This window comes from Microcella sp. (assembly GCF_040286215.1).
Classification (GTDB): Bacteria; Actinomycetota; Actinomycetes; order Actinomycetales; family Microbacteriaceae; genus Microcella.
In genome coordinates, this window is sequence record NZ_JAVKCK010000029.1 from 1 (window position 1) to 57,216 (window position 57,216).

Sequence of the window (57,216 nt, forward strand, 5' to 3'; positions counted from 1 at the left end):
GCCGCGGGCGGGCTCGCGCTCGTCGCGGCGCCCCCGCCGGCCACCTGCCGCTCGAGCTGCTCGACCCGCGCGAGGGCACCCCGGGTCGACTCGTCGGCGGCGGGAACGAGCAGCCGCGCGGTCATGAGCTCGAGGTGCAGCCGCGGCGAGGTCGCGCCGGTCATCTCGGTGAGGGCACGGTTGACGACGTCGGCCGCGCGCGAGAGCTCGGCGGGGCCGAAGCGGCCTGCCTGCGCACCCATGCGCTCCAGGTCGTCCTGAGGGATGCCCCGCAGAACGGCCGCGCCGTGGTCAGGCGTGGCCTGCACGACGATGAGGTCGCGCATCCGCTCGAGCAGGTCGTCGACGAAACGGCGAGGGTCCTGACCCGTCTGGATGACCCGGTCGACGGCGCCGAAGGCGGCGGCGGCATCCCGATCGGCGAGCGCGTCGACCACCTCGTCGAGCAGCGCGCCGTGGGTGTAGCCGAGAAGCGCGACCGCGCGCTCGTAGGTGACCGTGCTCGCCTCGGAGCCCGCGATGAGCTGGTCGAGCAGGGAGAGCGTGTCGCGCACCGAGCCGCCGCCGGCGCGCACGACGAGCGGCAGCACGCCCGGCTCGATCTCGACCTTCTCGCTGCGCGCCAGCTCCCCCACGTAGTCGAGCAACTGCGCGGGCGGCACCAGCCGGAACGGGTAGTGGTGCGTGCGGGAGCGGATCGTGCCGATGACCTTCTCGGGCTCCGTCGTCGCGAAGATGAACTTCACATGCTCCGGCGGCTCCTCCACGATCTTCAGCAGCGCGTTGAAGCCCTGCGGCGTCACCATGTGCGCCTCGTCGAGGATGAAGATCTTGTAGCGGTCGCGCGCCGGCGCGAACACGGCACGCTCGCGCAGGTCGCGCGCATCGTCGACTCCGTTGTGGCTCGCGGCGTCGATCTCCACCACGTCGAGCGAGCCGCCGCCCTGACGCGAGAGCTCGACGCAGCTCGGGCACGTGCCGCACGGCGTGTCTGTCGGGCCCTGCTCGCAGTTGAGGCAGCGCGCGAGAATTCGGGCGCTCGTGGTCTTGCCGCACCCGCGCGGCCCGCTGAACAGGTAGGCGTGGTTCACGCGGTCGTGGCGCAGTGCCGACCGCAGCGGGTCCGTCACGTGCGACTGCCCGATGAGCTCGGCGAACGTCTCGGGGCGATAGCGACGGTAGAGGGCGGTGACCACGCCCCCAGCGTAGTCGCGACCCCCGTCGCGGATGCTCGCACACAGGCCGCACGGAGCCTGACCTGCTCGACTGGCCTCCATGCGTATTGCCATCGCCGGAGGTCACGGCCAGATCGCCCGCCTGCTCGCCCGCCGACTCGCCGAGGCCGGTCACGAGCCGCTCGCGCTCATCAGGAAGCCGGTGCAGGCCGCCGACATCGAGGCCGACGGCGCCACCCCCGTCGTGATCGACCTCGAGAAGACCGACGACGCGGGCCTCGCCGAAGTGCTCACGGGTTGCGACGCCGTTGTCTTCGCCGCCGGCTCGGGCCCTGGCAGCACGCCCGAGCGCAAGCTCACCGTCGACCGCGACGGCGCCATCCTGCTCGCCGACGCCGCCGTGCAGGCCGGCGTGACCCGCATGGTCGTCATCTCGTCCCGCCGCGCCGACGCGTTCGACCCGGACTCCGACGACATCTTCCAGATCTATCTGAAGGCGAAGGCCGAGGCCGACGCCGCCGTGCGCGCGCACGACGATCTCGAGTGGACGATCGTGCGGCCCGGCGGTCTCACCGATGAGCCCGGCACGGGGAAGGTCGAGATCGGCGAGAACGTCGAGGGGAGCATCCCGCGTGCGGACGTGGCCCACCTCGTGGCCGACCTGCTCATGAGCGGTCGCGGTGTGCGCCAGCAGTTCGAGGTCGTCTCGGGGCCGACGCCCATCGCCGAGCTCCCGCTGTAGCCCTGGGCGCTGCCCCGTCACCCCGTTTGTGACAACTCACGCCGAACGTTTCACGTGGTGTGTCACTTTCGGCGTGTCTGGGCGCGGAGGTGCTCAGGTGACGACGGCCGCGGTCGCGCGCGCGATCGCGAGCTCCTCGTTCGTCGGCACGACGAGCACGGCCGGCCCGTCGCACGCCGGCGAGATGACACGCGACCCTCGAGCAGCCCGCTCGTTGAGGAACGGGTCGACGCGCAGCCCGAGATGGCCGAGCCGGTCGATGACGCGCGCACGCAGCGCAGGGCTGTTCTCGCCCACCCCCGCCGTGAAGACGACCGCGTCGAGGCCGCCCAACTGGGCGAGGTACGCGCCGATGTAGTGCCGGATGCGGTGGGCCCAGACGGCGAGACCGGCTTCGGCGAGCGCGTCCCCTTCGGCGGCGGCGTCGGTGACGTCGCGCATGTCGCTATGGCCGGTGAGACCGAGGATGCCCGAGCGCTTGTTGAGCAGCGTGTCGAGCTCGTCGACGCTCAGGCCGGCGACGCGGTGCAGGTGCACGAGCACGGCAGGGTCGAGGTCGCCCGAGCGCGTGCCCATGACGAGACCCTGCAGCGGAGTGAGGCCCATCGAGGTATCGATCGAGCGGCCGCGATCGATCGCGGCGGCCGAGGCACCGTTGCCGAGGTGCAGCACGATGAGCTGCAGCTCGTCGAGCGGGGCCCCGAGCAGGTCGGCGGCTCCGTGCGCGACGAACTCGTGACTCGTGCCGTGGAAGCCGTACTTGCGCACGCCGTGCCGGTCGGCGACCGCGCGGTCGATCGCGTAGGTGTAGGCCTCGGCGGGCATCGACTGGTGGAAGGCGGTGTCGAAGACGGCCACCTGCGGCACGTCGGCGAGAGAGGAACGGGCGGCTCGGATGCCGGCGAGGTTCGCCGGATTGTGCAGGGGAGCGAGCTCACTCACCGCCTCGATGCCGGCGATGACGTCATCGGTCACGAGGGTCGGCGCCGTGAAGACGCTGCCGCCGTGCACGACGCGGTGACCGACCGCGCCGATCGAGGCCGCCTCCTCGCCCAGCCGGTCGAGGACGACGCGCATCCCCTGCTCGTGATCCGCCGCATCGCCGCCCTCCTCGCCGAGGCGCTGCAGCAGCCCGGAGAGCACGACCTCGGCCGAGTCGACGTCGATGAGCTGGTACTTGATCGAACTGGAGCCCGAGTTGACGACGAAGACGCGCATCAGACGCCCGTGTCGTCGGGGAGGCCGGTGCCCTCGCGCATCGACCCGCCCGTGCCGCCGAGCGTCGAGATGGGCGTCGTGGGCGGCGGCGGCGTGCGCTGCGCCTGGATCGCCGTGATCGCCACGGTGTTGACGATGTCGCTCACGAGGGCGCCGCGACTGAGGTCGTTGACCGGCTTGCGCAGGCCCTGCAGCACGGGGCCGATCGCCACGGCACCTGCCGAGCGCTGCACCGCCTTGTACGTGTTGTTGCCGGTGTTGAGGTCGGGGAAGACGAAGACCGTCGCGCGCCCGGCCACCTCCGAGTCGGGCATCTTCGTCGCCGCGACGCTCGGCTCGGCGGCCGCGTCGTACTGGATGGGGCCCTCCACCAGCAGATCGGGGCGGCGCTCGCGCACGAGCCTCGTCGCCGCGCGCACCTTCTCCACGTCGTCGCCCGACCCCGACTCGCCCGTCGAGTACGAGAGCATCGCGATGCGCGGCTCGATCGCGAACTGCTGCGCGGTCGCGGCGGAGGAGATGGCGATGTCGGCCAGCTGCTCGCTCGTCGGGTCGGGGATGACCGCGCAGTCGCCGTAGACCAGCACACGGTCGGCGAGGCACATCAGGAAGACGCTCGAGACGACGCTGACCCCCGGGTCGGTCTTGATGATCTCGAAGCTCGGTCGGATCGTGTGCGCCGTCGTGTGGGCGGCGCCGCTCACCATGCCGTCGGCGAGGCCCAGGTGCACCATCATCGTGCCGAAGTAGCTCACGTCGGTGACGACGTCGCGCGCGGTCTCGTAGCTGACGCCCTTGTGCGACCGCAGCCGCACGTACTCCTCGGCGAAGCGGTGCCGCAGCTCCTCCTCGTGGGTGCTCGTCACGGTGGCGCCGGACAGGTCGAGCCCCAGCTCGGCCGCGCGCCCTCGCACCTCCGACTCCTCGCCAAGAATCGTGAGATCGACCACGCCTCGGCGCAAGAGAGTGCTTGCGGCGCGCAGAACGCGGTCGTCGTCACCCTCCGGCAGCACGATGCGCTTGCGGTCGCCTCGGGCGCGTTCGAGCAGCTCGAACTCGAACATCAACGGCGTGACCACCTCGGATCGCGCGACGTCGAGCCTGGCGATCAGCGCGTCGTGGTCGACGTGCGCCTCCCACAGGGCGAGCGCCGTGTCGTACTTGCGCTGAGAGTCCGCGGCGAGACGGCCGCGCGCCTCCATGACGCGCAGCACGAGATCGTAGGTTCCCGAGCCACTGCGAACGATCGGCAGGGCGGGGTCGAGCCCGTCGACGAGCGACTGCACGGAGGCCGGGGTGTCGAAACCGCCGTACAGGATGACCGCCGCGACGCTCGGGAAGGTCTCACTCTCGTGCGCCATGAGCACGGCGAGCAGCACCTCCGACCGATCTCCCGGCACGAGCACGACAGCCCCCTCGGTGAGTCGCGGCAGCACGTTCTCCATCGACATGCCCGCCACGACGACGCCGAGCACCTCCCGGCCGAGGAGCGCCTCGTCTCCGCGGAGGAACTCGCCGTCGCAGGCCGCGATGACGCTCGCGACCGTCGGAGCGATCAGGTAGGGGTCTTCGGGGATCACGCTCACGAGGGCGTCGGAGGCGACCGCCTGCACGGCCGCGGTGAGCGAGTCGGTGAGCGCAGCATCCGCCCGATTGATGATGACCGAGATCAGTTGCGCGTGCTCGTGCTCGAGCTCGGCGACGGCGACCTCGGCGACGCGACGTACGTCGTCCGCCGATCGCGGGCCACTCTCGGCGAGGCCGCGCCCGCCGGACGCCCCGGAGAGCCGGCCGCCGAGGACGAGCACGACGGGTGCACCGAGGTTCGCGGCGACGCGTGCGTTGAACGACAACTCGGTGGGGCTCGCGACGTCCGTGTAGTCGCTGCCGACGATCACGACCGCGTCGCTGCGCCGCTCGATGGCCTTGAACCGCTCCACGATCACGGCGAGCGCCGCCTCCTGGTCGGCGTGCACCTCGTCGTAGCCGACGCCGATGCAGTCCTCGTAGTCGAGGTCGACGCCGTTGTGCCCGAGCAGCACCTCGAGCACGTAGTCGCGCTCCTCGCGCGAGCGGGCCACCGGGCGGAAGACGCCGACCCGCTGCACCTGATGGCTGAGCGTGTCGACGAGGCCGAGGGCGACGGTCGACTTGCCCGAGTTGCCTTCGGCGGAGGTGACGTAGATGCTGCGCGACATTGCCCCCAGCCTAGGCGCGCGGGCGCCGGGTCGCCTGGGCCTTTCGCCCCGCGTCCGGCACGCCCTCATGCGAAGGACCCCCCGCGCACCCGCCAGAGCCCGGTTACCCTTGCTGCGTTTCCGCCCTGGGGGAGTTGGCCTGGATGGCGCCACGCGGGGAGCCGTCGTCGAGTTTACCGGTAGGATCGCTGGGGTTGTTCCGCTTGCGCGGAATGCGCCTGGAGGATTCGCCTAGTGGCCTATGGCGCACGCTTGGAAAGCGTGTTGAGTGCAAGCTCTCAGGGGTTCGAATCCCCTATCCTCCGCCATCGAATCCCGGGAGGCCCGCCCTCGGGTTGCCCCACTCAGCGACGCCCGAGCGTGCCGAATATGCCGCGCACGACTTCGCGGACGATCGTCTGACCCGCGCGCGAACCGAGCAGGTCGCCGATGCCGCCAGCCGCTCCACCGCCGCGTCGTGCCGGCGCCCGCGTGGTCGTGCGCGTCGTCGTGCGCCCCTTCTTCTGCAGGTCGCGCAGGGCCCGCTCGTACTCCTCCTGGGCCGCATCACGCTGCGCCGTCGCGGCGGCCTCCGCTTCGAGGCGAGCCGCCTCGGCCTCGCGCGCGGCCTCCGCCTCGGCGGCGGCGTTCATGCGAGCGGCGAGCATCTCCCGCGCCGACTCGGGGTCGACGGCGGTGCCGTACTGCGCGAGCAGGGGCGACGCCGCGATGGTCGACTCGATGAGCGCTTCGGGTGCAGGGTCCATCGACCCCTGGGGAGCCCGCAACCTCGTCCAGGCGACGGGCGACGGAGCACCCTTCTCGTTCATCACGGTCACGATGGCCTCACCGATACCCAGGGTCGTGAGCACCTCCCCGAGGTCGTATCCCGACGTCGGGTAGGTGGAGATGGTGGCCTTGAGCGCTTTCGCCGCGTCGGGCGTGTGCGCACGAAGCTGGTGCTGCACGCGCGAGCCGAGCTGGGCGAGCACGTCGCTCGGCACGTCTTTCGGCGTCTGCGTGACGAAGAAGATGCCGACACCCTTCGATCGAATCAACCGCACGGTCTGGGTGATGGCGGCGAGAAAGTCCTTGGACGCATCCTTGAACAGCAGGTGCGCCTCGTCGAAGAAGAACACGAGCTTCGGCTTGTCGAGGTCGCCGACCTCAGGGAGGTCGTTGAACAGGTCGGCCAGTAGCCACATGAGGAAGGTCGAGAACAGCGCGGGCTTGTCGTGCACGCCCGGCACCTCGAGCAGGCTCACGATGCCGTGCCCGTCGGCCGTCGTGCGCAGGAAGTGCGCGGTGTCGAACTCAGGCTCGCCGAAGAAGACGTCGGCGCCGTCAGCGGCGAAGGTGATGAGCTCTCGGAGGATGACTCCCGCGGTGGCCTTGTTGAGCCCACCCAGCTCGGCGAGCTCCGCCTTGCCCTCGTCGCTCGTGAGGTGCTGGATGACGGCGCGCAGGTCGGAGAGGTCGACGAGCGGCAGCCCCTCCTGATCGGCGTAGTGGAAGACGAGCCCGAGGCTCGACTCCTGCGTGTCATTCAGCCCGAGCACCTTGGCGAGCATGAGCGGCCCGAAACTGGAGACCGTCGCGCGGATCGGCACGCCGTGGCCGATGCCGCCGAGGCAGTAGAACTCCGTCGGGTGCCCCGCCGGCGCCCAGTCCTGACCGATGCCCTTCGTGCGCGCCAGCAGCTTCTCGCCCGGCTCGCCGGGAGCGGCGATGCCGCTGAGATCGCCCTTGATGTCGGCCGCGAACACGGGAACGCCGGCGGCGCTGAGCTGCTCGGCAAGCACCTGCAGCGTCTTTGTCTTGCCGGTGCCCGTCGCACCGGCGACGAGGCCGTGCCGGTTGGTCATCGCGATCGGGATGCGCACGGGTACGTCGGCGCGCGCGTCGCCGTTGACGAGAGCGCCCATCTCCAGCACCGCACCGTCGGCCTCGTATCCCGCGCGGATGGCGTCGACCTCGCTCTCCGCGAGAGGGCCCGACGACGGCGCGTCCGCCGACGCCTCTGCCGCCGGAGCCTCCGCTGCGCTCTGCGCCTGGGCGGTCGCCGCGGCGAGCGCCGCCTCGGCCTCGGCAAGAGCTTTCTTCGCGGCCGCGACCGCATCGTGCGCATCCGTCATGGGGCCAGCCTAATCCGGCTCAGACACCTCACTCGAGCGCGAGACGCCTGCCCGCCTCGCGCAGCCAGTGCAGCGGCCGCGCACGAGACGCCACCGATGACCCGGCGAGCTCGGTGAGCGAGACGGCTGAACCGAAGCCGGTCGGCGGCGCGTCGATGCGACCCGCGACGAGCGCGCAGCGCACCTCGCTGCCTCGCGCGAGCCGCACCACCTCGACGGGGGCTTTGCCGCCCGCCGACTGCCCGTCGAAGCGCCCCTCACCTGTGATGACGAGGTCGGCGCCTTGGATCGACGCGGGGAGGCCGATCGTCGCAGCGATCGTCCGTGCGCCGGAGTGCATCGTCGCACCCCAGGCGAGCATCCCGAAACCGGTGCCGCCCGCCGCACCCGCTCCCGGCATCTCGGGCAGCGCGCGGCCGGGGTTGTCGCGCAGAACGTCGGCGAAGCGCGCGAGGGCGGATTCGGCAGCGTCGGCACGATCGGTCCGCACGCCCTTCTGCGCGCCGAAGACGGCGATCGCGCCGCGCTCGCCGAGCAGCGGGTTGTCGACGTCGCTGAGCAGCACGGCTCCGTCGGCGGGGAGTGGTACGAGGGATGACCAGTCCACGGCCGTGATGCGCGCGAGCCCGGCGTTCCCCAGCGGCACGGGCTGGCCGGCCGCGTCCCGCAGCCGCGCGCCGAGCGCCACGAGCGCTCCCGCACCGCCGTCGCTCGACGCGCTGCCGCCGAGCGCAAGCATCAGGCGGTCGACGCCGTGCTTGAGCGCGGCGCTGATCGCCTGCCCGAATCCGAGAGTGTGGGCCGTGTCGGGCGCGAACTCGTCGAGCAGCTCGAGGCCCGAACACAGCGCCAGCTCCACCAGACCGGTGCGCGTGCCGTCGGGCTCCTCGAGCAGCAGCCACTCGGCCGGCACCGATCGCCCCTGCGGACCGGTGACCACCACCGGCATGCGCGTCGACCGGGCGGACGCCGCTGCGACCGTGTCGAGCGTCCCCTCCCCGCCATCGGCCATCGGTGCGAGCAGCAGCTCGTCGTCGGGCCGCACGCTGCGCCATCCGTCGGCGAGCGCGGCCGCGACGGCCGCCGCGGTGGCGGAGCCCTTGAAGGAGTCGGGCGCGATGACGACCCGCATCAGAGTCGCCCGTCGGCGCGGCCCCGCGCGGAGGGTCACCGTGCGGACCCCGTGGTGCTGGGGAGGACTGTTCACCCCTCGACTCTAGGCGGGCTGACGCTCCTCGAGCCCCCAGGGCTGGCCGTAGCCGCCCTCGCTCTCGGGCGCGGCCATGAGGTCGAGGAAGGGCTTCGCGTCGAAGGCTTCGGGGCCGAGCACGCCCGCTCCGCTCCACGCTCCGGTCGCGAGCAGCTCAAGCGCGATGACGGGGTTGAGGGCGGTCTGCCAGACGACGCACTGCGCCTCGTACTCGGCCATCGTCCACTCGTTGTCGCTCACGTGGTAGAGGTACACCTCGCGGGGGGTGCCGTCCGTGCCCGTGCCGGTGACCCACATGCCGGCGCAGGTCTTGCCGGTCATGCGCGGGCCGAGCGTCGCGGGGTCGGGCAACCCGGCGGCGACGACGTCGCGCGGGCTCACCATGACGGGGCCTTCGGTCGAGCGCACGCGGATCGGCTCGGTCTTGTCGAGCCCGAGCTGGTTGAGCGTCTTGAGAATGCCGATGAACTCATCGCCGAGCCCGTACTTGAAGGTCACGCGCTTCGCCTCGAGCCAGCGCGGCATGAGCAGCACCTCTTCGTGCTCGACGTTGACGCACTCGACGGGGCCGATGCCTTCGGGGAAGTCGAAGACCTCGGGCTCGCTGAACGGCGGCGTCGTGTACCAGCCGCGATCCTTCTCCCACACGACGGGCGGGTTGAGGCACTCCTCGATCGTGGTCCAGATGGAGAATGATGGCGCGAAGATCTCGGTACCGTCCTCGTCGCGCACGACGAGGTTGGCGCCGTCGCGGGTGCCGAGCTCGTCGACCTCGCGGAAGAGGTGGTCGACGGCGTAGCGAGCGAAGACGTCGCTGAGGCCGGGTTCGACGCCCATGCCGACGAGCGCGAGGCGACCGGCGGCCTCCCAGTCGTCGGCGACGGCGAACGGCTCGTCGCCGAGCTTGACGCCCGTGCGGGCGTAGGGCTCCTCGGGGTGGGGTTGCGAGAGGCTCATGGCCATATCGAGATAGTCGGCGCCGGCGGCGATCGCGCCGGTGAAGATTGGCATGACGAACTTCGGCTCGACGGCGTTCATGACGTGCGTGGCTCCGTGCTCCCGCGCCACGCTCTCCACCACGGCGGCATCGGAGGCGTCGATCTGCGCGGCGATGAAGCGGTCGCCCTGGGGGCCATGCTTGTCGGTGATCCAGGCGATGGTGCGCTCGGCGCGCGCGAGGTCGTAGTCGCTGACGATCACGGTCTCGAAGAAGGAGCGGCGGGCGGCGATCTTGGCGATGGCGTCTCCGACGCCTCCGGCGCCGACAAGCAGGATTCTCATAAGTCCATGTTATCCATCTGGACAATACAGCGCTAGAGGGGATGCTCCGCTCGAGCCGCGCGGCGCACTCGCGGTTCCTCCGCCAGCCGACGCGCGAACGGCACCCACAGCACGACCGCGATGCCGGCGCCGAGCAGCGCGCCGCCGATCGTGTCACTGAGCCAATGCACACCCAGATAGGTGCGGCTGAGGGCCATGGCGAGCACATACCCGGCCCCGAGCATCCAGAACCACCACCGGTCACGCTGGAGAGCGAGGATGAGAGCGAGCGTCACGGCCATCGTGGCGGCATTCGCGACGTGCCCCGACGGGAACGAGCCGACGTCGCTCACGACGAGCATCTCCTCCGGGCGCGCTCGGCCGACCGCCGACTTGATCACCTGCACGAGCACCGCACTCACCGCTGAGGCGAGGAGGAACACGGCGGCCCCCACCGGACGGCGCACGACGAAGAGCGCGAGGACGATCGCGAGCGGAACCACGACCACCCCGACGATGCCGCCCCCGAGCCAGTTCATGAGGAGCGCAGGAATATCCCACCAGGGGCCCCGCTCCTCGAGCACCTCGCTCATCCACTCCTCGTCGACCTCGAGGGGGCCCTCGCGCACGGCGAGGATCACGCCCAGGAGAGCGGCGACACCGACAGCGATGCCACCGCTGAGGATCGGCCAGTGCCGCACGACGCGGCGGCGAGCGGGTGACGACATTCGCGACAGACTACCCGGCAGGCCTCTCAGCGGCTGAGCGCCGGCACGGTGCGCGGCCGCACGATGAACCAGAGACTCGCGACCGCGACGGTCGCCGTGATCGCCATGACCGACCCCATGGGCACGGCATCGGCGATGCCAAAAAGCCCGACGATCGGCGAGATGAGCCCGGCGAGCCCGAAGTTCATCGCGCCGAGAACCGAGGCTGCCGTGCCTGCCTCCCTGCCGTGGTTCGCGAGCGCGAGCACCTGGACGCACGGGAAGCCGAAACCGCAGGCGGTGATGAAGAACCACAGCGGGATGACCGTGCCGAGCAGTCCCGCCCCCGCGAGCTCGAGCACCACGATCGCGATGGCGCTGCCCAGCAGTACGGCCGTTGAGCCGGCGAGGATCCATGCCGGCCCGACGTACTTTGCCAGACGCGAGCTGACCTGCACGCCGATGACAACGCCGATGGAGTTGGCGGCGAAGAGCAGGCCGTAACCCTGCGGGTCGAGCCCGTACACATCCTGAAAGAGGAAAGACGACGCCGAGAGGTAGGCGAAAAGGCCCGAGAACGTCATGCCACCGATGATGGCGACACCCACGAAGACGCGGTCGGTGAACAGCGAGCGGTAGCGCTCGCCGAGGGTCGAGTGGCCCCTCTCGACGCGGCGGGCCGGGGGCAGGGTCTCGACGATGAAGAGAGCGGCGAGCACCATGATGATCACGCCGTAGGCGGCGAGCACGCCGAACATGCCGCGCCACGGCATGACGAGGAGCAACTGGGAGCCGATCACCGGCGCGGCGATCGGCGCGATGCCCGTGATGAGGGCCAGGCGCGAGAGCATTCTCACCAGCGGGTAGCCGCCGAACAGATCGCGCACGGTCGCCATGGCGACGACGCCGCCGGCTGCCGCTCCGAAGCCCTGCAGCACGCGAAAGGCCAGCAGCCACGAGATGTCGGGCGAGAGGGCGACGCCGATACTCGCCAGCACGTGGACGGAGGTGGCAAGGATGAGCGGCAGTCGCCGCCCCACCTTGTCGCTCCACGGGCCCACGAGCAGCTGGCCGAGCGCGAACCCGAGGGTGGTGGCAGTGAGGGTCAGCTGCACCACGGCCGTCGAGACATCCAGATCACTTTCGATCTCAGGGAAGGCAGGAAGGTAGAGATCGATCGTGAACGGCCCGAGCGCGGTCAGCGCACCGAGGATGAGGACGTAGACGGCCCTCTGGCGACCCGAGAGCGAGTCTCCGGGGTGAACAACCGTCGTCACTGCGGGATGCGGTGGGTGCTGATGAGCTCTCGGTACCAGCGGGCGCTGTCTTTGAGCGTGCGCTCCTGCGTCTCGTAGTCGACGTGCACGATGCCGAAGCGCTTGGTGTAGCCGTATGCCCACTCGAAGTTGTCGAGCAGACTCCACACCTGGTAGCCGCGCAGGACGACGCCGCGCTGCATAGCCCGGTGGGCCGCCGTGAAGTGCCGGCGCAGGTAGTCGACGCGCTCGGGGTCGTGCACGCGCCCGTCGACGACCTCGTCGCCGTCGAAGGCTGCCCCGTTCTCAGTGATCATGAGCGGTAGCTCGGGAAACTGCTGGTGCAGGTCGACGAGCAGCTGCTCGAAGCCGTCGGGTGCGATGTTCCAGCCCATGGCCGTGTAGGGGCCATCCTGCTCCACGAATTCGACGTTCTCTGACCCTGGCCAGGCCGAGCCGGTCGACGCCCCGTGCCCATCGGCGTTGCTGCGCGGCGAGTGGCCGTCCCACATTTTCACGGTGACGGTCGAGTAGTAGTTGACGCCGAGAACATCGATCGGCTGGTGAATGAGCTCGAGGTCGCCGGGGCGCACGAACTGCCAGTCGGTCACGCTCGCGGTGTCGTCGAGCAGATCCTGCGGGTAGGCGCCGAGCAGCATCGGCCCGGTGAAGGCGCGGTTGGCAAGCGCATCGATGCGGCGCACGGCCTCCTCCTGCGAATCAGCGTCGGCGTCCTCTGCCCCGCGAATCATGTGGATGTTGAGCGTCGCCGAGTACTCGGTCTCGGGGCGTGTCACGCTCGAGCGCAGTGCGGCGAGGCCGAGACCGTGCGCGAGGTTCAGGTGGTGCACTGCGGTGAGCGCCGCCCGCCCGCTCGTCACACCAGGGGCGTGCACGCCGGAGCCGTAGCCGAGGTAGGCGCTGCACCACGGCTCGTTGAGCGTCGTCCACATCGCCACCCGGTCACCGAGCGCCTCGCCCACGTGCTGGGCGTAGTCCGCGAACCGGTAGGCGGTGTCGCGGTGCGTCCACCCCCCGCGATCCTCGAGCGCCTGGGGCAGATCCCAGTGATAGAGGGTCGCGATGGGGCGGATGCCCCGCTCGAGCAGCCCGTCGACGAGGCGGCCGTAGAAGGCGAGGCCCTTCTCGTCCGGCGAGCCCGTGCCGTCTGCCTGGATGCGCGGCCACGCGATCGAGAAGCGGTACGACTCCAGACCCAGCTCAGCCATGAGGTCGAGGTCGCTCTCCACACGGTGGTAGTGGTCGCACGCGACATCGCCGGTGTCGTCGTTGACGATCTTGCCGGGCGTGTGGCTGAACGTATCCCAGATGGAGACCCCCCGGCCGTCCTCGCGCACGGCGCCCTCGATCTGGTAGCTCGCCGTCGCCGAGCCGAAGACGAAGTCGGGGGAGAACTCGAGGCCGGAGTCGCGGTAGTCGGGAGAGCCGTCAATCATCGCTCTAGCCTACTGGCGCAGCAGCGGGCCTCGGCGAGCGCACAGCGCTCCGCCCCCCGAGCTGCAGCGAGTCGAGGGGCGGAGTCGTGCGCGAGCGTCTAGCGCGCGGCCGCTGTTCCTGCTCGGCGCTTGTTGTAGACGTCAAAGGCCACGGCCAGCAGCAGCACGAGACCCTTGACGGCCTGCTGCCACTCGATGCCGATGCCCATGATCGACATGCCGTTGTTGAGCACGCCGATGATGAATCCGCCGATGATCGCGCCGCCGACCGTGCCGATGCCGCCCTGCACCGCCGCGCCGCCGATGAACGCCGCCGAGATCGCCTCGAGCTCGAAGCCGTCGCCCGCCTTGGGGCCCGCCAGGTTGAGGCGCGCGGTGAAGACGAGGCCCGCGAGAGCGGCGAGGAGGCCCATGTTGACGAACAGCCAGAAGTCCACCGAGCGGGTCTTGATGCCCGACAGCTCGGCTGCGCGGCGGTTGCCGCCGATCGCGTAGATGTGCCGGCCGAAGGTCGTGCGGTTCGCGATGACGCCGTAGGTCAGCACGAGCAGCGCGAGCACGATGAGCGTGATCGGGATGCCCTTGAACACGCTCAGCGCATAGGCGAAGGCGCCGATGCCGACCGAGAAGAGCGTGATCTTGCCGATGAACCACGGCAGCGGCTCGACGGACTGCCCGTACTTTATGCGCCCGGTGCGCGTGCGGAACTGCTGCACGACGAGCGCGATGATCGCGATGAGACCGATCACGAGCGTCAGCGGGTCGACGGTCTCACCGAGAATCTCGACGGGAAAGTTGATGAACCCATTGCCGAGCGCACGGTATTCTTCCGGGAAGGAGCCGATGTTGGAGTTGCCGAGCGTGATGAGCGCGAGCCCGCGGAAGATGAGCATGCCCGCGAGCGTCACGATGAACGCGGGTATGCCGACGAAGGCGATCCAGAATCCTTGCCACGCTCCCACGATCGCGCCCACGGCCAGCGAGAGGATGATCGCCAGCCACCACGGCAGGCCGAGGAAGTCGGCACTCACGAACACGCCCGATATCGCGCCGATGAAGGCGGCGATCGATCCGACGGAGAGGTCGATGTGCCCGGCGACGATGACGAGCACCATGCCGATCGCGAGGATCAGAATGTACCCGTTCTGCACGATGAGGTTCGAGATGTTCTGAGGCCGCAGCAGAATGCCGTCGGTCGTGATCGAGAACAGCACGACCACCGCGATAAGCGCGAGGAAGATGCCGTTCTTGCCGAGGTCGGCGACGATGTGCTTCGCATTGGTGCTGAGTCGGCCCAGCCCCTTGCCCTCGGGGGCGGTGGGCTTCTGCGTTGTCGTGTCAGTCATTATCGCTGCTTCTCCAGGGTCATGAGCTTGAGGAGGGCTTCGGGGGTGGCGTCGGCCACGGGCATCTCGCCCGTGATGCGACCTTCGGACAGTGCGTAGATGCGATCGCAGATGCCGAGCAGCTCGGGCAACTCGGAGGAGATCACGACGATCGCCTTGCCTTCGGCGGCGAGACGGTTGATGATCGTGTAGATCTCGTACTTGGCCCCGACGTCGATGCCGCGGGTCGGCTCATCGAGGATGAGCACCTCGGGGTCGGCGTAGATCCACTTCGAGAGCACGACTTTCTGCTGATTGCCGCCCGAGAGCTGCCCGGTGGCGTTGAGCACGCTCGGCGCCTTGATGTTCATCGAGTCCTTGTACTCGTTGGCGACCTTGTACTCCTCGTTGTCATTGACGAGGCCGAGCGAGACGAGCTTCTCGAGCGACGCCATCGAGATGTTGCGCTTGATGTCCTCGATGAGGTTCAACCCGAACGTCTTGCGATCCTCGGTCGCGTAGGCGATGCCGTTCTTGATCGCTTCCGAGACCGTGCGCGTCTTGATCTCCTGACCGCGCTTGTAGACCTTGCCGCTGATGCGGCTGCCGTAGCTGTGGCCGAAGAGGCTCATCGCGAACTCGGTGCGACCGGCTCCCATGAGCCCGGCGATACCCACGATCTCGCCTGCCCGTGCGGTGATGCTCACCCTGTCGACGATCACGCGGCTCGAATCCTGGGGGTGGTGGGCCGTCCAGTCCTCGACGCGCAGGATCTCCTCGCCGATGTGGGGCGTGTGGTCGGGGTAGCGGTGCTCGAGATCGCGACCGACCATGCCCTTGATGATGCGGTCCTCGGAGACCTCCTCCCGACGAATCGTCTCGATCGTCTTGCCGTCGCGGATGACCGTGACCGAATCGGCGATCTTCTTGATCTCGTTGAGCTTGTGGCTGATGATGATCGACGTGATGCCCTGCCCCTTGAGGTGCAGGATGAGGTCGAGCAGGTGGTCGCTGTCGGCGTCGTTGAGGGCCGCCGTCGGCTCGTCGAGGATGAGGAGCTTCACCTTCTTGGAGAGCGCCTTGGCGATCTCGACGAGCTGCTGCTTGCCGACGCCGATGTTCATGATCTTGGTCGCGGGATCGTCGGAGAGCCCGACCCGGGCGAGGAGCTTGGTCGCCTCATCGGTCGTCTTGTCCCAGTCGATCAGGCCGAAGCGGCCCTTGATCTCGTTGTTGAGGAAGATGTTCTCGGCGATCGAGAGGTAGCGACTGAGAGCGAGCTCCTGATGGATGATGACGATGCCCTCGGCCTCGCTCTCGCTGATGTCGCCGAACTTCATCGTTCGGCCCTCGAAGACGATCTCGCCGTCGTAGGTGCCGTGCGGGTACACCCCGGACAGCACCTTCATGAGCGTCGACTTGCCGGCGCCGTTCTCGCCGCAGATCGCGTGGATCTCACCGGGCGCGACCTCCAGGGTGACGTCCGACAGTGCCTTCACACCGGGGAAGGTCTTCGTGATGGAGCGCATCTCGAGGATGTTCTGGGTCACTTCGGTGCCCTCTCCTAAGCGTCATTGGTGGGATGAGGTCGGTGGTGGGGAGCCTAGTTCAGCTCCCCACCACCGACTAGTGGCGGTGCAGTACTGCTGGAGTAGCGCCCTGCTTAGAGGCCGATCTCCTCAGCGGTCCAGTAGCCGGTGTCGACGAGCGCCGACTCGACGTTGTCCGCCACGACGGGCACCGGGCCCAGGAGGAACGACGGTACGACGAAGACGCCGTTGTCGTAGGTCTCCGTGTCGTTGATCTGCGGCTCGCCGCCCTCGAGAAGGGCCTGCGCCATGCCGGCAGCCACCTTCGCGAGCTCACGCGTGTCCTTGAAGATCGTCGCGTACTGCTCACCGGAGAGGATCGCGCGCACGGAGTCGATCTCGGCGTCCTGACCCGAGATGATCGGGAAGTCGACGCCCACGGCGTATCCGGCGTCGGTGAGGGCCGAGATGATGCCGCGGCTCAGACCGTCGTAGGGCGACAGAACCGCGTCGACCTTCGTGCCATCGGAGTAGTTCGCCGTCAGGAGGTCCTCCATGCGGCTCTGAGCGACTTCGCCGTCCCAGCGCAGCGTCGCGGCCTGCTCGATGTCGGTCTGACCCGACTTGACGACGAGCGTGCCGTCATCGATCAGCGGCTGGAGCACGTCCATCGCGCCGTTGAAGAAGAAGAACGCGTTGTTGTCGTCGAGCGAGCCGGCGAACAGCTCAATGTTGAACGGACCCGCCGGAGCATCCGGCAGAGCGTTGCCCTCGAGGTCGGTCAGCCCGAGACCGTTGAGCACGGTCCACGCCTGCTGCTGGCCGACGAGGAAGTTGTCGAACGTCGCGTAGTAGTTGACGTTCTCCGAGTCGCGGATGAGGCGGTCGTAGGCAATGACGGGAATGCCGTTGTCTGCGGCCGACTGCAGCACCGAGGTGAGCGTGGTGCCGTCGATCGAGGCGATGATGAGCGCCTCGGCACCGCGCGTGATCATGTTCTCGATCTGAGAGACCTGCGTGGGGATGTCGTCCTCCGCGAACTGGAGGTCGACCTCGTAGCCGGCCGCCTCGAGCTCGGCCTGGACGGCCGCGCCGTCCGCGATCCAGCGCTCGGACGAGCGCGTGGGCATGGCGACGCCGATGAGGCCGCCCTCGCCGTCGCCGTCCGTGCCGCCGTCGCCGGCGTCTGCCGAGCATGCGGCCAGGCCGACGAGCATGGCGCCGGCAGCCACGAAGGAAAGAAGAGCTTTCTTCTTCACTGTGTGTCCTTTCATAGGGGATGTGGTGGTGCTGTGACCCGACGACTCAACGACGAGAATCGGATCTCCTCCCGGGACGGGTCCCGGGACGTGTGGGGGTGACGCGCGCGGTGCTCACAGGCCCTGCGCGAGTCGGTAGTAGGCGGCGTTCCCGCGCAGCTCGCGCTGGAACCCCTCGAGCGTGGTGCTCTCGTCGATGACGAGCAGCTCGACGCCGGCCATGTGCGCGAAGTCCCGGAAGACCTCGACGCCGACCTGGGTGGTCATGACCGTGTGGTGGGCGGCCCCCGCCGTCAGCCAGGCGGCTGCGGAGGTGGCGAAGTCGGGCGCCGGCTTCCAGACGGCATGCCCGACAGGCAGGTGGGGCATCGGCTGCGGGAGGGCGACGTTCTCGACGACGTTCGCCACGAGCCGGAAGCGGTCGCGCATGTCGCTGAGCGCCGCGACGACCGCGGGCCCGGCGTCTGCCGTAAAGACGAGCCGCACCGGGTCCTCCTTGCCGCCGATGCCGAGGGGGTGGATCTCCAGGCGCGCCTTCTGCGTCGTGAGGGAGGGGCTCACTTCGAGCATGTGGGCGCCGAGGATGAGCTCGTGGCCGGGAGTGAGGTCGTAGGTGTAGTCCTCCATGAGGCTCGCGCCACCGGGAAGCCCGGCTCCCATGACGGCGGCGACGCGCACGAGCACGGCGGTCTTCCAATCGCCCTCGGCTCCGAAACCGTAGCCGTCGGCCATGAGGCGCTGCACCGCGAGGCCGGGCAGCTGACGAAGGTCGGCGAGGTCCTCGAAAGAGGTGGTGAAGGCGGTGAAGCCTCCGTCGTCGAGGAATCCGCGCAACCCCGCCTCGATCGCTGCACCGTACCGCAGCGAGTCGTGGCGGCCGCCGCCCGGCTTCAGCTCGGGCGCGACGTCGTAGAGATCGAGGTACTCCGCCACGAGAGCGTCGATGGCGGAGTCGCTCACGGCGTGGACCGCGTCGGCCAGCTCCGTGACGCCCCAGGTGTTGACCTGCACGCCGAAGCGCAGCTCGGCCTCGGTCTTGTCGCCCTCGGTGACGGCGACGTACCTCATGTTGTCGCCGAAACGGGCGAGCCTGAGCTCGTGGGCGGCGTGCCACCCGGCCGCCGCGCGGGCCCACACGCCGATGCGGTCGGTGACCGCCGGGTTCGACACGTGGCCGACGACGGTCGTGCGGGCCACGCCGAGCCTCGACTGGATGTACCCGAACTCGCGGTCGCCGTGCGCCGCCTGGTTCAGGTTCATGAAGTCCATGTCGATCGACGCATACGGAAGGGCGACGTCGGCCTGGGTGTGCAGGTGGAGGAGCGGCTTGCTCAGCGCATCGAGCCCGGCGATCCACATCTTGGCCGGGCTGAAGGTGTGCATCCAGGCGATGACGCCGATGACGTTGTCGGCGGCGTTCGCCTCGAGCATGACGTTCTTGATGCTCGCGGAGTCCACGAGCGTCGGCTTCCACACGACGGTGACGGGGATGCTCGAGGCTGACTGCAGGCCAGCGACGACCGCCTGGGACTGCTCGGCGACCTGCCGCAGGGTCTCGTCGCCGTACAGGTTCTGGCTTCCGGTGAGGAACCAGACCTCGAAGGTGCTGAGGTCGGGAACGATGCTACGGGACACGCTTCTCCTCATCATGGGTCAGAGCACCTCGATGGCGCGTCGTTGAACATCGAGCCCGGCGTCGTAGCGCGCGAGGTAGGCGGCGAAGCCCGCCACGTCATCGGCGCGGGGCTCCAAGGGCTCGGCGGCGCTGGCGGCGAAGACCCGCTCGTCAAGGTAGGTCGCAAGGTCGCCGCCTCCGGATGCCGTAAACGCCGCGAGCACGGCGATGCCCCACGCGCCGCCCTCGGAGGCGCTCTCGGCGACCGCCACGGGTGCGTCGAGGGCCGCCGCGAGGAACTGCTGCGCGACCCCGGCCGTGCGGAAAACGCCGCCGTGCGCGTGCATCAGTTCGACGGTCACGCCCTCGGCGCGCAGCACGCGCATGCCCAGGCTCAGGGTCGCGAAGACCCCGTAGAGCTGCGCGCGCATCGTGTTGGCGAGCGTGAGACGGCTCTCGGGTCCGCGCACCACGAGCGGGCGACCGGCGGAGAGGTGGGCGACAGGCTCACCGGCGACCTGGTTGTACGCGAGTATTCCGCCCGCATCGGCCTCGCCCTCCAGAGCCTCGGCGAACGCGATGCGGTAGGCCTCGTCTGCACTGATCTCGGCGCCGGCGAGCTGCGCGAAGCGGCGGTACGTGGCGACCCAGGCTGCGAGCTCGCTCGCGCCGTTGTTGCAGTGCACCATGGCGACCGGCACGCCGGCGGGTGTGGCGACGACATCGATCTCGGGGTGGATGCCCGCCAGGGGCTGGTCGAGCACGACCATCGCGAAGATGCTCGTGCCGGCGCTCACGTTTCCCCTGCGCGGGGCGACCGCGTTCGTGGCGACCATCCCGGTTCCCGCGTCGCCCTCGGGAGGGCACAGCACAGCGCCCGGTTGCAGAGCACCGGACGGGTCGAGCAGTGACGCCCCCGCGTCGCTGAGGCGCCCCGCCTCTTGGCCCGCGCGCAGGATCCGCGGCAGCAGACCCGCGATCGAACCGGCGAGGGGCGACTCGGCGAGCGCCTCGTCGTAGCGCGCGATGAGCTGCGCGTCGTACGCCTCGCCCGCCGCATCGACGGGGAACATGCCGGAGGCGTCGCCGACGCCGAGCACGCGCTCGCCCGTGAGTCGCTCGTGCACATAGCCAGCCAGGGTCGTGAGGTGGCGGATGCGCCGAACGTGGTCCTCGCGATTCATGATCGCCTGATGCAGGTGGGCGATGGACCAGCGCTGCGGGATGCTCACGCCGAACAGCTGCGTGAGCTCGGCGACGGCCTCGCCCGTGCTGGTGTTGCGCCAGGTGCGGAACGGCACGAGCAGCTCGCCGTCGCCGTCGAAGGCGAGGTAGCCGTGCATCATCGCCGAGACTCCGATGGCCGCGTAGGCAGTCGGCGCGACGCCGTGACGATCGCGCGCGTCCTCGACGAGAGCGGCGTACGCGCTCTGCAGCCCCAGGACGACGTCGTCGAGCGCGTACGTCCACACGCCGTCCACGAACTGGTTCTCCCACTCGTGCGATCCCGTAGCGATCACCTCGGCGGGGTCGTCGCTGATGAGGCAGGCCTTGATGCGGGTCGACCCGAGCTCGATACCGAGCACTGCCCGACCGTCGGCGATCGTCGTCGCGGCGGCGCTCACCGGCTCGCTCCCGTGGTCGCGGTCGACTGGCCGTAGACGTTCTGGTAGCGATCGAAGAGCGCATCGATCGCGGCAGGCTCGATCGGCAGCGGTTCGCCGAGCTGGCGGGCGATGTGCACCGTGCGCGCGACATCCTCGAGCATGACGGCCGCCTTGACGGCGTCGCGGGCGTCCCTGCCGATCGTGAAGGGGCCGTGATTGCGCATGAGCACGGCGCGTGAGCGATGGCCCTGGAGGGTCTGCACGATTCCGCGGCCGATCGAGTCGTCGCCGATGATCGCGAACGGGCCGACCGGTATCTCTCCGCCGAACTCGTCGGCCATCGCCGTGATGACGCACGGGATCGCCTCGGCGCGCGCGGCCCACGCGGTCGCGTAGGTCGAGTGGGTGTGGACGACGCCGCCGACCTCGGGCATTTCCCGGTAGACGTAGGCGTGGGCCGCGGTGTCGCTGGAGGGGCTGCGATCGCTCCCGGGGGTGTTGGGCACGACCACGCCGTCGAGCGTGCACAGAATCATGGTCGCGGGGTCGAGCTCGTCGTAGGAGACACCGCTGGGCTTGATCACGAAGAGGTCGGCGCCCGGCACGCGGCCGCTCACGTTGCCCCCGGTCCAGACGACGAGGCCGTAGCGCACGAGCTCGGCATGCAGCGCCGCGACCTCGTCGCGCACGCGCGCGACGGCGACCTGCACCTCGGGGCTCAGGGCGTCGGTACTCATGGGACTCCATCGTCGCTGCGACGACGGGGGCCCGACGCCGGGGTGGAACGGAATGACTGGGTGCGGATCCTGTCCGCAGAGAGGGCCCGCGTGTGACCGTTCACATCATGCTCCAGCACTCTAACGGCGAAACGGTCACATCTGTCAAGCCGTGGCGAGACGAAACGGTCACAAGTTCATAACGAGGCGTCCCACTCCACCCGCCCCCGCCAGATCTGACGCATAGGGGCGCACGTCGCGCTGGCAAGCGCCCATTCGCGCCAGATCTGGCAGGGGCATGGGCACGGGCGAGGGGTGGGTCAGCTCTTGCGTGTGGTCGACTCTCGGATGATCAGCTCCGGCTGTACGGGGTCGTGGCTCATCTCGGTTTCGCCGCGCAGCTCCCCGAGCAGCAGCTCGATCGCGCGTCGCCCGATCTCGACGAAGTTCTGCCGCACCGTCGTGAGCGGCGGCGAGAAGTGCGCCGCCTCGGGGATGTCGTCGAAGCCGACGATCGAGATGTCGCCGGGCACTGACAGCCCCGACTCGCGGCACGCGTGCATGAACCCGAGCGCCATCTGGTCATTGCCCACGAACACTGCCGAGAAGTCGCGGTACCGCAGCAGCTCGAGACCGGCGTAGTAGCCGAATGACGCCGTCCAGTCGCCGAGGATCGGCGCGCGCGTGCGCAGGTCGGCGTCGGAGAGCTCGCGCAGGAAGCCCTGCATGCGCGCCTCCGCCTCGATCCAGTCCTGTGGGCCGGAGATGTGCATGATCTCGGTGTGGCCGAGGTCGATGAGGTGCTTCGTCGCCTGGCGCGCACCCATCACCTGATCCACCCACAGCGAATGCGAGGTGCCGAGGCCCGTCGCCTCGAGGGTGACGTAGGGCACGGTGAGCTGCAGCTCGTTGATCGCCTCGAACACGCGCACCTGGGGCGCGATGACGATGAGGGCCTCGACGGACTGGCTCATGAGGTAGTCGAGCCCCGCCTTGATCGATGCGGACTCGCTCGACGAGATGTTGGTGATCGAGAGGCGGTAGCCAGCTTCGCGCGCCGCGGTCTCAATAGCGTGGATGCTCGTGGCCGGACCGTAGTGCACGGTCTGCGCCGCGAGCACGCCGATCGTGCGAGAGCGGCTCGTGACAAGCGCACGCGCCGCCTGATTGGGGCGGTAGCCGAGCTCGGCAATCGCATCGCGCACGCGCTGCAGCGTCTCCGGCCGGATGCTCGGGCTGTCATTGAGTACGCGTGAGACGGTCTGATACGAGACGCCCGCGACTCTCGCCACGTCGCGGATGTTCGGAGCGCGCACGCGCCCCGGCTCCGCGGGCCGGCCGGTATCGGGGGTCATCGTCGTCCGTTCGAGGCAGAAATGTGTACGGTCACACGCGTTCGGCCCCCATTATGCCGCGCGGTGCGCCCCCGCCCGCCAGATCGGCGACTGCGGATGCCCGGCTACAGCCGCTCGAGGGCCTGCAGCACGTCCGCGACGAGGTCGTCGACCTCCTCGATGCCGACCGAGAGGCGCACGATCGAGTCGGGCACCTCGAGCTCGGTGCCGCGCACCGAGGCGTGGGTCATCTCGCTCGGGTAGTTCATGAGCGACTCGACCCCGCCCAGCGACTCGGCGAGCTGGAACAACCGGGTCCCCTCGGCGAAGGCGCGGGCGGCCACCCCGCCACCGGCGAGCTCGAGCGACAGCATCCCGCCGAATAGACGCATCTGCCGCGCGGCGAGGGCGTGGTCGGGGTGGGAGGGCAGGCCCGGGTAGTGCACGCGCGCCACCGCGGCGTGGCCCTCGATGGCCTCCGCGATCGCCTGCGCGTTCGCGCTGTGCCGCTCCATGCGCACCGCGAGAGTCTTGATGCCCCGGGAGGTGAGCCAGGCATCCATCGGGCCGGAGACCGCGCCAGCCGCGAACTGCTGGAACTGCACCGTCGAGGCAAGCTCGGCATCTGAGGTGACGATGGCGCCGCCCAGCACATCGGAGTGGCCACCCAGGTACTTCGTCGTCGAGTGCACGACGACGTCGGCGCCGAGGGAGAGCGGCTGCTGCAGGTACGGTGTCGCAAAGGTGTTGTCGACGACGACGAGAGCGCCCGCGGCATGCCCCAGCTCGGCGAGCTGCGCGATGTCGGTGACCGTCATCATCGGATTGCTCGGCGTTTCGAGCCACAGCACCCGCGGCCCCAGCTCGGCGAGCGCCGCCCGCACGGCATCGGGGTCGGCGAGCGCCATGGTCGTGAGGCCGATGCCCCAGTCTCCGAAGATGCGCCGCACGAGGCGGTGCGTGCCGCCGTACACGTCGTTGCCCATGAGCACGTGGTCGCCGGGGCGCAGCACGGCGCGCAGTAGCGCGTCCTCCGCGGCGAGGCCCGAGGCGAAGCTCACCGCATGGTCGGCGCCTTCGAGGGCGGCGAGCTGCTGCTGCAGGGCATCCCGCGTCGGGTTGCCGCCGCGCGCGTACTCGTAGCCGCCGCGCAGCCGCCCGATGCCCTCCTGCACGAACGTCGATGTGAAGTAGACGGGCGGGATAATCGCGCCTGTCGTCGGGTCGAAATCCTGCCCGGCGTGGATGGCGCGCGTGGCGAAGCCGTGGTCGGCGTGGTCGGTCATGGTTCTCCAGACAGTGGAATCGGGCGACAGGCAGGGGGATGCTCGCGCCTCAGCGCGCGAGGGCGGCGAGCAGGTCGTGCCGCGACAGCAGACCGATCGGGTTGCCGCCGTCGAGCACGAGAAGCACGTCGGGCACGCGGCCGCCCGCACCGCGCGAGGCGAACCGCTCAGCCGCGGCTTCCAGCGACTCGTGCGCACCGACGACGGGCAGCGCCGGACCCATCGCCGCCGTCACCGGGTGGGAGGCCGTGACCTCGCCCGAGGCGAGCGCCGACAGCAGCCCGGAGGCGGAGACCGCACCGAGCACCTCGCCGAGCACGAGCGGCGGCTCTGCCGCGACGACGGGCAGCGCGCCCGCCGACGACTCGAGCGCGGCGATCGCCTCGCCCACGGTGTGCTCGCGGCGCACGTGCGCGAGTGGGCGAGGCTGCTCGCCGAGCAGATCGGCGACGGCCGGCGAGCCTGTGGCCGGCGCGAAGCCGTGGCGGCGCATCCAGCCCTCGTTGAAGATCTTGCCCAGGTAGCCGCGGCCGCCGTCGGGCAGGAGGACGACGACGACGTCGTCGGGGCCGAGCTCGCGCGCGACCTCGAGGGCCGCGACGACAGCCATACCGCACGACCCGCCGACCAGCAGGCCCTCTTCGCGGGCGAGACGCAGGGTCATGTCGAAAGACTCCTGGTCGCTCACCGCCACGATGCGGTCGACGACGCTCGGGTCGTAGGCGCCGGGCCAGAAGTCCTCCCCCACGCCCTCGACCAGGTACGGGCGGCCGGTGCCACCGGAGTAGACACTGCCCACCGGGTCGGCGCCGATGATCTGCACACGCTCACGCGGGGTGTCAGCGCTGATCTCGCGCAGATAGCGGCCCGCGCCCGTGATGGTGCCGCCCGTGCCGACACCCGTGACGAAGTGCGTGACGCGGCCCTCGGTGTCGCGCCAGATCTCGGGACCGGTCGTCTCATAGTGCGAGAGCGGGCCGTTGGGGTTCGCGTACTGGTTGGGCTTGAAGGCGCCGGGAATCTCGGTGGCCAGCCGGTCGCTCACCGAGTAGTACGACTCGGGGTCGTCGGGGGCGACGGCGGTCGGCGTGACGACGATCTCTGCACCGTAGGCCGTGAGCACGTTGCGCTTGTCCTCACCGACCTTGTCGGGCAGCACGAACACGCAGCGGTATCCGCGCTGCTGGGCCACGAGCGCGAGGCCGACGCCGGTATTGCCGCTCGTGGGCTCGACGATGGTGCCGCCGGGCTTCAGGTGGCCTTCCCGCTCGGCCGCGTCGATGATGCGGGTCGCGATGCGGTCTTTCGACGACCCGCCGGGGTTGAGGTACTCGACCTTGGCGAGAACGGTCGCCGTGATGCCCTCCGTCACGCGGTTGAGCTTGACGAGGGGCGTATCGCCGATGAGATCGGTCACGGTCTGCGCGTACTTCATGGTGCGTTCACGCTATCAGCGCCGCCGCGTGCCCAGGCGGCTCAGTAGGCGATCGCGCGCGAGCTGAGCGGCAGCGCGAGACCGGCGGCCGCGAAGCCGTCGACGACGAGGCGCCGACGATTGTCGATCTCGCGACCGATGTCCCTCGCGAGCTCGGGGCGATCGGCCACGAGCTCGTCGAGCACGGTCACGGGTACGAGCAGGGCCTCCACCTCGGTGACCGCCTGCACGGACGCATTGATGCCCTGCCGAGTGAGCGAGGTGAGGCCCACGAGCTCGTCGCGTTGCAGATCGGTGACGGGTAGGCGTGCGCCGTCGCCGGTCTCGACGGTCATGCGCGCCAGCCCGGACATGATGATGCGGATGCCCTCCGGCACCTCCCCCACGTGCTGCAGTTTCTCCCCGTGGGTGTACCGCTCTGCTCTCACCCGGTCGATGAGGGCGTCGACCTGGTCGCTCGAGCAGTGCAGCACCGTGCAGGCGCGCAGCAGGCACTCGCGACGGCGCGCTGCGGTGTTGTAGTCGTCGAAGTAGTCCCGATCGAGGTGCAGCCCGGCGCGTCGTGCCGCGTACCAGAGCACGCGGTGGAACTCGACGGCAGCGTCGTAGTGCGTCCCGGGCGAGAGCAACGGCAGGGTGATCTCGTACTGAGCGGCTCCGAGAGCGGTCGCGCTCGGGGCAGCGCTCGGTGCGAGGTGAGGGAGGTCGGCGGCGACGCCTTCCATGACAGCGATCACGCGATGCGGCGGGTCTTCCGTCGCGAACGTCACGGTCTCGCAGGCCGAGTAGGGGCGGCCCTTGCGGGTGAGGTTGGTGAAGGAGGAACCGGCGAGCTCCGAGTTGGGCACGATCTGCACGCCGCGGACCGTCCGGATGTGCACCGACCGCCAGTTGACCTCCTCCACCTGGCCGCGCACTCCGTTGTGGTCGAGCCAGTCGCCGAGCTGGAAGGGCTGCTCGAACAGCAGCAACAGACCGGAGAGCACAGAGCCCACGGCGTTCTGCAGCGCGAGTCCGATGACGATCGAGCCGATGCCGAGCGCTGTGAAGAGACCTCCGACATCGGCGCCCCACACCCAGGAGAACAGGAGCGCCAGAGAGACAAGGATGAGGAGGAACCTGGTGACGTCGAGGAAGATCGACGGCAGGCGGTCGCGCCAGCTGCCCTTGCGCGCCGACACGAACAGGGCGACGTTGAGGCCGTTGATGAGGACGACGATGAGCAGGAACCCGAGCACTGTCGCCACGATGCGGGTCCAGTTCGCGTCGACATCGACCTCGCTGGTCTGACTAAGCAGCACGAGCAGGGCGGCGACCGGAACGACGACGGTGCGCAGCAGGCGCACGATGCGCGCCGCGGGATGATCGAGTCGCCTGAGGTGCTCGTAGACCTCACTGAGCACGAGCAGCGCTATCGGCATGCCGATGATGACGCTCAGAGCGGGCCAGAACCAGCTCTCGCTCCAGACCTCGGTCATCGTGTGACCCCGACGGCCGTTTCCCTCGGCTCAGGCATCTCGTACTCCGCCGCCACCCGTGCCGTGCACCCGCCAGATGCGCACCTCGTCGCGCCCGTCGACGACCGCGCCTGCGTCGATCAACGGCACGGTCGCGGGCAACCGGGCCGACACCCGCTCGGTGACGAAGATGCCGGTCTCGGGGTGCTCGCTCTGGATGCGGAAGGCGAGGTTCACGGCCTCGCCCCACAGGTCGTAGACGACGTGTGCACGACCGACGAGTCCGCTGCTGGCCTCCCCGAGGTCGATTCCTGCCCTGAGGTGCAGTTCGGCTCCCCACTGCCCGCCGAACCGCTCGAGGATCCTCTGCATCTCGAGCGCGAAGTCGACCATGCGGCGCGCATTGTCGACGCGCGGCACGGACATGCCGCAGCTCGCGAGGTACCCCTTGGTCGTCGTACGCACGTGCTCGACCCCGAGTGCTGCCGCCGCCTCGTCAAACTGCTTGACGAGCTCGTTGAGCAGGTCGAGCCGGGCAGCGGAGTCAAGCGCACTGCTGTAGTCGTCGAAACCCACGATGTCGGCGTACAGCACAGTCACGTCGTGGTGATCCTCCGCGATCGTCTGGTCACCATCGCGATAGCGCCGGATGACCGGCTCGGGCATGAGCGCGCGCAGCAGCTTCTCGCTCTCTGCCGTCTGCTCGTCGAGAAGGTCGGCCTTGACCTGCAGACTGCGGCTCATGTCGTTGAAGGCGGTGGCGACGCTCATCATCTCGTCGCTGCGGCCCGCGTCGACGACGACGCCGGTCTCGCCCGCCGCGATGCGTTGAGCACCTCGCGCCAGCGCGCGCAGTGGTCGCACGAAAATGCGGGCGAGTAGCAGGGAGAGCACGGAGACGATGAGGGCGAGCACGGCCGAGGAGATCACGAGGTTGCGGGTGAAGTCGGTCACCGGCGCGAAGGCTTCGCTCGTATCGAGTTCGGCGACGACAACCCAGCCGAGGTCGCCGACGTCGACCGGCCCGTAGGCGGCGAGTGTGTCGCGATTGAGGTAGTTGGCCGCGATGATCGTGCCGGTGCGCCCGGCGAGGGCATCGCTCGCGGCCTCGGTACGAATCGGCTGCAGGCCCACGGTGGTCTGGTTCTGGACGATCGTCGCGGCGAGGGGTTCTGCCATTCCGGCCTCCACCGCTGCTGCTGCGAAGGCTTCGGGGTCTTCGAGTAGCACGCGTGATGGGGAGCGCATGAGCGAGTCGGCGCCCACGAGGTAGACCTCGCCAGTGCGACCGAGCCCGCCCTGGGCCCAGTCTTCATCAGCGGTCATGACGCGGCTTACGCGCTCGATCGGCAGCTCCACGGCCAGTGCGCCGATGATGGCGCCGTCGGCGCTGACCGGGGTCACTGCCCACCCCGCCTGTCTGTCCAGGGAGGGCGGGTACTCCCCGAAGTCGGTGAGAGCGACCTCGCCGAGCAGGTTGGTGGTCATCGCGGAGGTATAGGCGACAGACAGGTTCGTGAAGCGCAGCGGTCCTTCCACGACATTGCTGCCCAGGTCGATGCCCTTGTAGGCGGAGTACACAATGGTGCCATCGGTATCGAGCAACAGCACGTCCTCGTACTCGAGACGCGTCGTCATGGTGCGAAAGTGGTCGTGGTAGGCCGCATGCGCCGCCGACCACGCGGAGCCGTCCCCAGCATCGTCGACCGCGAGCGCCTCCTCGAAGCTCTCCGATGGCACCGTGTACTCACTCTGCAGATACCGCGCTGCGGCGCTCAGCGGCACGAGGGTCGAGGCGTCCACCTCCGCCCCCGCTGTCGCCAATCGGGGCCCGACGACATCGTCGTAGTACTGCGCAAGCTGCTCGAGCTGCGGCTGCGTGAGCTCGAGGCCGTCGAGCTCGGCGAACCCTGAGGTGAAGGCCTGGGTCGCCTCCACCACGCTCTGCCCGCTCGCGTGCACGACGATCGTGCTCTGGAGCGTGGAGAAGAGTCGCTCGATCTCGCGCTCACGCGAGTCGCGCACCTCCACAAGCCGATCGAAGGCGGCGTCGCGCAACGAGTCGGCGGCATTGTTGTACCCGATGAGCCCGACGAGCACGTTCGATGTCAGGCTCACGACGAGCAGCATGACGAGCACGGTCGACTGGATGCTCAATCCCGCCCGTCGGCGGGCGCGAGAGGGTGCCAGAGGTGCGCCGTCCGCGCCCGCTGCGGCATCGCTCGGTGACATGGCTACCTCGGGGAGCGCCAGGGACAGGGGGTCCGAGAGAGTGTTTCGCGCGAAGTGCGCTCTCGAAGAGTATCCTGCCGTTCCGCCAAGAGCGAGAGGTGGACGTCCCTCGCGCAAGGGGGCGCTGTCAGGCCCCACCAGGGGTTCTCTGCCATGCTGAGGGCGGTGCGCCCCGTGCGGGATGCCCATCTCGAGCCCCCCATGTGAACGACAGGAGCCCCGACGTGGCTGATGGCACCTCTGACGACGACACTCTGACCGTCAAGCAGCAGCGCGAGAAGCGCCGCGCCGAAAAGGTGGCGGCCCTCAAGAAGAAGCAGCAGGCGGAAAAGGTGCGTAACCGCATCACCGTGCTCGGCTCGGTCGCCGCCGGTGCGGGAGTGCTGAGCCTCATCATCGCCGTCGTCGTCACGTCAGCCACGCCCCCCGTCGATCCATCGACGATTGAGGTCGAGGGCGTGCAGGTGATCGAGGGGCTCGATCCGATTCATGTGCAGACCGCGGTCGACTACGACCAGACCCCGCCCGCCGGTGGGCCCCACAACCCCGCCTGGCTCAACTGCGGCATCTACGAGGAGCCCGTGCCCAACGAGAACGCCGTGCACTCGCTTGAGCACGGCGCGGTCTGGGTCACGTACGACCCCGCGCAACTCAGCGACGACGAGATCGACCGGCTGCGCGACGCGATGCCGAGCACCTACATGATCCTCTCCCCCTACGACGGCCTCGACGCCCCCGTCTACGCGAGCGCCTGGGGCTTCCAGGTTGCCCTCGACGGCGTCGACGACCCGCGGCTGAACGACTTCATCGTCAAATACCGTCAGTCCCCTGAGGTGCCGGAGCCCGGCGCTCTGTGCTCGCAGGCCGTCGACGGCCCCGGCAAGATCTCCTAGCCTGTGTCCCTCACGTTCTCGACCTCGAGCCGGCGCGCGCGCCTCGCGCTCGTCGGCTCGCTCCTGGTACTGGTCGCCCTCGTGGCCGGTGTGCTTCTCGGCCGTGCGACGGCGCCGGGTGGAGGTCAGGCCACCCCGACCGCGACGAGCGCCGAGGCCGGCTTCGCCCGCGATATGCAGACGCACCACTCTCAGGCCGTCGACATGGCGATCCTCATCCGCGAGGCGACGGACGACCCGGAGGTTCGCCTGCTCGCCCTGGACATCCTCACCGCGCAGAGCCAGCAGATGGGCCAGATGTACGCGTGGCTGGTGAGCTGGGGGGTGCCGCAGACGTCGACCGAGGAGCCGATGGCGTGGATGGCGCGCCCCGCGCTCGACGGCGGTCACGACGAGCACAGCGAGGGTCACGTGCCCGGTGAGCGGATGCCCGGCCTCGCGACGCCCGAGCAGATGTCCGCGCTCGCCGTCGCCGAGGGAGTGGAGGCCGAGCGCCTGTTCCTCGAGCTCATGACGGCGCACCACATCGGCGGCGTCGAGATGGCGGAGGCTGTGCTCGCCCGCACCGAGCTGCCCCTCGTGACGAACCTCGCGGCCGGAATGGTCGCCATCCAGGACAAGGAGATCGACTACATGCGCGAGCTGCTCGCCGCGCGCCAGTAGTACGTCACTCGCTCTCGGCCGGCACGAACTCGGTCGACTGCTCGGCCACGAGCCGCGCGTAGACGCCCCCGCGCGCGGCGAGCTCGGCGTGGGTGCCCGTCTCGACGATCCGTCCCCGATCGACGACGTGTATACGGTCGGCCGTGCTCACGGTCGACAGGCGATGGGCGATCGCGATCGTCGTGCGCCCCCGGGTCGCCGAGTCGAGCGCTCGCTGCACGACACGCTCCGACACCGAGTCGAGCGCGCTCGTCGCCTCGTCGAGGATGAGCACCGGGGGGTCCTTGAGCAGCACGCGCGCGATCGCTATGCGCTGCTTCTCCCCTCCGGAAAGACGGTACCCCCGCTCGCCGACAACGGTGGCGTAGCCCTCGGGGAACGACTCGATGGTCTCGTGGATGCTCGCCGCACGGCAGGCCGCCTCGAGCTCCTCCTCCGTCGCGTCGGGTTTCGCGTAGCGCAGGTTCTCTGCGATCGTCGCGTGGAACAGGTAGGTCTCCTGGCTGACGATGCCGACCGAGCCGATGAGCGACTCCTGCCGCAACTCGCGCACGTCGGCTCCCGCGAACTCGACGACACCGCTCGACGCCTCGTGCAGCCGCGGCACCAGGTACGAGATCGTCGTCTTGCCGGCGCCGGACGGCCCGACGAAGGCCACGAACTCTCCGGGCTCGACCGTGAATGAGACCCCGTCGAGAGTCGGGGCGTTCTCCTCGCCGGCATCCGGGTACCGGAAGACCACGTCGCGGAACGCGACCGAGCCCACCTTGACGGGGTCGACATCGCCGGCCTCCGGCGCCTCTCTGATCGCCGGTCGGAGGTCGAGGTACTCGAATATGCGCGCGAACAGGGCAGCGGAGGTCTGCAGGTCGAGGGCGACGCGCATCAGACCGAGCAGAGGGAACGTGAGACGGGCCTGCACCGTCGTGAAGGCCACGATCGTGCCGGCCGTCACCGCGACATCCGCGTCGATGAGGAGCGCTGCAACGAGGTAGATGACGGCGGGGATGACGGAGAGGAAGACGTTGACGATAGCGAAGAACCACTGGCCGCTCATCTGCAGCTGCACCTGCAGTCGACGCTGCACCGCGTTCTCGCTGCGGTACCGCTCGATCTCCCCGGCCTGCCCGAAGAAGCTCTTGGCGAGCATGATGCCCGAGACGCTCAGCGACTCCTGAGTGATCGCCGACATGTCGCTCAGTGACTCCTGCGTCTTGGTGGCGATCCGCGCCCGCACCTGGCCGACGCGCCGCTGGGCGATGACCAGGAGCGGCAGCAGGATGACCGCGACGACGGTCAGCTGCCAGCTGAGGATCAGCATGGCGATGAACGCCGCGATCACGGTGACCGTATTGCCGATGACGCTTGAGACGGTGTTGTTGAGCACTCCGGCCACGCCGCCGACGTCGTTCTGCAGGCGCGACTGGATCGCGCCAGTCTTCGTGCGGGTGAAGAAGCCGAGCTCCATGCTCTGCAGGTGCGCGAAGAGTCGCACGCGCAGTTGGGCCATGACGGCGTTGCCGACCGTGGCGGTGAGGAAGGTCTGAGCGATGCCGAGGCCTGCGCTGAGCATCCAGAGCAGCAGCATGAGGCTGACGAGCTGCACGAGAACAGGGATGTTCGGGCCGCCCTCGGGCGGGAACAGGCCACGATCGAAGGCCTGCTGCGTGAGCAGGGGCGGCAGAACGCTGAGACCCGCCGACACGAGGACGAGCGCGATGGTGAGCGTCAGGCGCGCGCGATGCGGCTGGAACAGCCGCGCAATGCGCGGCAGCAGGTTCGGGATGCGCGGGGCCTCAGCATTCTCCGCACGCTGCGCCTCGGCATCCGATCTCGATACTCGCGCTGACCCTCGGGCGCCCCGCCCGCTCATTCCCATGCTCACCTCTTGAGCCTAGGCTGGCGCCCCCGACGGCGACCCGCGTGTTCGCCATCAGCGCGCACCACCACACGCTATCCACAGCACGAGGCCCCCGGGCGTGAGCACCGGGGGCCTCGGATTCTGCGTGGGCCGATCAGCCCTTCGTCGAGCCCGCCAGCAAGCCGCGCACGAAGTAGCGCTGCAGGCTGAAGAACACGATGAGCGGGATGATGAGCGAGATGAACGCCGCCGCGGGCAGTCGCTCGGTATTGCGCCCGAAGTTGCCGACGAGCTCTGCCAGGCGCTGCGTCAGAGGTGCGACATCAGCCGTGCCTCCGGAGAACACCAGGGCGACGAGCAGGTCGTTCCACACCCACAGGAACTGGAAGATTCCGATCGACGCGAGCGCCGGGAGCGACAGCGGGATGATCACGCGGAAGAAGATCTGCGTGTGGTTCGCGCCGTCGACCCGGGCCGCCTCGACGACCTCGCCCGGAATCTCGGAGATGAAGTTGTGCAGCAGGAAGATGCACAGGGGGAGCCCGAAGATCGTGTGCGCGACCCACACCGCGGGGAAGGTTCCGCTGATGCCGAGTACACCGCTGAAGATCTGCAGGAGTGGCACGAGGGCCATCTGCAACGGCACGATCTGCAGGGCGAATACGAGCACGAACAGCGCGCCGGCGCCCTTGAACTTGATCCACGCGAAAGCGTATGCCGCCATCGTCGCGAGCGCGATGGGGAACAGTGCTGCGGGGATCGCGATGACGAGGGAGTTCACGAAGTACTGGCCGAGGTTCGCCGAGGAGGCCCCGGAGACGGTGAGCACTTCCGCGTAGTTCTCGAGCGTGAAGCTCGGGCTCACGAAGATATTCCACCAGCCGGTCGTGCGAATCTCGTCCGGCGTGCGGATCGACGAGACGAGGAGCCCGAAAGTGGGGATGGTCCACACGACGGCGATGACGATGGCCGCGAAGGTCGCCCAGCGGGAGGTGAGGCGCTGCTTGACCCGATTGGCCTTGCCGCCGCCCTTGCTCGTGTTCCTCTGGCCGAGCGGCTTGTCGAGCTTCGTCTCGGCCTTCTGCACCTTGTCCGTGCTGGTGCCCGCGTTGGTTCCGCTGCTCGTGCTCATCGGATCTCCTTCTGCTTGCGCATGATGCGCACGTTGTAGATGACGATGGGCAGAACCATCACGAACAGCACGAGCGCGAGGGCCGAGCCCTGCCCGAACTCACCACGGTTGAACGCCTGCGTGTACATCTCGTTGGCGACCACCGAGGTGTCGAAGTTTCCGCCCGTCATCGCGCGCACGATATCGAAGACCTTCAGAGTCGCGATGGAGATCGTCGTGATGACGACGACGAGCGTGCCGCGAATGCCGGGCACGGTGACATTCCAGAACGTCTGCCACGGATTCGCGCCGTCGAGGCGGGAGGCTTCGATGATCTCGACGGGCACGCCCTTGATGGCCGCGGAGAGCAGCACCATGGCGAAACCGGTCTGGATCCACACCATGACGATGATGAGGAAGAACGTGTTCCAGGGCGAATTCTGCAGGAACTGCTGCGGTTCGCCGCCGAACCAGACGATGAGCTGGTTGAGCACGCCGATCTGCTCGCTGAAGCCTTCGGCCCGGTATTCGTACATGAAGCGCCAGATGATGCCAGCGCCGACGAAGGAGATCGCCATGGGCATGAACACGAGGGACTTGAGAACCTTCTCGCCCTTGGACTTGTCGATGAAGACGGCGTACGCGAGGCCGAAGATCGTCGAGAGCGTCGGCACGAGCGCCACCCAGACGAGCGTGTTGAGCAGTGTGATCTGAATCTGGGGCTGCGTGAACATCCAGACGAAGTTGTCGAAGCCGACGAACTCCTGCGAGTTGCGGTTGAAGAACGACAGCACTGTCGTGTTGATCGCGGGGTAGATGAGACCCACCGTCAGCAGGATGCCCGCGGGAAGAAGGAAGACGAGGAGTTGCAGTACGTCGCGGCCCCGCTTGGGGGCCCGGTCTGCCAAGAAGAGAAGGATGCCGACCACCGCGGCGAACGCGGCGAGGCCGAGGAACATGAGTCCGAACTTCTCAGCGAAGTCGGACAGGAAATCCGCCATGCGATGAAACCTCCATTGGTTTATCTGACTCGAGACACGCTACCCGACAGTCGGGCCCGCCGAACAGATGCGTTCGGCGGGCCCGCTGTCATTCTGGCAATTCAGTCGTCAGAGAGAACTGCTCAGGGGAAGGTGCTGTCGATGAACGCCAGCAGCTCGTCGGTCGTGACGGTGCCGCTGACCCAGTCCACCATGCCGGTCCAGAAGGAGCTGGTACCGACCTCGGCAGGCATGAGGTCAGAGGCGTCGAAGCGGAACACCGTGTCCGGGTTCTGCAGGATCTCGATCGACTGCACACCGAGCTGCGAGCTCGCGAGCGACGGGTCGAGGCCCTGGTTCGCCGAGATGACGCCACCGAGCGCGACGCGGTTGTTGGCCCACGTGTCGCTCGCGAGGTAGGTCTGCACAGCGCTCGTGGCCTCGCGGTCGTTGAACGCGGCGACGAACTCGCCACCACCGGTGACGGCGGGGCCGTCATCGGCGCTTGCCGGCGGGGTGATGAAGGCCCAGATGTCGCCATCCGGAGCAACCGTCACGCCCTCGCCCCACTGCGCCTCGTAGAACGACGCCTGGTGGTGCATGGAGCAGTTGCCGTCGAGGATGGGCAGGCCACCGTCGTTGAACGTGGTCGAGACGATGGACTCGACCCCGCCGTAACCGCCGTTGACGTACTCGGGGTCGAGGAGGATCTCGCCGACACGCTCGACAGCCGAGGTGATCTCGGGCGAGCTGAACTCGAGCTCACCGGCGACCCATGCGTCGTACGCCTCCGGGCCGGCGAAGCGCAGCACGGAGTCCTCGACCCAGTCGGTGCCCGGCCAGCCGGTGGCGTCACCCGAGCCGAAGCCGACGCACCAGGGGCGGTACGCGCCCTCGTTGCGCTCGGTCATCTGATCGGTGAGGGCGATCATCTCGTCCCACGTGGTCGGGATCTCGTAGCCGTTCTCCTCGAAGTCGGCCGGCGAGTACCAGATGTAGCCCTTGACGCTCGCGAGCAGCGGTGCGGCGTAGAAGGTGCCGTCGATCGTGCCGTAGCCCTTCCACGACTCGCTCCAGAACGAGTCGACGTTGTCCTCGACGCTCTGGGCGGCCGGGAACACGTAGCCGTCAGCGACCAGGCGCTGGAGCAGACCGGGCTGCGGGATGATCATGAGGTCGGGCGGGTCACCGGCGGCGGCGCGCACGTTGATCTGCGTCTCCGCCTCCTGCGTGCCCACGTACTCGATCGTGATGCCCGTGCATTCTTCGAAGTCGGCCCAGCTGGACACGAGGTCGTCGGCTTCGACCTCGACGATCGTCGAGTAGACCTCGACGCTCTCGCCCTCGAAGGTGCCGTACTGCTCGTAGGCGGAGCAGTCGATGTCGCCGCCCGCTCCGGGCTCCTCGGTGTCGGCGGCACAACCAGCGAGAACGAGGCTGAGGGCGCCGACTGCTGCGGCTGGCGCAAGAACCCTGCGCCGGAGAGTGGAACTCATGTGTTTCCTCCTCATTGAGGTCGGTCGGCGCATCGAGACCCGAGGCGCCGGATGTGGTGTGGGTGGTGCAAGAGCGAAACTCGGTGCCTGATCGGAGCGCGCACGGCACTCGATCGGGAACCGGTTCCAGGGGTTACGGTACGTCACCTTCGCGCGCACTGCAAGCAGGAGAATCCTGCTCGTTACCGATCCGTTGCGCGACTGCCTGCCCGCTCCCAGGTGAGCGAGATCGCGGCGCGCGACCGCAGAGTCGTTGAATCCTGGCACCGGTTCCATAGTGCTCGCATCTCGGGCTACACTGGCCCCTCAGCGGGCCGCCCGAGCGGATCGCCCCTTCTTCGCGGTCATCACCGCACCGGTCCAACGGAGGACGACGAGGCATGAGCATCTTGGCTGATGTGGCCCGCATCGCGGGCGTCTCGAAGTCCACCGCCTCGCGCGCTCTCAGCGGGCGCGGCTATGTCTCCACCGACACGCGGCGCAAGGTCGAGGCCGCCGCCTCCGAGCTCGGCTATGTCGTCTCCAGCACGGCGGCGAGCCTCGTCACCGGCCGCACCCGCAACGTCGGCGTGGTCATCCCCTACATCAACCGGTGGTACTTCGCGGAGGTGCTCGAGGGCATCGAGGCGGCGCTCATCCGGGCCGGGTACGACCTCACCCTCTATCGGCTGAGCACCGACCACGACCTGCGGCGGCGCGTCTTCGACTACTTCCTGGTGCGCAAGCGCGTCGACGCGGTGATCGCCGTGACGATCGCCTTGAGCCCGCACGAGGTCGAGATGCTGCAGGCGCTGGGCAAGCCGCTCGTGGCCATCGGAGGGCGGGTGGCGGGCATCCCGTCGCTCTCGATCGACGACGTGGAGACCTCGCGCCTCGCGACGGAGCACCTCATCAGCCTGGGCCACGAGCGCATCATCCACGTGGGCGGCGACCAGGAGGAGCAGATGGACTTCCGGGTGCACAGCCAGCGCTACACAGGCTTCCAGCGCGCGATGGAGGCGGCAGGTCTGAGCAACGCCGATGACTTCCGCGAAGCCGAGTTCTCGATCTCGGGGGGCTACGCCGCGGGGCTCGCCGTGCTGGGCGACCCTCGCACGCGACCCACCGCCATCTTCGCGGGGTGCGATGAGATCGCCGTCGGCATCATGATCGCCGCCCGGCAGCTCGGCATCGGTGTGCCGCATGACCTGTCGATCATCGGCATCGACGACCACCCCCTCGCGGAGACCCTCGGCATCACGACGCTCGCCCAGCGGCCAGGGGCGCAGGGCGGTCGGGCAGTCGAGCTGCTGCTCGAGCAGATCGACCACTCCGACGCACCCGCTCCCGACGAGCACCTACTGCTGCCCACGGGTCTCACCGTGCGCTCGAGCACGGGGCCGGTCCGCACGTCGTAAGCCGCGCGCCGCGCGGCCATCGGTGGGCGAGCGCGCACCGGGCCGGGCCGTGCCGTCGACGCACGAAGGCCCCACGCCGTCGACGGACGGGTGGGGCCTTCGCGAATCAGCGCGAGTGCGCCGACAGGCCTACTTGAGGGTGACGGTGGCGCCAGCCTCTTCGAGCTGGGCCTTGGCCTTCTCGGCGGCCTCCTTGTTCGCGCCCTCGAGCACGACACCGGGAGCACCGTCGACGAGCGCCTTCGCCTCGCCGAGACCGAGGCTCGTGAGGGCGCGCACCTCCTTGATGACCTGGATCTTCTTGTCACCGGCGGCCTCGAGAACGACGTCGAACGAGTCCTTCTCCTCGACCTCCTCGGCAGCGGCTCCGCCACCGGCGGGGCCCGCAGCGGCCACGGCGACGGGCGCCGCAGCGGTGACCTCGAAGACCTCTTCGAACTTCTTCACGAACTCGCTGAGCTCGATGAGCGACAGCTCCTTGAACGCCTCGATGAGGTCGTCAGTCGACATCTTTGCCATGATTTCTCCTTCTTACGTGCTGCTACTGGTCTGATCTACCGCGGGCTGGAGTCAGCTCGCGGACTCCTGCTTCTGCCGCAGCGCGTCCACTGCCCGTGCGGCCTGGGCCAGCGGAGCGTTGAACATGTACGCGGCACCGAACAGCGAGGCCTTGACGGCACCGGCCAGCTTGGCCAGCACCACCTCACGGCTCTCGAGATCGGCGAGCTTGGTCACCTCTGCGGCGGTGAGCGGGTTACCGTCGAAGTACCCGCCCTTCACCACGAGGAGGGGGTTCGCCTTGGCGAAGTCGCGCATGGCCTTCGCCACGTTCACGGTGTCACCGTGCACGAAGGCGATGGCAGAAGGGCCCTCGAGCAGGGCATCGAACGAGTCGATGCCGGCGCTCTTGGCCGCAATCTTGGTCAGCGTGTTCTTCACCACGGCATAGGTCGCGTCCTCGCGGATGGCCGTACGCAGCTGCTTGAGCTGGGCCACCGAGAGACCGCGGTACTCGGTCAGCAGTACGGCGTTCGAGCTGCGGAACAGGTCCGTCAGCTCGGCGACCGTTGCTTCCTTGTTCGCCATGGTGCTCCTCTAGATTGGGATTCCTGTGGTTAGCCGAGACCACGGCCGAGCGGTGATGCTCGGAGCACGCATGAGAAAAGGCCCGGCGCAAGCGCACGAGCCTTGGTCGGCCATCCACTCTTCAGGGGGCGGATGGTCGGGGACAGTTCATACACCTGCGCGGGTCGTCGCTCCTCCCGAGGGAGTCTGCGAGCCTTCGATGCACGCTCCTGCAGGCAGGAGCGCCCATGACCTGCGGTCTGTGGCTGAGTCAATGGTAACGCATCCCCATGGCGTCCGTTGTCACTCTCGGAGCACCTCCCCGCGGAACGCAAAAGACGAACTGCTTGACATGAATTGGCGTGCATGTATACGGTCTCCTCAACGGACTGCGAGAGGATTCCCCATGTCAACCCAGGTGACTGTGATTCCCGGTGACGGCGTAGGCCCAGAGTGCGTTGCCGCGGCTCGGCGCATCATCGACGCGACCGAGGCGAAGATCGACTGGGACGAGCAGGAGGCCGGCGAGACCGTGTTTCGTCGGGGCGTCGCCTCGGGAGTGCCGAAGGACACGATCGACTCCATCACGCGCACGCGCGTCGTCCTCAAGGGGCCGCTGGGCACACCCGTGGGCTTCGGGGAGAAGTCGGCGAACGTCACGCTGCGCAAACTGTTCGAGACCTACGCCAACATCCGCCCCGTGCGAGAGCTGCCGGGAGTCTCCACGCGCTACTCGGGTTCCGGAGTCGACCTGGTGGTTGTTCGCGAGAACGTCGAAGACCTCTACGCGGGCATCGAGCACATGCAGACCCCCGGGGTCGCTCAGTGCCTCAAGCTCATCTCGCGCAAGGGATCAGAGAAGATCGCCCGCACGGCGTTCGAGTTCGCACGCAGCGAGGGTCGGAAGTCGGTGACCTGCGCCACGAAGTCGAACATCATGAAGCTCACGGAGGGCGAGTTGAAGCGCACCTTCGAGAAGGTCGCCCTGGAGTACCCGGACATTGAGTCGCGTCACGTGATCATCGACAACGCAGCGCATCAACTCGTCAAGCGTCCCGAGCAGTTCGATGTGATCGTCACGACCAACATGAACGGCGACATTCTGAGCGATCTGACCTCGGCGCTCGTGGGCGGCCTCGGCTTCGCGCCCTCGGCGAACCTCGGGTCGGGGGTCGCGATCTTCGAAGCCGTGCACGGATCAGCCCCCAAGTATGCCGGTCGCGACGTCATCAACCCGACCGCGGTCATCCTGTCCTCGGTCATGATGCTCAAGCACCTGCAGTTCTTCGACGAAGCCGAGTCCATCGAGAACGCACTCTTCGCCACCCTGCAGAAGGGCGTGCTGACCGGCGATGTCGTCGGGTACGACCGCGGTACGTCGACGAGCGACTTCGCTTCGGCGATCATCGACAATCTCGGCGAGAGCGTCGACGGATACACCATTCGTCGGGGACGCCCGCTGGCCATGCCCGCTCCGAAGCCGAACCCGGTCACCGTGGTGCCTGAGACGCGCCGCGTCGTCGGTGTCGACGTGTTCGTCGAGTCTGGGCTCATGCCCGACGCTCTGGGGCCACAGTTGGAAGCACGGGTCTCTGACTTCTCGCTGCGTCTGAAGATGATCTCGAACCGCGGCACGAAGGTGTACCCCGACGGCAACACCAACATCGACGTCGTCGACCACTACCGCTGCCGGTTCGTGCAGCGCGACGACGGCGACGTCAGCCGATCACTGGTCCGTGAGCTGCTCGAGCGGATCGAAGGCTCCGTCGACTGGGTGCACCTGGAGCTGCTGCAGGAGTTCGACGGCGACGCCGCGTACACGAAGGCTCAGGGCGAAGACTAGCTCTCGTCGAGCCACGAATGGCTCGGCGAGTAGCCGAGATCCCGGCGTGCGGCGTCGATGGAGAGCAGGGTCTCTCGGCCACGCACCTCGCGGCTGAACGGCACCGCGGGAAACTCGGCGGCCATCAGCTCGGCGCTGTCGCGTCGCATGACGGTATCGGCCGCGGCGATGATGTAGGTCGAGTATCCGGGGCGTGGTGTGACGAGCGCGCGCTCGACAGCGTGGGCGCCATCGCGGCGATCGATGTAGCCCCAGAGGTTCCAACGGCGCACGGCCGGATCGTCCTGCCAGGTCTCGAACTCGGCGTAGTCCTCGGGCGCCATGACGTTGCTGAACCGCAGACCCGTCATGGCGAGCTGCGGCTGCACGCGGCAGATTGCGCGACCGAACTCCTCCTCGAGGTGCTTGCCGACGGCGTACATGAAGTTGGGCCGCACCGCTTGGCTCTCGTCGATCGGCGCCAGGGGCGGCGGCTCCTCGAGCGGCAAGCCCAGCAGCGTTTCGCTCGAGGCGTGCACGATGCTCCGGATTCCGGCGCGTCGCGCCGCCTGCACGACGCCGATCGTCATCGAGACGTTCTGCTGGATGAGCGCCGTATCGGGTCGGATGCCCGGGGCGGGCGTCGCCGCCAGATGCACGAGCGCGTCGACGCCGTCGTGGCGCTCCTCGACCCCGGCGAGGGCATCCGCGATCTGACCGTAGTCGGCGAGATCGACCTGCACGAATCCCGGGCCGCGGTCGCCGACGACGTCCATGCCGATCACGGTGTGGTCGCGCTGCCGCAGGTGCTCGACCACCGCGACGCCGAGCTTGCCGCTGGAACCCGTCACGGCGATGATCACGATGGTCCTCCTCTGAAGGCCGTCGGTCTCGGCCCTCCCCGAGGCTACCGACCTTCGGCGGCTACTCGGCGCGCAGGAGAGGCAGCCGCACGGTGAAGACCGTGCGGCCGGGGCGCGACTCCACCGACACTCTGCCGTTGTGCGCCCCGACGACCGCCGCGACGATCGCGAGCCCCAGACCCGTGCTGCCCGTCGCCCGCGAGCGCGAGGTGTCGGCTCGGGCGAATCGCTCGAACAGCACGGGCTGCACCTCCGCCGGAATCCCGGGGCCGTCGTCGGCGACCCGCACGATCGCTTCGCCGTCGACAGCCGCGACCGACGCGGCCACAGACGTGCCGTCGGGTGTGTGGACGCGCGCGTTGGCGAGAAGGTTCGCCACCACCTGGTGCAGGCGGCCCTGGTCGCCGATGACGACGACTGGCTCGTCGGGTACGTCGACGCTCCAGTTATGGTCGCCACTCGTGGCGCGTGCGTCGGCGAGGGCATCCGCGATGACACGGCCGAGGTCGACGGGGTCGGCTCGCAGCGCGCGGCCCTCGTCGAGACGAGCGAGCAGCAGCAGATCGTCGACGAGGCCCGTCATGCGCACCGACTCCGACTCGATGCGGTCGAGGGCGTGGCGCACATCGGGCGGCACCTCGTGGCCGCCTCGACGTGTCAGCTCGCTGTACCCGCGGATCGCGGCGAGCGGGGTGCGCAGTTCGTGGCTCGCATCGGCGACGAACTGCCGCACCTTGCCCTCGCTGGCCTCGCGAGCCAGCAGCGCCGACTGCACGTGGTCGAGCATGCGCGTGAAGGCCGCACCCAGTTGACCCACCTCGGTGCGCGGGTCGGTGTCGATCGCCTCGAGCCGGTCAGACAGGGCCACGGCGCCGCGGTCCAGCGGCAGCTCGGTCACCCTCGTGGCGGTCTCGCGGATGCGCGTGAGCGGCCGCAGGGCGACGCGGGCCACGCTGCGGCCGAGTGCCGCGGCGATGAGGAGGGTGCCGACGAGAACGGCCGTGATCGTTGCACCGAGTCGGGCGGTCGTCACCGTCACCTCGCGCGTGGAGAGCCCGACCACGACCGTCGAGTTTTGGCCGACGGGGACACCCAGCACGCGGTACTCGCCGAGCCTTCCCGGGAACCGGATGGTGCGCGGCTGCTCGACGGACGCACCCGCGAGGACGCGCTGCTGCAGCGCCGACAGCTCGCGCACCTCGGCGTCGAGGTCGAGGTAGGCGGCGGTCACGCGACCCTGCGGCGACACGATCGCGATGAGCGAGCCTAAGGGCAGGCCGGGGCCGAGCAGGCTGCGACCCGGCTCATCCGAGCCCGCTTCGAGAGTGGCTGCGACGCGCTGCGTCGTTGAGCGCAGCTCGTCGTCGAGCTGACCGACGAGGGAGCTGCGCAGGGCGAAGGTGCTCACGACACCGATGCCGAGCGTGGCGACCGCGAGCAGGGCCAGGATGCCCGCCACGAGCCTCTGCTGCAGGGACCAGCCGCGCATCCTCAGTGCACCGCCCCGACGTCGCCGGGCGTTGCGGCGCCGGCACTCACGCGACCGGCTTGATGAGGTAGCCCACGCCGCGCACGGTGTGGATCATCGCGGGGCCGAGAGTGTCGATTTTCTTGCGGAGGTAGGAGATGTAGATCTCGACGATGCTCGAGCGGCCGCCGAAGTCGTAGCTCCACACTCGATCGAGGATCTGCGCCTTGCTGAGAACGCGTCGAGGATTGCGCATGAGGTAGCGCAGCAGCTCGAACTCGGTGGCGGTGAGCTCGATCTCGGTGTCGCCCCGGCGCACCTCGTAGCTCTCCTCGTTGAGGACGAGGTCGCCGACGCGGATCTCCGGGTCGGCGCGCTCGCTTACCACGAGCGCACTGCGGCGGATGAGACCGCGCAGACGCGCAACGAGCTCCTCGAGACTGAACGGCTTGGTGACGTAGTCATCCCCTCCCGCGGTCAGACCCACGACGCGATCGTCGACGGCGTCCTTCGCGGTGAGGAACAGCACCGGAACGTTGCTGCCGTCTGCCCGCAGTCGGCGCAGCACCTCCAGACCGTCGAGATCGGGCAACATGATGTCGAGCACGACGATGTCGGGGCGGAACTCCCTGCCGTGGGCCAGCGCCTCCTGCCCGGTGAGGGCGGTGCGCACCTCCCAGCCCTCGTACCGCAGCGCCATCGAGACGAGGTCGGCCAGGGATGGCTCGTCGTCCACGACGAGAGCCCGCACCGGTGAGCCATCGGGGTGGGTGAGGCGGGGTGACTCGGCCTGATCGTCGTAGGGCATGGTTCCAGTAGCACCCACAAACCTATGAGCTTCCTCTGAGCCAGCCCTGCGCATTCCCGTGCTCGGCGGCGCCGAGTCAGAGTTAACGCCGAGCACGACGCGAGCCCCGGCCGTCTTGGGGGAGGGACTGCCGGGGCTCGTCGCGTGGCGCACTGTCGCGCCGCTCTCGGGGAGCGGCGTCAGGCGCGGTGCGCCCCGCGCGACTTGCGACCCGTGCCAGCGATGCCGGCCATTAGGGCGACGAAGCCCACGAGGGCGGAGATCATGAGGAGGGGGAGGGTGATCATGGCGTTCCTCTCGGGTTGAGTCGGGCGAGACATCGGGGGGCCGCGAGCTTCGGGTGCTCGTGTCCTCCCTGTGGGGGACTGGGGGTGTCCCCCGCTCACTACGAGTGTGCGCGAAACGAACATCGCACGCAGTCCCCCCTCCGGGGGTGATTCGGTCCCCAAAAAGGGGGACTCGGCCGCTCACTTTCTGTACCCCGTTCGCAGGGCGGCCCCGCAACGTCGGGAGAGTTTGCCCCTGCGTGACACTCTGGAAACATCCGCGACCCGAAAGCGCGGTTGACTGATCCTCGTTGCGGGAGGGGACCGACGATGACGACGATGACAGCCATGGTGGCGCAGGAGTGGGGCGGCCCGGAAGTGCTCTCCCCCGCCGAGGTGACGATGCCGGTGCGGGCGAACGCCGAAGTGCTCGTGAAGGTCATGGCCGCGGGCGTCAACCCGATCGATGCCAAGACCCGCGCCGGCCGCGGTGTCGCGAGCGCCGTGCGGTCGTTCCCCGTCATCCTGGGCTACGACGTCGCCGGTGTCGTCGTCGAGTCACCCTATGAGGCGCACCCGCTTGCCGTGGGGCGCGAGGTGTACGGAATGTCGATGGTGCCACGCTTCGACGGCACCTACGCGGAGTACGCGGTGCTGCCGGAGGCCTCGCTGTGCCCGAAGCCCGCTTCCCTGAGCTTCACCGAGGCGGCGGGAGTGCCCGTGGCCGCCCTCACCGCGTGGGGCATGGTCGTCGACGTCGCGCGCGCGCACGAGGGGCAGCGGATGCTCATCCACGCCGGCGCGGGCGGCGTCGGGCATTTCGCCGTGCAGCTCGCCACGTACTTCGGAGCCCACGTCACCACGACCGGCTCCGCCCGCAACCAGGGGTGGCTGCGCGAGCTGGGCGCATCCCAGGTCATCGACTACACCTCGGCGCGCTTCGAGGACCACGTGCACGATGCTGACGTCGTCATCGACCTCATCGGCAACGCGCACGACGACACGGGCACGCGGGCACTCAGCGTTCTGCGACCCGGCGGGCTTCTCGTGAACGCGCCCACCGGCAGCTGGCCGACCATGCTGGCGGACGCGCGCGAGGCGGGCGTGCGGGCGACCGGCTACAAGGTCTCGCCGAGCGGGGCGACGCTCGCCGTGCTCTCACGCCTGTTCGAATCAGGCGACCTCCGCGTGAACCTTGAGCACGTGCTGCCGCTGCGTGAGGCCGCCGAAGCCCATCGGCTGCTCGAACAGGGTCACACGCGCGGCAAGATCGTGCTCGAGGTCTCCGCCGAGCAGTAGGCGCGGTGCGCGACGCCGCAGGTCAGAGCGGCCGCTCGCGCACCCAGTCGTCCTCCCAGGTGTCCCCCACGAGGAACCTCTTGCTGCCGACCGTCTCGAACCCGCTCTTGGCGTAGAACCGGTTCGCGCGTGCGTTGTGCTGGTTGACGCCGAGCCAGACGCTCACGGCCTTTCGACGCGAGGCCGCCTCCACTGCGGCGGCGACGAGTGCCGAGGCAACCCCGCCGCCGTGGTGCGACGGATGCACGTAGAGCTTGCTCAGCTCGGCGGTCGGCCGTGCGCGCACCGCCTGCGCGACATCGGGGTCGGCCGGCTCGCCATGCACGAGCATGGCGTAGCCGACGAGCGCCCCGGCGTCCTCGGCGACGGTGATGTCGCGCCGCGCATCTCTCAGGTAGCGCCCGAACGCCTCGACGCTGAGGTGCTCGGCGATGAACGCCGCCTTCGAGGCCTCCGTCGTCGACGGCGGGCAGGCGAGCGGGAAGGTGAGGGCGGCGAGCTCGTGCAAGGCCGCGACCTCCGCCGCGATCGCGGGCCGGATGCGCGCAGTCATCCTCCCATTCTGCCGCCCGGTCGGGGCGCAGACGACGATGGCCCCGCCGGAGCGGGGCCATCGTGGCACTGCGGCGCGGTGCGCGCCTAGAAGACGTTGACGTCGAGCGGGATGCCCGGGCCGAAGGTCGTCGAGACGGTCGCCTTCTGCACGTAGCGGCCCTTCGAGCTCGACGGCTTGAGGCGCACGACCTCGTCGAGCGCTGCGTGGATGTTCTCCGACAGCTGCTCCTGCGTGAAGCCGGTCTTGCCGACGATGAAGTGCACGTTCGCGTGCTTGTCGACGCGGAACTCGATCTTGCCGCCCTTGATGTCGGTCACGGCCTTCGCCGGGTCGGGCGTCACGGTGCCGGTCTTCGGGTTGGGCATGAGGCCGCGCGGGCCCAGCACCTTGCCGAGGCGACCGACCTGGCCCATGAGCTCGGGGGTCGAGACGGCCGAGTCGAACGCGGTGTAGCCGCCGGCGACCTTCTCGATGAGCTCGGCGCCGCCGACCTCGTCGGCGCCGGCCGCGATCGCGGCCTCGGCCGCGGGGCCGGTCGCGAACACGATGACGCGGGCGGTCTTGCCCGTGCCGTGCGGCAGGTTGACGGTGCCGCGCACCATCTGGTCGGCCTTGCGGGGGTCGACGCCGAGCTTGAGCGCCACCTCGACGGTCGAATCCATCTTCTTGGAGCCCGTCTCGCGGGCGACGGCGACGGCCTCGTCGGGGGTGTAGAACTTGCCCGGCTCGATCTTCTCGGCCGCGGCCCGGTAGGCCTTGGACTTCTGTGCCATGTTGTGTCTCCTAGTAATGAGTTCGCGGTTGGCGAGCCTGGCTGGCTCTCCCGCTGGGATGTGGTGTTGTTCGGCGCCCACCGCCATCGCGTGACGACCTGCTGTCACGACGCGGCATCGCGCGAACGCCTTTCGGCGTTCGCCTCAGCGAATGACGCATGGGCGTCGCGCTCGACTCTACGAGTCGACCGTGATGCCCATGCTCCGCGCGGTGCCGGCGATGATCTTCTCCGCCGCGTCGAGGTCGTTGGCGTTGAGGTCGGACTGCTTCTGCTCGGCGATCGCGCGAACCTGCTCGCGCGTGATCGAGGCGACCTTGACGGTGTGCGGGGTTCCCGAGCCCTTCTGCACGCCAGCGGCCTTCTTGATGAGCTCCGCGGCCGGCGGGGTCTTGAGGATGAACGTGAACGAGCGGTCCTCGTACACGGTGATCTCGACCGGGATGACGTTGCCGCGCTGCGACTCGGTGGCCGCGTTGTAGGCCTTGCAGAACTCCATGATGTTGACGCCGTGCTGACCCAGCGCCGGCCCGATGGGCGGGGCGGGGTTGGCGGCGCCAGCCTGGATCTGCAGCTTGATCAGACCCGAGACCTTCTTCTTCGGTGCCATATCTTCTTCCTTCGTGTCGTGCGCCATCCGGTGCGGATGTCGCGCTCCCGCCTGCGCGCCCTGTGCGCGCCGCGGTCAACTGATGAGTCTAGAGCGTGCAGCTCGGCTCGGGGTACGCGGTCAGAGCTTCGTGACCTGGTCGAACGACAGCTCGACCGGGGTCTCGCGCTCGAAGAGCGAGACGAGCACCGTGAGCTTGCCGCTCTCGGGCTTGATCTCGTTGATCGTGCCGGGGAGGCCCGCGAACGAGCCCTCCTTGATCGTGATGGTCTCGCCGACCTCGAAATCGATCTCGGCAGGGATGACGCGGGCTGCGAGCCCGCCACCCTTCGCGCCGCCCGTCTTGGCGGGCGCCTCGACGACCTGCACGGTCGACTTGAGCATCTGGAACGCCTCGTCGAAGCGCAGCGGCGTGGGGTTGTGGGCGTTGCCGACGAATCCGGTCACGCCCGGCGTGTGCCGCACGACCGACCAGCTGTCCTCATTGAGATCCATGCGCACGAGCACGTAGCTGGGGATGCGGACGCGGTTGACGAGCTTGCGCTGCCCGTTCTTGATCTCGACGACGTCCTCCATGGGAACCTGCACCTCGTAGATGCTCTCCTCCATGTTCATGGAGATCTTGCGGTTCTCGATGTTCTGCTTGACGCGCTTCTCGAAGCCGGCGTAGGAGTGCACGACATACCACTTGCCCGGCTTCATGCGCAGCTCGAGCTTGAACTCCTCGTAGGGGTCGACCTCGGGCTCCTCGGCGTCGGCCGAGGCGGCGTCCTCCTCGGGTTCGTCCGACTCGTCGTGGGTCGCCTCGGCGGCAGCGTCGGCCTCCTGCGCGGAGTCGATGTCGAGCGCATCCTCGACGACGGCGTCGGCCTCCGGGTCGGCGGCCAGGTCGAGAGCATCGAGCAGGCCCTCCAGGTCGGGCTCGCGCTCGTCGTCGTCGACGACGTGCATCGCGTTGTGCTCGGCCGGGTCGGAGGCGTGCTGCTGAGAGTCGAGCACGTTGCCCTCCTGCGCCTCGTCCTCTTCGGACGACTGCTCGGCGGCGGTCGCGAGATCGATGTCGCGCGGCAATTTCTCAGACACTGCTTCTTCTTTCCTTGTGCTGTCGAACGTGCACTGCTGTCGAACGTGCACGGTTGTCGAACATGCTCGGTGAGGCGGACTCAGCCGCCGGCGCCCAGGTTTCCTGTACCGAACAGGAAGTTCACGACAGACCCGAACACGATGTCGAGGCCCGACACGATCGCCATCATGATGATCACGAAGACGAGCACGACGAGCGTGTAGGTGATGAGCTCGCGACGCGTCGGCGTGACGACCTTGCTCAGCTCGTTGAGCACCTGGCGGATGAACAGCGCGAAACGACCGAACGGTCCGCGCTTCTCAGCGCGCTCCCGCTTCGCCTTGGCGACGACATCCTCGCCGCCGGGCTCGTCGATCACATTGCTCACGTGATGCTCTACCTTCGTCGTTCGGGTACTGAACTGGTGGGGTGGTGCTCACCGCCGCACCCGGCGCATCGCGTGTCACATCGTGAACGGATGCGCCGAGCAGGGCGACTGTGCAGGGCGGACAGGACTCGAACCTGCAACCTGCGGTTTTGGAGACCGCTGCTCTACCAATTGAGCCACCGCCCTCTGCGGTACGGCGCTGACTCGCGGGCATGCCAAAGCATGGCGGAGATCAACCACCGTTCCCCAGTGTAGGCGACGCGGGCGGGGTCTCCAACCTGACGGGATGCGCGGCGCGAGAGCCGGGCATCCCGCAGCCGCTCTGCGCTACGTCGCTAGACTGCGGGCGTGACCAGCGACTCTCGACGCATCGCCCACCGCATCGCCGCCATCAGCGAATCGGCCACCCTCAAGGTGGACGCCAAGGCCAAAGCGCTCAAGGCGGCGGGTCGGCCCGTCATCAGCTTCGCCGCGGGGGAGCCCGACTTCGCGACGCCCGACCACATCGTCGAGGCCGCCGTCGAGGCGGCGCGCGATCCGAAGAACCACCGCTACACGCCCGCTGCTGGCCTGCCCGAGCTGCGCGAGGCGATCGCCGCGAAGACCCTGCGCGACTCGGGCCTCGAGGTGCCGGCGAGCCGGGTCATCGTCACGAACGGCGGCAAGCAGGCCGTGTACCAGGCCTTCCAGACGATCGTCGACGACGGCGACGAGGTGCTGCTGCCCGCGCCGTACTGGACGACCTACCCGGAGGTCGTCGCGCTCGCCGGCGGCACGCCCGTGGAGGTATTCGCCGGCAGCGACCAGGAGTACCTGGTCACGGTCGAGCAGCTCGAGGCGGCGCGCACGCCCCGCACGAAAGTGCTGCTCTTCGTGAGCCCCTCCAACCCGACCGGCTCGGTGTACAGCCCCGAGCAGACGCGCGCGATCGGCGAGTGGGCGCTCGCCCACGGCATCTGGGTGATCACCGACGAGATCTACCAGGCGCTCACGTACGACGGCGCACGCGCGGTGTCGATCGTCGAGGCGGTTCCCGAGCTGGCCGAGCAGTGCATCCTCGTCAACGGCGTCGCGAAGACCTACGCGATGACGGGCTGGCGCGTCGGCTGGATGGTCGGCCCGTCAGACGTCATCGCCGCCGCCTCGAATCTGCAGTCGCACCTGTCGAGCAACGTCGCGAACGTTCCGCAGCGCGCGGCCCTCGCGGCGCTCACCGGCCCGCAGGATGCGGTGGCCACCATGCGCGAGGCCTTCGACCGCCGGCGCCGCCTGGCCGTCGCCGAGCTGAATGCGATCGACGGGATGCTCACGCCCACGCCGACCGGAGCCTTCTACGTCTACCCCGACGTGACCGGGCTGCTCGGCCGCGAGTGGCACGGCGTGACGCCGACGACCTCGCTCGAGCTCGCCGAGCTGATCCTCGAGAAGGCGGAGGTCGCGGCGGTGCCCGGCGAGGCGTTCGGCCCGAGCGGCTACCTGCGCTTCAGCTACGCGCTCGGCGACGTCGAGTTGCTCGAGGGCATCCAGCGCCTGCAGCGCTTCTTCGCCGCGTAGTCGCGCCTCGGCTCCTGCACGCGTGCTCTCAGTTGTGCAGCCGAGTGGGGCCCGCCGTCGCCGCGTCAGCGCTGCGCGGCGGCGTACGCCTCGCGAATCTCGGCGGGGATGCGCCCGCGGTCGCCCACCGTGTAGCCGTTGCGCTGCGCCCACTCGCGCACCGCGGCCGTGTCGCTCGAGCCGCTCGAGCGCCTGCGCGGGGCACCGCCGGCGCGGCGGCCCGTCGAGCGCGCGTTGGCGATGAACGGTGCGAGGGCATCCCGCAGCGCCCGCTGGTTGTCGTCGGCAAGGTCGATCTCGTAGCTCGTGCCGTCAAGCGCAAAAGCGACGGTGCCGCCCCCTCCTGGCTGGATTACCGTGCCGTCGATATCGTCGACGAGTTCGGTGGTAATGCGCTTCATGGAAATCCCCTCGATAAGCGGTGATGCGGTGCGCATGGTGCGCGAGCCGCAATGCGGGAAATTATCCCACGAGTAGGCATTATCGCTGCCGCATCCACCGATCGGTGGACGCAGAGTTAGGTCGAATGGCCGTTGTCGGCGTGCAGGCGCTCGGCGAGAGTGGGGGCATGACAACACAGGAGAACGTCGTCGAGGTGCGCGCATTGCGCAAGAATTACGGCTCATTCGCCGCCGTCGACGGAATCGATTTCGATATTCACCGGGGCGAGACATTCGCACTGCTGGGCCCGAATGGTGCAGGAAAATCCACCACGATCGAGATTCTCGAGGGCTATCGCGACCGCACGAGCGGCGAGGCCCGCGTGCTCGGCATCGACCCGGGGCGCGGCGGCCTCGAGTGGAAGGCGCGGCTCGGCATCGTGCTGCAGTCCTCCGGTGAGAGCGGCAACGTGACCGTGGCCGAGCAGCTGCGCCACTTCGCCGCCCTCTACCCGAACCCGCGCGACGTCGACGAGGTGATCGCTTCGGTCGGCCTCGAGCAGAAGGCGGGCACGCTCATCCGCAAGCTCTCGGGTGGGCAGCGCCGCCGCGTCGATGTGGCCGTCGGCATCGTCGGGCGACCCGAGCTGCTGTTCCTCGACGAGCCGACGACGGGCTTCGATCCCGAAGCGCGACGCAGCTTCTGGAACCTCATCCGCACCCTCCAGTCGGAGGGCACGACCATCCTGCTCACGACGCACTACCTCGACGAGGCAGCGCAGCTGGGCGACCGTGCCGGCGTCATCGCGGGCGGCCGCATGGTCGACCTCGCTCCGATCAACGAACTGGGCGGTGCGGATGCTCGCACCCCGATCGTGCGCTGGCGCGAGGCGGGCGAGCAGCGTGAGCAGCGCACCGACGCCCCCGGCTCTCTCGTCGCGGCCCTCCTCGACCGGATCGGGCCGGAGCCCGAGGCGCTCGAGGTGATCCGCCCGAGCCTGGAGGACGTCTACCTGGACCTCATCGGCCACGACACGGCCACCCCTGACGCAGCATCCGAGTCGACAGAGACGGAGGTCGCACGATGAGCGCGACAACCAGCAGCACCCCCACCCCCGCACGAACCCGCTCCGCCTCGCACGCCGTCGGCGCGAGCCTGGTGCGCGCGATCCGTCTCGGCGGTCTGCGCATCGGCTACGAGGTGCGCGCGTACTTCCGTCAGGGCGACACGGTGTTCTTCACCTTCCTCTTCCCCGTCGTCATGCTCACGATCTTCAGCGTCTCGTTCAGCCAGGCGAGCTTCGGGCAGACCGCCGACGGCGACGACGTGAGCGCCGCGTGGTTCTACCTGCCGGCGATGCTCGCCGCGGGCCTGCTGCTCAGCGGCGTGCAGAACCTCGCGATCGACATCGCGCTCGAGAAGAGCGACGGCACCCTGAAGCGGCTCGCCGGCTCGCCCCTCCCTGTCGTGAGCTACTTCATCGGCAAGCTCGGGCAGTCGTTCGTGACGGGGCTCGCGCAGGCGGCGGTGCTGCTCGCGCTCGGCTTCACGGTGTTCGGGGTGCCCCTGCCCGAGGAGGCCGAGAACTGGCTCGTCTTCGCCTGGGTGTTCGTGCTGGGTGTCGTCACCTCGGCGATTCTCGGTATCGCGCTGTCGAGCCTGCCGCGCAGCGGCAAGAGCGCCACCGCGGTCGTCATCCCCATCACCCTCGTGCTGCAGTTCATCTCGGGCGTGTACCTGCGCTTCAGCGACCTGCCCGACTGGTTGCAGAACTTCGCGAGCGTGTTCCCGCTCAAGTGGATGGCGCAGGGCATGCGCAGCGTGTTCCTGCCGGAGGAGCTCGTCGTTCTCGAGCCGAACGAATCGTGGGATCTGCCCGGGGTCGCCCTCGCGCTCGGTCTGTGGCTCGTCGTCGGTCTCGTCCTCGCCCGGGTCACCTTCCGCTGGATCCGCAAGGACAGCTGAGTGGCTAGGCTCGGCCGCATGACGGCCAGGCGTTGGTGGTGGGTCGCCGTGCTCGGCATGGCGGCCCTCACCGGCGTTCTCTCACTCCTCAACCTGCAGACGCCGTGGCGTCTCGCCTTCGCCCTCAGCGCGATCGTGCTGCTCGTGGGGGCCTGGGCGCTGCTGGGCGACAGACGGGTCGAGACGGAGACGCCGTCGTGGACTCTCATCCTCCTCATCGCCGCAGCGGCCGGTCTCGGCACCGCGGGGTTCGCAACCCTCGCGATCCTCCAGGCGATCGCGTACCCGGTGTGCTGGGTCTTCGCCCCGCGAACACGGGACGCTGTCGTCGGCAACGTGATCATCGCCGTCGCGGTCGGCGCGGGGTTCCTCACGAGCATCGGCGGTGAGCTGGAGGACATCATCCAGATCCTCGTCACCCAGTCGCTCGCGCTGGGCTTCAGCCTCGCGATGGGTTTCTGGATCACCCACATGGTCGCCCTGGGCGAGGAGCGGGGCCGGCTGCTCGAGGAGCTGCGGGGGGCGCAGGAGCAAATCGCCGCGCTGCACCGCGACGCCGGTGCGGCGGCCGAGCGCGAGCACCTCGCGCGCGAGCTGCACGACACGATCGCGCAAGACCTCACAGGTCTGGTGATGCTCGCGCAACGGGCGCGGCGCGAGCACGGCTCGGAGGAGAGTCTGGCCCTGGTGGAGGAGAGTGCGCGCGGCGTGCTCGCCGAGACTCGAGCGCTGGTCGCCGCCGGCGCACGCGTCGACTCGGGCGAGGTGCCGCTCGATCTGCTGAGCGCTCTGCACCGCATCGCGGAGCGCTTCCAGCGCGAGACGGGGGTGACGGTCACGGTGCAGGGGCCGCAGAAGCTCGTGCTGCCCCGTGACCTTGAGGTGGTCGTGCTGCGGTGCGCGCAGGAGGCGCTCGCGAATGCGCGCAAGCACGCGCGGGCATCCCGCATCGGGGTGACGCTCGTCGTCGGCGACGGTACCGTGCGTGTGCGGATCGTCGACGACGGCATCGGCTTCGACCCGGACGACGTGCCCGCCGGGTTCGGACTGCCCGGCATGCGTGACCGTCTGGCGCTCGTGGACGGCGCCCTCACGGTCGAGAGCGCGCCGGGCGCGGGCACGACACTCACCGCCGAGGTGCGGGTGCAGGAGCTCGCCCTGTGATCCGCGTGCTCGTCGCCGATGACCACGCGGTCGTGCGTGCCGGCATCGTCTCGCTCCTCGAGGCCGAGGACGGCATCGAGGTGGTCGGGGAGGCGGTCGACGGTGAGGATGCCGTGGGTCGCGCTCTCGAGCTCCGCCCCGATCTCGTCGTCATGGACGTGCGGATGCCAGGGCTCACGGGCGACCAGGCGACGGCGCGCATCCGCGAGAAGGCGCCTGAGGTGCGCGTGCTCGTGCTCACGACCTACGAGTCGGATGCGAGCATCCTCGCCGCGATCGAGGCGGGGGCGAGCGGCTATCTGCTCAAGGCGGCCCCGGCGGAGGAGCTCGTCGCGGGTGTGCGCTCGGTCGCGGCCGGGGAGGTGGCGCTCTCGCCGTCGATCGCCGCGCAGCTCGTGACGCGCATGCGCGAGCCGGCGCCCGCGGCGCTCACGCCGCGCGAGACGGAGGTGCTGGGGCTCGTCGCCGAGGGGCTCAGCAACCGGCAGATCGGCGAGCGCCTCTTCCTCGGCGAGGCGACCGTGAAGACGCACCTGCTGCGCACCTTCGAGAAGCTCGGGGTGAGCGACCGTACGCGCGCCGTGACCCTCGCGATGGAGCGCGGACTCCTGTAGCCGACAGCGCAGCGGCCACAGCGTGATCGCCGCGCGGCGTCTCCACAATTCAGGAGTTTCTGCAGCCGGTGCCTGGTGACATGCCGACGGCGCCCCCGTGCGGGCCATTCGGCGGCCCTCACTCCTGAATTGTGGAGGTCACAGCCTCGCGTGGGTGGGGTGGGCGGGGCCTACAGCTCGACGCCGACGAAGACCGGCTCGGGGTGCAGCACGACCCCGAACTCGCTCATGACGCGCGTCTGGATGTACCGGGCGAGCTCGGCCAGCTCTGCCGCGGTCGCTCCGCCGGTGTTGACGAGCGCGAGCGTGTGCTTGCGCGAGACGGCGGCGCGGGAGGCACCGAGGCAGAACCCGCGGCGGATGCCCGAGTGCTCGATGAGCCAGGCGGCGCTGAGCTTCACGGTTCCCTCGACGGCGGGCGGCGGCGGGGCGGGCTCGGCACCGAGCGGCACCGCCCGCGCGGGCGCCTCGGTCTGCTGGGCCCAGCGCGGGGCCGCGGCTGGCAGGGTGCGCGCGAAGGCCTCGCTCACGATGGGGTTGGTGAAGAACGATCCGGCGCTCACCGAGTCGGGGTCGTCGGGGTCGAGCACCATGCCTTTGGAGGCGCGCAACGAGAGCACGGCGGCGCGCACGCCCTTCAGCGGCGCGCTGTCGCCGATCTCGACCCCGAGGGCGTCGGCGAGCTGGGCGTAGCGCACGGGTCGGCTGCGGGCATCCTCGTCTCCCAGAGCGAGGTCGATGCTCAGCACGACCGCGCGGCGCCCCTGCTTGATGGTGCTCGTGCGGTAGCCGAGCTCGAGCAGCGGCGCCGGCCAGGTGGCGCGCTCGCCCGAGTCGAGGTCGAGCACCTCGACGGCGATGAGGCTCTCGGCGAGCTCCTGACCGTAGGCGCCGATGTTCTGGATGGGGGCGGCTCCGCACGACCCGGGGATGCCCGACAGGGCCTCCACGCCCGACCACCCCTGGCGCACGGTGTGGTCGACGAGCGCCTCCCACGGCTCCCCGGCCTGCACCCGCAGGCGGATTGGGCGGCGTGAGCCCGCGGCATCCGGCAGTCGCTCGATGCCGCGCGTGGCGACCCGCACGACGACGCCCTCGACACCGTCGTCGCCGACGAGGACGTTGGAGCCGCCGCCGAGCACGAGCCACGGCTCGCCCACACGGTCGGCCTCGAGCACCGTCTGCATGATCTCGTCGGTCTCGGTGGCGTCGACGAAGCGCTCGGCTTCGCCGCCGATGCGCAGGGTCGTGAGCTCGCTCAGCCTCATGGCAGCCGGGTCAGTGCGCGCTGATGCGCACCTGCGCCTTGCCGAGCACGGTCTGGCCCTCGTAGACGGCGGCGAGGTCGAGGCGGGCGCCCGCGTCGTCGATCGCCCCCACGGTGGTGGTGATGGTCACCTCGGCGCCCGCCTGCGGGTCGACGACGACGGGGCGCGTGAAGCGCACCTGGTAGTCGCTCACCCAGCCGCGGCCGTCGAGCCAGTCGACGACGGGCTGCACGGCGACGCCCATCGTGAGCATGCCGTGCGCGAGCACGCCGGGCAGGCCCACCGAGGCGGCGACGTCGTCGCGGTAGTGGATGGGGTTGAAGTCGCCGCTCGCTCCCGCGTAGCGCACGAGCGTGTCGCGGCTGAGGGCGAAGGTCTGCTCGGCGACGACCTGGCCTACCTCGAGGCCCAGGGACTCCGCGATCGACGGGCTCTCAGCAAGGCTCACGAGTCGTCCCCTCTCACGACGAGGGTCGAGACGCTCGTGACGACGTGCTCGCCGTCGGCGTCGACCATGGTGCTCTCGCTCGCGACCATGCTGTTGCCGCCGAGCGTCTTGATGCTCGTGACCCGCAGCGTGGCGGTGAGCTCGTCGCCCGCGACGATGGGGCGCGTGTAGCTGAAGCGCTGGTCGCCGTGCACGACGCGGCTGAAGTCGATGCCCGCGTCGGGCTCGGCGAGCAGCTGCTGCAGGGTCGCCTCGGCGATAACGATGGGAAAGGTCGGCGGGGCGACGACGTCCGCGTAGCCGGCGGCCTGCGCCGCGGCCGGGTCGTGGTGCAGCGGCGAGGTCGCGAGCACCGCGCGAGCGAACTCGCGAACCTTCTCGCGACCGACGAGGTACGGGGCCGTCGGCGCGAACGCGCGCTCGGTGAGGTCTGGGTTCACGGGCACCCGACCAGTGTAAGCGGCGGGCCGCGCCGGGCGAGCTGTGCTGGGTCGGCCGTGCTGGGCCGGCCGTGCTGGGCGGGCTCAGAAGAGTGCGGTACCGAGGAGCCTGTCGAGGATGCTCCGCCCGAGCATCCTCTCGGCCGCGTGGCCGCGCCGCTCCCCGCGCACGAGCAGCTCGAGCCCGCGCACGGCCGCGACGGCGCCGAGCACGATCTCGTCGCGCTCGCTCGGCACGCGCCCGTATCCGTGCAGGAAGGCCGCGCGCAGGGCGGGCGCGTCGCGCCACGCCCCGTACTCGAGCCACAGCAGGTCGGCCGCCCACGGTTCGAACTCGAAGGCGGCGAAGTCGACGAAGCGCACGCGCCCGCCCGGGTCGACGACCCAGTGCCGCGGGTGCAGCTGGCGGTGCGCAGGCACGTGGTCGAGCGCGCCCAGGTCGAGGGCGGCGGCGACGTGCTGCCGGGCAGCGTGCCGCTCCTGCGCGCCGCGCTCACCCCACAAATCGTCGGCGAGGGTGCTCCAGCGCTCGAAGTCGGCGGCGATGATGGGCCCGAAGCGGTCGTGGCGCACGGGCGGCGCGGAGTCGTGCAGGCGCCGCAGCAGCTCGCCGGCGCGAGCGTGCACGGCCTCGTCGTGCGCGAGCGCGCAGCCCGCGGCCTGCTCGCCGAGCACGTGCGAGACGACCACGAGGCGCAGGGCCGGGTCGCTGAGAACGAGGCGCGGCGCGTCGCCGCTGAGCGCCGGGGTGTGGTGCTGCAGGGCCGTGTCTTCGCGGCGGTGCGGTAGAGCATCCCGATGCCATTTGACGACCGCGCGCTCCTCGCCGCGAGTGACGACCTGCAGCACCCGCGAGGCTCTGTGGGCGC

50 protein-coding genes, 2 tRNA genes and 1 other RNA gene (1 of these 53 only partly in view) are annotated in these 57,216 nt (G+C 69.2%); 12 read left to right on the plus strand and 41 right to left on the minus strand.

Features of this window, described 5'->3' with window-relative positions; genetic code table 11:
- Nucleotides 1-1,196, minus strand: a 1,196-nt coding sequence (locus tag RJQ01_RS12060) for a DNA polymerase III subunit gamma and tau (RefSeq protein ID WP_350476973.1), incomplete at its 3' end; no start/stop codon positions are given.
- 79 nt (nt 1,197-1,275) lie between these two features.
- Here RJQ01_RS12060 and RJQ01_RS12065 point away from each other — a divergent pair.
- Nucleotides 1,276-1,917 carry an SDR family oxidoreductase gene (locus RJQ01_RS12065; RefSeq protein WP_350476974.1) on the plus strand — a complete coding sequence of 214 codons (642 nt, stop codon included), beginning with the start codon at nt 1,276-1,278 and terminating at the stop codon, nt 1,915-1,917.
- A gap of 93 nt (nt 1,918-2,010) precedes the next feature.
- Here RJQ01_RS12065 and RJQ01_RS12070 read toward each other — a convergent pair whose 3' ends face one another.
- The 3 genes from RJQ01_RS12070 to ffs form a co-directional block, all read right to left on the minus strand.
- A complete protein-coding gene (locus RJQ01_RS12070) occupies nt 2,011-3,138 on the minus strand; it encodes an acetate/propionate family kinase (RefSeq protein ID WP_350477087.1) in 1,128 nt (375 codons plus the stop codon).
- Nucleotides 3,135-5,333, minus strand: a complete 2,199-nt coding sequence (gene pta / locus RJQ01_RS12075) for a phosphate acetyltransferase (protein ID WP_350476975.1) — start codon at nt 5,331-5,333, stop codon at nt 3,135-3,137. The genes RJQ01_RS12070 and pta overlap by 4 nt, the downstream gene beginning before the upstream one ends.
- 69 nt (nt 5,334-5,402) lie before the next feature.
- Nucleotides 5,403-5,499: signal recognition particle sRNA small type (ffs, locus tag RJQ01_RS12080), an RNA gene on the minus strand.
- A 54-nt stretch (nt 5,500-5,553) separates the two neighbouring features.
- Between ffs and RJQ01_RS12085 the strand changes: the two genes are divergently transcribed.
- A tRNA-Ser gene (locus RJQ01_RS12085) sits at nt 5,554-5,641 on the plus strand.
- A 36-nt stretch (nt 5,642-5,677) separates the two neighbouring features.
- On the opposite strand, the gene RJQ01_RS12090 is transcribed toward RJQ01_RS12085, so the two are convergent.
- The 17 genes from RJQ01_RS12090 to RJQ01_RS12170 form a co-directional block, all read right to left on the minus strand.
- Nucleotides 5,678-7,447, minus strand: coding sequence for a helicase HerA-like domain-containing protein (locus RJQ01_RS12090; RefSeq protein WP_350476976.1), 1,770 nt, complete (start codon nt 7,445-7,447; stop codon nt 5,678-5,680).
- 28 nt (nt 7,448-7,475) lie between these two features.
- On the minus strand, nt 7,476-8,579 hold the full coding sequence (locus RJQ01_RS12095) for a glycerate kinase (protein ID WP_502885272.1): 1,104 nt from the start codon (nt 8,577-8,579) through the stop codon (nt 7,476-7,478).
- Between the two features lie 84 nt (nt 8,580-8,663).
- Nucleotides 8,664-9,938, minus strand: coding sequence for a saccharopine dehydrogenase family protein (locus tag RJQ01_RS12100; protein ID WP_350476978.1), 1,275 nt, complete (start codon nt 9,936-9,938; stop codon nt 8,664-8,666).
- A gap of 32 nt (nt 9,939-9,970) precedes the next feature.
- On the minus strand, nt 9,971-10,645 hold the full coding sequence (locus RJQ01_RS12105) for a phosphatase PAP2 family protein (protein ID WP_350476979.1): 675 nt from the start codon (nt 10,643-10,645) through the stop codon (nt 9,971-9,973).
- 26 nt (nt 10,646-10,671) lie between these two features.
- A complete protein-coding gene (locus RJQ01_RS12110; protein ID WP_350476980.1) occupies nt 10,672-11,901 on the minus strand; it encodes a multidrug effflux MFS transporter in 1,230 nt (409 codons plus the stop codon).
- On the minus strand, nt 11,898-13,337 hold the full coding sequence (locus RJQ01_RS12115) for a GH1 family beta-glucosidase (protein WP_350476981.1): 1,440 nt from the start codon (nt 13,335-13,337) through the stop codon (nt 11,898-11,900). Before RJQ01_RS12115 ends, RJQ01_RS12110 begins: the two co-directional genes overlap by 4 nt.
- A gap of 98 nt (nt 13,338-13,435) precedes the next feature.
- The gene (gene mmsB / locus RJQ01_RS12120) at nt 13,436-14,635 is read right to left on the minus strand and encodes a multiple monosaccharide ABC transporter permease (protein WP_502885273.1); all 1,200 of its coding nucleotides are present in this window, start codon (nt 14,633-14,635) and stop codon (nt 13,436-13,438) included.
- Nucleotides 14,636-14,682: 47 nt separating this feature from the next.
- Nucleotides 14,683-16,212, minus strand: a complete 1,530-nt coding sequence (mmsA, locus tag RJQ01_RS12125; protein WP_350476983.1) for a multiple monosaccharide ABC transporter ATP-binding protein — start codon at nt 16,210-16,212, stop codon at nt 14,683-14,685.
- A gap of 113 nt (nt 16,213-16,325) precedes the next feature.
- Nucleotides 16,326-17,465 (minus strand): multiple monosaccharide ABC transporter substrate-binding protein, encoded by a 1,140-nt coding sequence (chvE, locus tag RJQ01_RS12130; protein ID WP_502885268.1) that lies wholly within the window; start codon nt 17,463-17,465, stop codon nt 16,326-16,328.
- A gap of 99 nt (nt 17,466-17,564) precedes the next feature.
- Complete coding sequence (gene araA / locus RJQ01_RS12135; RefSeq protein WP_350477088.1) at nt 17,565-19,073, minus strand: L-arabinose isomerase; 1,509 nt, start codon at nt 19,071-19,073, stop codon at nt 17,565-17,567.
- Between the two features lie 30 nt (nt 19,074-19,103).
- A complete protein-coding gene (locus RJQ01_RS12140; RefSeq protein ID WP_350476985.1) occupies nt 19,104-20,690 on the minus strand; it encodes a xylulokinase in 1,587 nt (528 codons plus the stop codon).
- Nucleotides 20,687-21,409, minus strand: coding sequence for an L-ribulose-5-phosphate 4-epimerase (locus tag RJQ01_RS12145; protein WP_350476986.1), 723 nt, complete (start codon nt 21,407-21,409; stop codon nt 20,687-20,689). Before RJQ01_RS12145 ends, RJQ01_RS12140 begins: the two co-directional genes overlap by 4 nt.
- A 299-nt stretch (nt 21,410-21,708) precedes the next feature.
- Nucleotides 21,709-22,743, minus strand: coding sequence for a LacI family DNA-binding transcriptional regulator (locus RJQ01_RS12150; RefSeq protein ID WP_350476987.1), 1,035 nt, complete (start codon nt 22,741-22,743; stop codon nt 21,709-21,711).
- Nucleotides 22,744-22,847: 104 nt separating this feature from the next.
- Nucleotides 22,848-24,008, minus strand: coding sequence for a cystathionine gamma-synthase (locus RJQ01_RS12155; protein ID WP_350476988.1), 1,161 nt, complete (start codon nt 24,006-24,008; stop codon nt 22,848-22,850).
- A gap of 49 nt (nt 24,009-24,057) precedes the next feature.
- Entirely contained in the window at nt 24,058-25,443 is a 1,386-nt protein-coding gene (locus tag RJQ01_RS12160) for a cystathionine beta-synthase (protein WP_350476989.1), read from the minus strand.
- Nucleotides 25,444-25,484: 41 nt separating this feature from the next.
- Nucleotides 25,485-26,921: a mechanosensitive ion channel domain-containing protein gene (locus RJQ01_RS12165; protein ID WP_350476990.1), complete on the minus strand. Its 1,437-nt coding sequence runs from the start codon at nt 26,919-26,921 to the stop codon at nt 25,485-25,487.
- A 30-nt stretch (nt 26,922-26,951) separates the two neighbouring features.
- On the minus strand, nt 26,952-29,132 hold the full coding sequence (locus tag RJQ01_RS12170) for an adenylate/guanylate cyclase domain-containing protein (protein WP_350476991.1): 2,181 nt from the start codon (nt 29,130-29,132) through the stop codon (nt 26,952-26,954).
- A 224-nt stretch (nt 29,133-29,356) separates the two neighbouring features.
- Between RJQ01_RS12170 and RJQ01_RS12175 the strand changes: the two genes are divergently transcribed.
- Entirely contained in the window at nt 29,357-30,025 is a 669-nt protein-coding gene (locus RJQ01_RS12175) for a thioredoxin-like domain-containing protein (protein WP_350476992.1), read from the plus strand.
- Between the two features lie 3 nt (nt 30,026-30,028).
- Nucleotides 30,029-30,688, plus strand: coding sequence for a DUF305 domain-containing protein (locus RJQ01_RS12180; RefSeq protein WP_350476993.1), 660 nt, complete (start codon nt 30,029-30,031; stop codon nt 30,686-30,688).
- A gap of 4 nt (nt 30,689-30,692) precedes the next feature.
- Here RJQ01_RS12180 and RJQ01_RS12185 read toward each other — a convergent pair whose 3' ends face one another.
- The 4 genes from RJQ01_RS12185 to RJQ01_RS12200 all read right to left on the minus strand — a co-directional run bounded on the left by RJQ01_RS12185 (nt 30,693) and on the right by RJQ01_RS12200 (nt 36,136).
- Nucleotides 30,693-32,567 carry an ABC transporter ATP-binding protein gene (locus tag RJQ01_RS12185; RefSeq protein ID WP_350477089.1) on the minus strand — a complete coding sequence of 625 codons (1,875 nt, stop codon included), beginning with the start codon at nt 32,565-32,567 and terminating at the stop codon, nt 30,693-30,695.
- A 136-nt stretch (nt 32,568-32,703) separates the two neighbouring features.
- On the minus strand, nt 32,704-33,681 hold the full coding sequence (locus RJQ01_RS12190; protein WP_350476994.1) for a carbohydrate ABC transporter permease: 978 nt from the start codon (nt 33,679-33,681) through the stop codon (nt 32,704-32,706).
- Nucleotides 33,678-34,661 carry a carbohydrate ABC transporter permease gene (locus RJQ01_RS12195; protein WP_350476995.1) on the minus strand — a complete coding sequence of 328 codons (984 nt, stop codon included), beginning with the start codon at nt 34,659-34,661 and terminating at the stop codon, nt 33,678-33,680. The genes RJQ01_RS12190 and RJQ01_RS12195 overlap by 4 nt, the downstream gene beginning before the upstream one ends.
- Before the next feature lie 122 nt (nt 34,662-34,783).
- Nucleotides 34,784-36,136: an ABC transporter substrate-binding protein gene (locus tag RJQ01_RS12200; protein WP_350476996.1), complete on the minus strand. Its 1,353-nt coding sequence runs from the start codon at nt 36,134-36,136 to the stop codon at nt 34,784-34,786.
- Between the two features lie 380 nt (nt 36,137-36,516).
- Between RJQ01_RS12200 and RJQ01_RS12205 the strand changes: the two genes are divergently transcribed.
- Nucleotides 36,517-37,533, plus strand: coding sequence for a LacI family DNA-binding transcriptional regulator (locus RJQ01_RS12205; RefSeq protein WP_350476997.1), 1,017 nt, complete (start codon nt 36,517-36,519; stop codon nt 37,531-37,533).
- Between the two features lie 129 nt (nt 37,534-37,662).
- Here RJQ01_RS12205 and rplL read toward each other — a convergent pair whose 3' ends face one another.
- Together rplL and rplJ are read right to left on the minus strand one after the other, a co-directional pair.
- The gene (gene rplL / locus RJQ01_RS12210) at nt 37,663-38,052 is read right to left on the minus strand and encodes a 50S ribosomal protein L7/L12 (protein ID WP_191151096.1); all 390 of its coding nucleotides are present in this window, start codon (nt 38,050-38,052) and stop codon (nt 37,663-37,665) included.
- Nucleotides 38,053-38,103: 51 nt separating this feature from the next.
- The gene (gene rplJ, locus RJQ01_RS12215) at nt 38,104-38,619 is read right to left on the minus strand and encodes a 50S ribosomal protein L10 (protein ID WP_350476998.1); all 516 of its coding nucleotides are present in this window, start codon (nt 38,617-38,619) and stop codon (nt 38,104-38,106) included.
- A gap of 385 nt (nt 38,620-39,004) precedes the next feature.
- On the opposite strand from rplJ, the gene RJQ01_RS12220 reads away from it, so the two are divergent.
- Nucleotides 39,005-40,441, plus strand: coding sequence for an NADP-dependent isocitrate dehydrogenase (locus RJQ01_RS12220; RefSeq protein WP_350476999.1), 1,437 nt, complete (start codon nt 39,005-39,007; stop codon nt 40,439-40,441).
- Here RJQ01_RS12220 and RJQ01_RS12225 read toward each other — a convergent pair.
- The 3 genes from RJQ01_RS12225 to RJQ01_RS12235 all read right to left on the minus strand — a co-directional run bounded on the left by RJQ01_RS12225 (nt 40,438) and on the right by RJQ01_RS12235 (nt 43,559).
- Nucleotides 40,438-41,283: an NAD-dependent epimerase/dehydratase family protein gene (locus RJQ01_RS12225; protein ID WP_350477000.1), complete on the minus strand. Its 846-nt coding sequence runs from the start codon at nt 41,281-41,283 to the stop codon at nt 40,438-40,440. The genes RJQ01_RS12220 and RJQ01_RS12225 overlap by 4 nt on opposite strands.
- Nucleotides 41,284-41,344: 61 nt before the next feature.
- Complete coding sequence (locus tag RJQ01_RS12230; protein ID WP_350477001.1) at nt 41,345-42,772, minus strand: sensor histidine kinase; 1,428 nt, start codon at nt 42,770-42,772, stop codon at nt 41,345-41,347.
- Nucleotides 42,773-42,818: 46 nt separating this feature from the next.
- Nucleotides 42,819-43,559 (minus strand): response regulator transcription factor, encoded by a 741-nt coding sequence (locus RJQ01_RS12235; protein WP_350477002.1) that lies wholly within the window; start codon nt 43,557-43,559, stop codon nt 42,819-42,821.
- 596 nt (nt 43,560-44,155) lie between these two features.
- Here RJQ01_RS12235 and RJQ01_RS12240 point away from each other — a divergent pair.
- The gene (locus tag RJQ01_RS12240) at nt 44,156-45,124 is read left to right on the plus strand and encodes an NADP-dependent oxidoreductase (protein ID WP_502885269.1); all 969 of its coding nucleotides are present in this window, start codon (nt 44,156-44,158) and stop codon (nt 45,122-45,124) included.
- A gap of 22 nt (nt 45,125-45,146) precedes the next feature.
- On the opposite strand, the gene RJQ01_RS12245 is transcribed toward RJQ01_RS12240, so the two are convergent.
- The 6 genes from RJQ01_RS12245 to RJQ01_RS12270 form a co-directional block, all read right to left on the minus strand.
- Nucleotides 45,147-45,677, minus strand: a complete 531-nt coding sequence (locus RJQ01_RS12245) for a GNAT family N-acetyltransferase (RefSeq protein WP_350477003.1) — start codon at nt 45,675-45,677, stop codon at nt 45,147-45,149.
- An 86-nt stretch (nt 45,678-45,763) separates the two neighbouring features.
- Entirely contained in the window at nt 45,764-46,453 is a 690-nt protein-coding gene (gene rplA / locus RJQ01_RS12250) for a 50S ribosomal protein L1 (RefSeq protein WP_350477004.1), read from the minus strand.
- A gap of 177 nt (nt 46,454-46,630) precedes the next feature.
- Nucleotides 46,631-47,062, minus strand: coding sequence for a 50S ribosomal protein L11 (gene rplK, locus RJQ01_RS12255; protein ID WP_350477005.1), 432 nt, complete (start codon nt 47,060-47,062; stop codon nt 46,631-46,633).
- 120 nt (nt 47,063-47,182) lie between these two features.
- Nucleotides 47,183-48,145 (minus strand): transcription termination/antitermination protein NusG, encoded by a 963-nt coding sequence (gene nusG, locus RJQ01_RS12260; RefSeq protein WP_350477006.1) that lies wholly within the window; start codon nt 48,143-48,145, stop codon nt 47,183-47,185.
- 80 nt (nt 48,146-48,225) lie between these two features.
- Nucleotides 48,226-48,513 (minus strand): preprotein translocase subunit SecE, encoded by a 288-nt coding sequence (gene secE, locus RJQ01_RS12265; protein ID WP_502885270.1) that lies wholly within the window; start codon nt 48,511-48,513, stop codon nt 48,226-48,228.
- Nucleotides 48,514-48,626: 113 nt separating this feature from the next.
- A tRNA-Trp gene (locus tag RJQ01_RS12270) sits at nt 48,627-48,699 on the minus strand.
- 162 nt (nt 48,700-48,861) lie between these two features.
- Between RJQ01_RS12270 and RJQ01_RS12275 the strand changes: the two genes are divergently transcribed.
- Nucleotides 48,862-50,067, plus strand: a complete 1,206-nt coding sequence (locus tag RJQ01_RS12275) for a pyridoxal phosphate-dependent aminotransferase (RefSeq protein ID WP_350477007.1) — start codon at nt 48,862-48,864, stop codon at nt 50,065-50,067.
- Between the two features lie 65 nt (nt 50,068-50,132).
- On the opposite strand, the gene RJQ01_RS12280 is transcribed toward RJQ01_RS12275, so the two are convergent.
- Entirely contained in the window at nt 50,133-50,468 is a 336-nt protein-coding gene (locus RJQ01_RS12280) for a histone-like nucleoid-structuring protein Lsr2 (protein ID WP_350477008.1), read from the minus strand.
- Nucleotides 50,469-50,635: 167 nt separating this feature from the next.
- Between RJQ01_RS12280 and RJQ01_RS12285 the strand changes: the two genes are divergently transcribed.
- The 4 genes from RJQ01_RS12285 to RJQ01_RS12300 are packed head-to-tail and all read left to right on the plus strand — an operon-like array spanning nt 50,636 to nt 54,191.
- A complete protein-coding gene (locus RJQ01_RS12285) occupies nt 50,636-51,535 on the plus strand; it encodes an ABC transporter ATP-binding protein (protein WP_350477009.1) in 900 nt (299 codons plus the stop codon).
- Nucleotides 51,532-52,413, plus strand: a complete 882-nt coding sequence (locus RJQ01_RS12290) for an ABC transporter permease (protein WP_350477010.1) — start codon at nt 51,532-51,534, stop codon at nt 52,411-52,413. Before RJQ01_RS12285 ends, RJQ01_RS12290 begins: the two co-directional genes overlap by 4 nt.
- 18 nt (nt 52,414-52,431) lie before the next feature.
- Nucleotides 52,432-53,577 carry a sensor histidine kinase gene (locus RJQ01_RS12295; RefSeq protein WP_350477011.1) on the plus strand — a complete coding sequence of 382 codons (1,146 nt, stop codon included), beginning with the start codon at nt 52,432-52,434 and terminating at the stop codon, nt 53,575-53,577.
- On the plus strand, nt 53,574-54,191 hold the full coding sequence (locus tag RJQ01_RS12300; protein WP_350477012.1) for a response regulator: 618 nt from the start codon (nt 53,574-53,576) through the stop codon (nt 54,189-54,191). The genes RJQ01_RS12295 and RJQ01_RS12300 overlap by 4 nt, the downstream gene beginning before the upstream one ends.
- A 170-nt stretch (nt 54,192-54,361) precedes the next feature.
- Here the strand turns inward: RJQ01_RS12300 and RJQ01_RS12305 are convergent, their stop codons facing one another.
- From RJQ01_RS12305 to RJQ01_RS12320, 4 genes are all read right to left on the minus strand, one after another.
- Complete coding sequence (locus RJQ01_RS12305) at nt 54,362-55,459, minus strand: UDP-N-acetylmuramate dehydrogenase (protein WP_350477013.1); 1,098 nt, start codon at nt 55,457-55,459, stop codon at nt 54,362-54,364.
- 10 nt (nt 55,460-55,469) lie between these two features.
- A complete protein-coding gene (locus tag RJQ01_RS12310) occupies nt 55,470-55,907 on the minus strand; it encodes a MaoC/PaaZ C-terminal domain-containing protein (protein ID WP_350477014.1) in 438 nt (145 codons plus the stop codon).
- Nucleotides 55,904-56,353: an FAS1-like dehydratase domain-containing protein gene (locus RJQ01_RS12315; protein WP_350477015.1), complete on the minus strand. Its 450-nt coding sequence runs from the start codon at nt 56,351-56,353 to the stop codon at nt 55,904-55,906. The genes RJQ01_RS12310 and RJQ01_RS12315 overlap by 4 nt, the downstream gene beginning before the upstream one ends.
- Before the next feature lie 78 nt (nt 56,354-56,431).
- Nucleotides 56,432-57,216: the 3' portion of an aminoglycoside phosphotransferase family protein gene (locus RJQ01_RS12320; protein WP_350477016.1), read on the minus strand. Its footprint extends 130 nt past the window's final position; the window shows 785 of its 915 coding nt (coding positions 131-915); its start codon lies beyond the right edge, outside the window; it ends in the stop codon at nt 56,432-56,434.

What these genes read in the sequence shown, in the direction of transcription:
- rplK (WP_350477005.1), bottom strand. Translation starts at nt 47,062, where the DNA reads ATGGCACCGAAGAAGAAGGTCTCGGGTCTGATCAAGCTGCAGATCCAG.
- rplJ (WP_350476998.1), bottom strand. Translation starts at nt 38,619, where the DNA reads ATGGCGAACAAGGAAGCAACGGTCGCCGAGCTGACGGACCTGTTCCGC.
- RJQ01_RS12220 (WP_350476999.1), top strand. Translation starts at nt 39,005, where the DNA reads ATGTCAACCCAGGTGACTGTGATTCCCGGTGACGGCGTAGGCCCAGAG.
- RJQ01_RS12155 (WP_350476988.1), bottom strand. Translation starts at nt 24,008, where the DNA reads ATGACCGACCACGCCGACCACGGCTTCGCCACGCGCGCCATCCACGCC.
- RJQ01_RS12145 (WP_350476986.1), bottom strand. Translation starts at nt 21,409, where the DNA reads ATGAGTACCGACGCCCTGAGCCCCGAGGTGCAGGTCGCCGTCGCGCGC.
- pta (WP_350476975.1), bottom strand. Translation starts at nt 5,333, where the DNA reads ATGTCGCGCAGCATCTACGTCACCTCCGCCGAAGGCAACTCGGGCAAG.
- RJQ01_RS12195 (WP_350476995.1), bottom strand. Translation starts at nt 34,661, where the DNA reads ATGGCGGATTTCCTGTCCGACTTCGCTGAGAAGTTCGGACTCATGTTC.
- RJQ01_RS12115 (WP_350476981.1), bottom strand. Translation starts at nt 13,337, where the DNA reads ATGATTGACGGCTCTCCCGACTACCGCGACTCCGGCCTCGAGTTCTCC.
- RJQ01_RS12280 (WP_350477008.1), bottom strand. Translation starts at nt 50,468, where the DNA reads ATGAAGCGCATTACCACCGAACTCGTCGACGATATCGACGGCACGGTA.
- RJQ01_RS12240 (WP_502885269.1), top strand. Translation starts at nt 44,156, where the DNA reads ATGACGACGATGACAGCCATGGTGGCGCAGGAGTGGGGCGGCCCGGAA.
- RJQ01_RS12065 (WP_350476974.1), top strand. Translation starts at nt 1,276, where the DNA reads ATGCGTATTGCCATCGCCGGAGGTCACGGCCAGATCGCCCGCCTGCTC.
- RJQ01_RS12305 (WP_350477013.1), bottom strand. Translation starts at nt 55,459, where the DNA reads ATGAGGCTGAGCGAGCTCACGACCCTGCGCATCGGCGGCGAAGCCGAG.
- RJQ01_RS12150 (WP_350476987.1), bottom strand. Translation starts at nt 22,743, where the DNA reads ATGACCCCCGATACCGGCCGGCCCGCGGAGCCGGGGCGCGTGCGCGCT.
- RJQ01_RS12095 (WP_502885272.1), bottom strand. Translation starts at nt 8,579, where the DNA reads ATGCGGGTCGTCATCGCGCCCGACTCCTTCAAGGGCTCCGCCACCGCG.
- RJQ01_RS12100 (WP_350476978.1), bottom strand. Translation starts at nt 9,938, where the DNA reads ATGAGAATCCTGCTTGTCGGCGCCGGAGGCGTCGGAGACGCCATCGCC.
- RJQ01_RS12170 (WP_350476991.1), bottom strand. Translation starts at nt 29,132, where the DNA reads ATGTCACCGAGCGATGCCGCAGCGGGCGCGGACGGCGCACCTCTGGCA.
- RJQ01_RS12245 (WP_350477003.1), bottom strand. Translation starts at nt 45,677, where the DNA reads ATGACTGCGCGCATCCGGCCCGCGATCGCGGCGGAGGTCGCGGCCTTG.
- RJQ01_RS12185 (WP_350477089.1), bottom strand. Translation starts at nt 32,567, where the DNA reads ATGGGAATGAGCGGGCGGGGCGCCCGAGGGTCAGCGCGAGTATCGAGA.
- RJQ01_RS12285 (WP_350477009.1), top strand. Translation starts at nt 50,636, where the DNA reads ATGACAACACAGGAGAACGTCGTCGAGGTGCGCGCATTGCGCAAGAAT.
- RJQ01_RS12160 (WP_350476989.1), bottom strand. Translation starts at nt 25,443, where the DNA reads ATGAAGTACGCGCAGACCGTGACCGATCTCATCGGCGATACGCCCCTC.
- RJQ01_RS12105 (WP_350476979.1), bottom strand. Translation starts at nt 10,645, where the DNA reads ATGTCGTCACCCGCTCGCCGCCGCGTCGTGCGGCACTGGCCGATCCTC.
- rplA (WP_350477004.1), bottom strand. Translation starts at nt 46,453, where the DNA reads ATGGCACAGAAGTCCAAGGCCTACCGGGCCGCGGCCGAGAAGATCGAG.
- chvE (WP_502885268.1), bottom strand. Translation starts at nt 17,465, where the DNA reads ATGAAAGGACACACAGTGAAGAAGAAAGCTCTTCTTTCCTTCGTGGCT.
- RJQ01_RS12090 (WP_350476976.1), bottom strand. Translation starts at nt 7,447, where the DNA reads ATGACGGATGCGCACGATGCGGTCGCGGCCGCGAAGAAAGCTCTTGCC.
- RJQ01_RS12230 (WP_350477001.1), bottom strand. Translation starts at nt 42,772, where the DNA reads ATGCGCGGCTGGTCCCTGCAGCAGAGGCTCGTGGCGGGCATCCTGGCC.
- RJQ01_RS12165 (WP_350476990.1), bottom strand. Translation starts at nt 26,921, where the DNA reads ATGACCGAGGTCTGGAGCGAGAGCTGGTTCTGGCCCGCTCTGAGCGTC.
- RJQ01_RS12290 (WP_350477010.1), top strand. Translation starts at nt 51,532, where the DNA reads ATGAGCGCGACAACCAGCAGCACCCCCACCCCCGCACGAACCCGCTCC.
- RJQ01_RS12200 (WP_350476996.1), bottom strand. Translation starts at nt 36,136, where the DNA reads ATGAGTTCCACTCTCCGGCGCAGGGTTCTTGCGCCAGCCGCAGCAGTC.
- RJQ01_RS12235 (WP_350477002.1), bottom strand. Translation starts at nt 43,559, where the DNA reads ATGCCCTACGACGATCAGGCCGAGTCACCCCGCCTCACCCACCCCGAT.
- RJQ01_RS12205 (WP_350476997.1), top strand. Translation starts at nt 36,517, where the DNA reads ATGAGCATCTTGGCTGATGTGGCCCGCATCGCGGGCGTCTCGAAGTCC.
- rplL (WP_191151096.1), bottom strand. Translation starts at nt 38,052, where the DNA reads ATGGCAAAGATGTCGACTGACGACCTCATCGAGGCGTTCAAGGAGCTG.
- RJQ01_RS12190 (WP_350476994.1), bottom strand. Translation starts at nt 33,681, where the DNA reads ATGAGCACGAGCAGCGGAACCAACGCGGGCACCAGCACGGACAAGGTG.
- RJQ01_RS12295 (WP_350477011.1), top strand. Translation starts at nt 52,432, where the DNA reads ATGACGGCCAGGCGTTGGTGGTGGGTCGCCGTGCTCGGCATGGCGGCC.